Source organism: Candidatus Krumholzibacteriota bacterium (assembly GCA_016931295.1).
GTDB lineage: Bacteria > Krumholzibacteriota > Krumholzibacteriia > Krumholzibacteriales > Krumholzibacteriaceae > JAFGEZ01.
The window spans coordinates 57,672-100,151 of record JAFGEZ010000005.1 but is presented as its reverse complement, the minus strand read 5'-3'; the positions used below and the strand labels follow the sequence as shown (position 1 = coordinate 100,151).

Sequence of the window (42,480 nt, the reverse complement as noted above, 5' to 3'; positions counted from 1 at the left end):
GACGCCGGCGCTGCCGGCCTGGTCGGTTTCTCCCTCGAGCGAGAATCGCCGGGTCAGGCGGTACTCGAGGCGGATGCTGTTCTCGTTCATGTGGCCGACGTTCGTGCGGTAGGTGAGCACCGTCCGGCCGGTGAGCTGCCTGGAGGCGACGAGCTGCGGTCCCCACTGCTTTCCGAAATCGAAGAGGTCTCCCTCGATCGTGACCGTGCCGAGGCCGAGGAAACCCTCGAGTTGGTTCGACAGGTAGTTCGAGACGCGCGCGCTGGTCACTTCCCGCGCCCGCGCGGCGAGCGCGCCCCGGACGCCGCCCGATTCGCCGGTCAGCTCGCTCCGCGTCGCGCCGAGCGTGAGAAGCGAAACGATGTCCGGGCGGTCGAGGACCGGGTCCGAGACGAGAGAGAACGATGCCTCGTCGAGCGGTCCCTCGATGACGATCGAGACGTCGTACGCAGTCGGCTCGGCGCCCCGGTAGCTCGTCACCCGCGTCCGCGCCGCGACGTCGAGGATCGGGTTCGTCCGCGACGGGTCGGCGAAATCGGCGGTCCCGCGCTCGAGGCGGAACCGCCGGTCGAGAAAGAGGACGTATCCCTCGTCGACGTTCACCCGGCCGGTGACGACCGGCCGCGCGAGCGTGCCGCCGACGCTCACGTTGGGGCTGAGTCGGACGCGCGCGAGGTTGTTGTCGATCCAGATGTCGCCCCCCGTGCGGATTCGCACCTCGATCGCGGTCTTCTCGATGATGTCGGGCCGGTCGGCGGGCGGTGCGCCTCGACGCGCCCGCGCCGCGGCGACGATCTCCCGGGGAGGGAGGGCCTTGACGAAGCGCGACTCCCCGATGACGATCTCCCCGGACAGCCGGTGGCCGTCGCCGGCGGGGCGGCACGCGAGGTCGGCGGAAACGACGCTCAATCGGCCGACCGCCTGGCGGTTCCATTCGATTCCCGCCGCCTCCGCACGGAGATCGATCAGTTCGGGAATGCCGCCGCGGTGCTCGACGACGCCGGCCGCGGAGACGCGGCCCCCGTTGATGCCGGCGACGAGCGTGTCGATGCGGACGCGACGTCCGTCGAATCCGGCGCGCAGGCGCCCGCCGCTCACGGCGATGTCAGCGGAGGGGCGGAACGATAATCCGTCGACGGCGAGGTCGCCGTCGACGAGCGGATCGCCCGGGCGGCCGCCGATCCGGAGCCGGGCCTCGACACGCCCCGAATCCACCGGAACGGGCAGGAGCGGCGAGAAGACGGCGACGTCGAGGCGGGGGGATTCCAGCTCGATGGAGAGCGTGTCCCGGCCGACGAGGCCGCGGCATGCGGCGGCGGGCGCGCCGGCTGCGACGACGGCGAGATCGACAAGGAAGCGCTTTTCCGGCGCGAAAACGATTCCCCCCGTCGCCGAGACCGGGACGTTTCTCATGCGCCCGGACAGCCGCCGGACGGTGATCGACGCGTCGGCGACGTCGAGATCGGCGGCGAGGCTGTCGATCGCCCGCGTGCCCCCGGCGGCCGCATCGATCCGTCCCCGGACCGAGACCGTTCCGCGCGCTCCGGGCGCGGGGCGGGCGGCAACCCAGTCGAGGTCGCACGAGAAACTTCCCGCCGCCGCCAGGCCGGTCGGCAGCAGCGGCGCGGCGAGTGCGAGATCGAGGCCCTCCGCGCGGATCGCGCCGGACAGGGGCAGGCCGGTCGAATCGATCCGGGCCGATGCCTCCATGTCTCCCGCCAACCTGCCGGGCGCGTCGCCCTCGCCGTGAACGAGGAGCGCGAGAAAGAGTCGTCCGGCGCCGGTCGCCCGGTCGAACGAGCCCGTCCCCGCGGCCTGCAGCGAGTCGCGGCCGATCGACAGGCGTTCGATCTCGACGGCGCCGCCTGCATAGCGGCCCGTCGCGTCGATCGTGTCGAGGGCGATCCCGCGAAGGGCGGGGCGGCCGAGGGAGACGTCGAAGACGGCCGAGATGCTGTCAGGCGTGCCGCTCGCCCGCACCTCGTACCGCAGGCTACCCGACAGGCCGGCGTCGCCGGCCGACGGCACTGTGCCGAGAGAGTCGATCGCGGCCGCGGCGAAGAATCGCGTCAGCCGCGCGGCATTTCCCCGGATCGTCGCCGCGGCGGCGACGGTGTCCGCCGGGAATCCCCGGGCGTCGATCCCGCTTCCCTCGAGTGCGATATCGACGGCCGGCGACGCCGGGTTTCCGCGGATCGTTCCCCGGAGGCGAAGCCGTCCGTCGACGCCACCGAACCCGGCCAGCGCGGCGAAGGGGGCGATCGACGGGACGTCGGCCGATGCGTCGACGCTCACGTTCCCGCGTGCGAAGCTGCCCTCGGCGGCGACCTCCGCCCGCTCCTGTCGAAGTTGCAGCGATCCCCGGCCACCGCCGAGGTGGGCCTCGAGGACGGCCATGGGCACGGGGCGGCCGCCCATGCGGACGCCGGCGACGGTCACCGATGCGTCGACGTCGATCGTCTCGAGCGAATCGATCCGTCCGGCAAGGGCGAGCGTGCCGTCGATCAGGCCGCCGCTCGCGTTCCAGCGGCTCTCCGCGCCCGGGAAAACGCCGGCGAGCCGCCGGATCGGATCGAGCGCGACGGAGCGGAGGCGAAGGCGAGCGTCGAGCGACCGGTCGGCGGTGATTCGTCCCGAGCCCTCGACGCGCCCGTCGAGGATCGCGACCCCGAAGGAGTCGACGACCGCCACGCCGTCCGCGATCCGACCCGCGGCGAGGAGGCCGCCGAAATGGAAACCCGCCGCTTGACCGGACGCGGCCGTCGCCCGGAACGCGAGATCGCCGGCGGAGAGCAGGGCATCGGCCGTGATGGAGACGAGGGCGGCGGACCGGTCGCTTTCCGCGGCGACGATCGTGTCCGCGGCGACGGTGAACCGGTACCCGCCCGGAGCGGTTCCGATATCGGCGCGAAGACCGGTAACCCGGACGCCGACGGCCACGGCGCCGGCGCCGCGATGAGCGGAGACCGTCGCGACGATCGAGGCGTCGAGTCCGCCGTCCGCTTTCGCCGAGACGGTCAGTCCCGGCGACTGGAGACTGAGGGCGAGGTTTCCGTCGCGGTAGCGGGCGGCGATCCCCTCCACGGTGACGGTGTCGAACCGGACGCGGGGCGGCCCCGGGGCCGCGCCGCCGCCGGCCGGCCCTGCGGGCAGGAACGGCTCGATGTCGGCGCGGTCGAGATCGGCGCGGAGCGAGTCGATTCCGATCCGGCGGAAGTCGAGCCGGCCCCGCAGGAGGGGGCGGAAGCGGAAACTGACGTCGGCGCGGCCGATCGAGAGGAGCGCGTCCGCTCCGGGGGCGTCGCCGAAACGCCGCAAAACGATTTCGTCGACGACGAGGCGGGAGCGGAGATCGGTCTCGATCCGTTCGATCGATACCTCGAGTCCGGTGGCCGACCGGAGCCGGGAGACGGCGATCCGGCGAAGGAGCTCCTCGCCGGGAGGCGTCGCCAGCGATGCGGCGAGCATGACCAGGAAGACAGCCGCCGCCACGACGACGAACGGCCACCGGATGCGTTTTCCGTCAGACGAACCCACGGATCTCCCCCCGTCCCGACCGCCGCGCGGCAGGGACGCCTTCCATCATACGTGCGTCGGGGGGACGCCGTCAACGAGCCCGGCGGCGGAGAACCCCGGTTTCCCTTGACTCGGCCCGCGGGGCGAATGAATACTCCGTGCGGGCGTCCCGCGGGGGACGCCGCTCCGCGACAGGGGTCGGGGCGTGGCGCAGTCCGGTTAGCGCGCCTGCTTTGGGAGCAGGAAGTCGCCGGTTCGAATCCGGCCGCCCCGACCATCGACGCGGCGGCGGCCGCCCGGCGGCGGATCGAACAGCGGAAACTCCGTGGAAAAAACGGCGATTCCATCCTTTCATCGAAAACTAATCCTATCGTAATATGGACCTGACGAAACGGGCATAGATTCGCGGTATCGCGCAGTGTCCGGATTCGATCCCGAGGGGGAAGCCTCATGCCGCACGAACGGATCCTGGTCGTCGACGACGAGGAGGATATCCTCGAGCTCGTCGAGTACAATCTCACCCGCAGCGGATACTCCGTGACGGGCGTCGCCTCCGGCGAGGAGGCGCTCGACGTCGCAAGGTCGAAGCTGCCGCATCTCGTCGTCCTCGATCTCATGCTCCCCGGCGTCGACGGTCTCGAGGTCTGCAACCTGCTCAAGAACGACATCAAGACGGCCCACATCCCCATCGTCATGCTGACGGCGAAGGGGGAGGAGGCCGACGTCGTCGCGGGGCTCGAGCTCGGCGCCGACGACTACATCACCAAGCCCTTCAGCCCCCGCGTCCTCGTGGCCAGGGTGAAGGCCGTCCTCCGGCGCAAGGCGAAGACCGGGCTCGACCGGGAGGCCGTCATCACGCGCAAGGACCTCGTCATCCACCCAGGGCGTCACGAGGTGACCGTGAAGGGAAAACCCGTCAAGCTCACCTCCACGGAATTCGACCTGCTCCACTATCTCGCGCGACGGCCCGGCTGGGTCTTCACCCGCCAGCAGCTGATCGACGCGGCACGCGGCGAGGACTACCCCGTCACCGACCGGTCGGTCGACGTCCACATCGTCGGGCTCCGGCGCAAGCTCGGCCCCCTCGGCAAACTCGTCGAGACGGTGCGGGGCGTCGGGTACCGCTTCAAGGAGCAGTAGATGCGCAGGCGCCGCATACTCTGGCATCTCTTCCCGTACTATGTCGCCGTGATCATCGTCGCGCTGGCGGCCGTCTCGTGGTACGCCTCGCGCACCGTCAAGGAGCATTACTACGACCGGACGGGGGACGATCTGCGCGCGCGGGCGATCCTCGTCGCGGAGCTCGTCGCGATCCGCATGGGCGACGACTCCGGCGGATCGATGAACGATCTCTCCGATTCCCTCGGCGAGCTCACCGGGACGCGGTTCACCGTGATCCTCCCCGACGGGCGGGTCGCGGCCGATTCCGAGGAGGATCCGGTCTCGATGGAAAACCACGGCGACCGCCCCGAGATCATCCGCGCCCTCGCCGGCGTGCCCGGCCGGTCGACGCGGTACAGCGAGACCCTCCGGCGCAACTTCATGTACGTGGCGGTTCCCGTCATGCGGGACGGTCGCGTCGCGGCGGCCGTCCGCGCATCGCTGCCGCTCACCTTCATCGACGAGACCCTGCGCGGCATGTACGTCAGGATCCTCTACGGCGGCCTGGTGGCCGCCGTTCTCGCGGGCATCATCAGCCTCTACGTGTCGCGCCGCATCAGCCGGCCGATCGAGGAGATACGTCGCGGGGCCGAGCATTTCACGCGCAACGATCTCGATTACCGCATCCCCGCGCACGACCTCGTGGAGATCGCCGATCTCGCCGAGGTGATGAACGGCATGGCCTACAACCTCCAGGACCGCATCCTCACGGTCGAGCGCCAGCGCAACGAGCAGGAGGCGGTCTTCTCGAGCATGATCGAGGGGCTCATCGCCGTCGACACGTCCGAGCGGGTGCTCCGCCTCAACCGCGCCGCGTCGGCGCTGCTCGGCGTCGAGCCGTCGAAGGCGACGGGACTGACCATCCAGGAGGTCGTGCGGAACCCCTACCTGCAGGAGTTCGTCCAGAGGGCACTCTCGGCCGACGAACCGGTCGAGGAAAGCATCACCTTGAGGGGCGGGGGCGGCACGCAGTATCTCCAGGCGCACGGGGCGCAGCTCCTCGATCGCGACGGCGAACTTCTCGGCGCGGTGGTCGTGCTGAACGACGTCACCCGCATCCGTCAGCTCGAGACGCTCCGGAGCGAGTTCGTCGCGAACGTCTCCCACGAGCTGCGCACGCCGATCACCTCGATCAAGGGATTCGTCGAGACGCTGCGGGACGGGGCGATCCACGACACGGCCGAGGCCAAGCGGTTCCTCGGGATCATTTCCCGGCAGGCCGACAAGATGAACGCGATCATCGGCGACCTGCTGATGCTCTCCTCGGTGGAGAACGAGCAGGAGCGGTCGCGCATGCGATTCGACCGGGCCCGCATCAAGGAGATCGCCGGGGAGGCGATCTCCCTCTGCGCCGGCCGGGTCGGGCAGCGCCGGGTGAAGATCGAGCTCGATTGCCCCGACGACCTGGAGGGCACCGTCAACGCCGCCCTCGTCGAGCAGGCCCTGATCAATCTCGTCGACAACGCCGTCACCTACAGCGAGGAGGGGGGCGTTGTCCGCGTCTCGGCGACGGAGGAGGGCGGAGACATCGTCATCCGCGTCAGGGACGAGGGGATCGGGATCCGCGAGGAGAACCTCGACCGGCTCTTCGAGCGGTTCTACAGGGTGGACAGGGCGCGCAGCCGCACGCTCGGCGGAACCGGTCTCGGCCTGGCGATCGTCAAGCACATCGCCCAGGCGCACGGGGGATCCGTCGAGGTCGAGAGCGCCTTCGGCGAGGGGAGCACCTTCGTGCTCCGCTTGCCCAATCGCAAAATATAACGCGGGTTGCGCCGCTCACCGTTTTCTAACTTTTCCTTCACATCGGCATAACGAGCGGTGTCCATACTTTGCCGGACCGTACAGGGAACGGATGGGGCTTCAGCCAAAGGAGGAAGCACGCATGAAGAGAGCCATCCTGTTCGTATTGATCGGATCGTTCCTCGCCGCCGGCGCCGCGCAGGCGGGAGAATGGTACGACAAGGTCAAGATCAAAGGCGATTTCCGTCAGCGCCATGACCTCATCCAGGACGAGTCGAAGGATGTCGATCGCAACCGCTGGCGGATCCGCGCGAGGCTCGAGCTCGGCGCGACGGTCACCGACGACTGGTCGGTGGGCATTCGCCTGGCGAGCGGTTCCGACGATCCCGTCTCGACGAACCAGTCGATGACCGACGGGGCATCCACCAAGGGCTTCGGCCTCGATCTGGCCTACTTCGACTTCCATCCCGGCCTGATCGACGGACTCCACATCGTCGGTGGAAAGATGAAGCTCCCCTTCAACACGGTGCAGAAGACCGAGCTCATCTGGGACGGCGACTGGAATCCCGAGGGCGCGGCCGTCACCTACGAGGCGAAAATCGACGAGCGGGTGGCCCTCTTCGTGAACGGTGCCTTCTTCTACCTGGAAGAGCGCTCGTCGGACGACGATTCATGGATGGCCGGCGGCCAGGCCGGAATCAGGATCACGCCCGCCGACGGCATGCGGCTCGTCGTCGCCGGCGGTTACTACGACTACCAGGCGTTCGAGGGCTACGCCGGGATGTACGATCCGGGTGACCTTTTCGGGAACACCGGCATCGACGACGACGGCGACATGCTCTACGCCACGGACTACAACGTGGCCGAGTTCCAGGCCGAGTTCGGCGTGAAGCTCGAGAAGCTCGCCTTCGCGGTCTACGGGGACTTCGTCCGGAACATCGAGGCCGACAGCCTCGACACGGCGTACCTGTTCGGCGCCTCGGTACAGCACGGCAAGGACAAGGGCCACGTGAAGGTGTACGCGAACTACCGCGAGGTCGAGGACGACGCGGTGGTCGGCGAGTTCACCGACTCCGATTTCATCGGCGGCGGCACGAACGGCAACGGATTCGAGATCGGCGCCGGCTACGGGATCGCGAAGAAGGTCGACCTCGCCCTCTCGTTCTTCGTCAACAACAAGGGCATCGACGAGGAGATCGACTTCAAGCGACTGCTCGTCGATCTCGTATTGAAGTTCTAGGGAATGAAGAATGTTCTTTAACGGAAATCGGACATTCCCCTACCATTCGATTCACGGGGGAAGTATGGATTTCCGGGGCAACCTTAGACAAAGGCGGAAAGCCATGCGCAGATCCATCACCATGCTGGCCGTCGCGGCGATCGCCGCGATCGTCACCGGTCTCTTCGCCCCCGGCGCCGTCGCCGAGGAAACCAGGATCTTCATCGACGGGTCGACCACGGTCGGTCCGATCGCGAAGGCCTTCGCCGAGTACTACATGTCGCTTCATCCCGACGTGAACGTCACCGTGAGCGAGTCGGGCAGCGGCAACGGCGCAAAGAGCCTCATCAACGGTACCTGCGACATCGCGGACATGTCCCGTTTCATGAAGGACAAGGAGTTCGCGGCGGCGGTCGAGAAGGGCCGCATGCCGGTGGCGCACGTCGTCGCCGTCGACGGTCTCGCCATCGTCGTCCACCCGAGCAACCCGGTCTCGAAGCTCACCGTCGCCGAGGTCCGCGACATCTACATGGGCACGATCACCAACTGGAAGCAGCTCGGCGGCCCGGACGTGGCGATCGTGATGATCAGCCGGGACACGAACAGCGGCACCTACGAGACCTTCGAGAATCTCGTCATGAAGAAGGAGAAGATCGCCGACACGGCCGAGTACGTCGGCTCGAACGGCGCCATCCGCCAGCGGGTGCAGAGCACGCCGGCGGCCATCGGCTACGTCGGACTCGGATTCGTCGATCGCTCGGTCAAGGCGCTCACGATAAACGGCGTCTATCCCGACATGAACACCGTCTCCTCGGGCGTCTACCCGATCGCCCGGCCGCTGTTCATGTTCACCGACGGGTATCCGAAGCTCGGCACCCACCTGCACGCCTTCGTCACGCTGTATTTGACGGAGAAGGGGCAGGAGATCGTTGAGGAGATCGGGTTCGTCCCGGTGACCAGGTACTAGACCGAACCCGGACGAGAAGCCGTCGTTTCGGCGCGACGCGGGACAGGACCGGTATGCGACCCCAAAACGAGATGAGTCAGAAGCTTCTCATGAGCAGGGGCGCCCGGCGCTTCAGGCGCGCGGGCGCCCTTGCGGGTCGCTCGGTCCTCGTCTTCGTGGCGTCGAGCTCGCTTCTCGCCCTCCTCTTCATCTTCTACTTCATCATCAGGGACGCGATCCCCTTCTTCCGGATCGAGGGGATCGGGGAGTTCTTCACCGGCACCCGGTGGTATCCGTCGCGTGAGGAGGCGGAGTTCGGCGCCGGCGCGATCTTCGTCGGGAGCGGGCTCGTCACGCTCGGGGCGATACTCGTCGCCGTGCCGATCGGCGTCCTCGCCGCCCTCTGCCTGAGCGACATCCTGCCCTTCTCACTGCGGCAGATCGTCAAGCCGATCATCGAGATGCTCGCCGCCGTCCCCTCGGTGGTGTACGGATTCTTCGCCCTCGTCGTCTTCGCGCCGTTGCTGCAGGAGCGGGGCGGGGGGCTGCTCGCCGCGGGAGCCTGGATCGTCCTCGGCCCCCTGGCGATCATCGCGGTCGTCGTCCTGGGAGACCTCGCGACGGCCAGGGTGCGTCTGAAGAGGGCCCTTCCCCTGCGGATCGCGGTAACGGTCGGGATGGGAACGGTCCTGTTCTACGGGCTCCAGCGGCTCGGGGCCTTCCTCGGGGCACTCGACATCGCGAGCGGCACGAACGCGCTCAACGCGTCGATCATTCTCGGGATCATGGCGCTCCCGACCGTCGTCAGCGTCTCGGAGGACGCCCTGGGCGCGGTCGGCCGCGATCTCCGCGAGGGGAGCTACGCGCTCGGCGCCACCCGCGCGGAAACGCTCCTCCGCGTCGTCATCCCCGCGGCGCGGAGCGGCATCCTCGCCGCGGTCATCCTCGGTGTCATGCGGGCCGTCGGCGAGACGATGGTCGTCTGGATGGCCTCGGGAAACGCGGCGCGCATACCGGAGCCATGGTTCAATTATCTCCAGCCGATCCGGACGCTCACCGCCACGATCGCCGGCGACATGGGAGAGGCCGACCACGTGACGGGCTCGGCGCGCTACCACGTCCTCTTCGCGATGGCGCTCTGCCTCCTCGCCTTCGCCTTCGTCTCGAATCTCGTCAGCGAGCTGATCGTCCGCCAGGCGAGGAAGAGGGGGTACTAGGAGATGGACCTCGGAAGCCGCAAGCTGCTCGACCGGTCCTTCTCCGCGGTGGGGATCCTCTCGATCCTCCTCATGACCGCCTCGCTGGTCGTACTTCTCTGGCCGATTCTTCTCCGCGGCGCCGGCGCCTTCGTCTTCCGGGCCACGGTCGAGCACCGGGAACTGATGCTGGAGAAATTCGACCGCGGCGATCCGGAGACGATCGCGCTCGAGACGGCCGCCGCAGAGGCGGCGCGGGCCGGCGCCTACGAGATCATAAACGCCTTCGCGGAAAAGCTCGACGAAATGGATCGGGAGAGGCGACGCGAGTACCGGAAGGAGTTCAGGGAGATCGAGGAGCTCGTCAGGGAGCTCTTCGGGCCGCGTCCCGGCGAGCGGCAGCCGGTGCTGATGCGCGACCGCTACGGGCAGACGCGGTGGGACCGCGCCCTTGCCAGGATCGACCGGATACTGTACGTCGAAAATTACGACTTTTCCGACCGGTCCGCCATGGGCGTCGTCGTCCGTTCGCCCCGCGTCGAGCGCTTCCGCGGGACGGCGCTCGAGCCACTCTTTCCGCTCATCGCAACGAGGGCGGAGGAGATGCTCCGGCCGCGGCTGACCTTCTACCCGCGGTTTCTCACCGACGAATCCTACGACTCGCATTTCTTCGGCGGGATCTGGCCGGAGATGCTCGGCACGCTGTACCTCGCCATCGGGGCGATGCTCTTCGCCGTGCCCTTCGGCATCGTCGCGGCGATCTATCTCGCCGAGTACGCGGGCGAGGGACGCTTCGTGAGCCTGCTCCGCACGTGCATATCCTCGCTCGCCGGCGTCCCGAGCATCGTCTTCGGCCTCTTCGGCCTCGCCTTCTTCATCAACACGATCCACGTCTCCGGATCGAAGAGCGTCCTCGCCGGCTCGCTCACCCTCGCCCTCCTCGTGATGCCGACGGTGATCCGGGCGTCGGAGGAGGCGATACGGGCCGTCCCCGTCACGTACAAGGAAGCGGCGATGAGTCTCGGCGCCGGCAAGTGGTGGACGATTCTGACGGTGATCCTGCCCGCGTCGCTGCCGGGCATACTCACCTCGGTGATCATCTCGATGGGCCGGGCGGCCGGCGAGACCGCGCCGATCATCTTCACCGCGGCGGTCTCGGTCGGCCGGCCGCTCGGGATCCACGAGACGCTCTCCCAGCCGACGCCGGCCCTGCCGTGGAACATCTACAATCTCGCCACCGAGCACGAGGCGGTGGACGAGATCCGGCACGTGCAGTACGGTATGGTATTGACGCTCGTCGTGATGGTTCTTCTTCTCAACCTCGCGGCGATCATCGTCCGGGCCCGCATCTCGAAGAAGCTCCGGGCCTGAGGATCGGCGGGGCCGACCCGCAGGGAGGATCGATTGAGCGAGATCAGCATGAAGGGGCAAACCCCCGGTCGAAAACGGGAGGTGGCGGCCGATACCAGGCCGCTCGTCTCCGCCAGGGATTTCTCCGTCTTCTACGAAACGAACGAGGCGGTCAGGAAGGTGACCTTCGACATCCCCGAGAAGCTGGTGACGGCGGTCATCGGCCCGAGCGGTTGCGGGAAGAGCACCTACCTGCGGGCGATCAACCGGATGAACGACCTGATCCCGGGCTGCCGCACGGAAGGGTTCCTCGGGATCGACGGACAGGATCTCAACGCCGGGAGCGTCGACGTCGTCCGCCTGCGGAAGATGGTCGGCATGGTCTTCCAAAAGCCCAATCCCTTCCCCAAGAGTATTTTCGACAACATCGCCTACGGACCGCGCATCCACGGGACGACGGAGCGCGGGCAACTCGCCGGGATCGTCGAGGAGAGTCTCCGGGGGGCCGCGCTCTGGGACGAGGTCAAGGACCGGCTGAACGACAACGCCCTCGGCCTCTCAGGCGGCCAGCAGCAGCGTCTCTGCATCGCGCGGGCGATCGCCGTGAAGCCGACGATCCTGCTCATGGACGAGCCGGCCTCCGCGCTCGATCCGAAATCGACGGCGCACATCGAGGACCTGATCGGCGAGCTCCGCGGCGGATACACCATCGCCATCGTGACGCACAACATGCAGCAGGCGGCGCGCGTCTCCGATTACACGGCCTTCTTCTACGAGGGGGAACTCGTCGAGTACGGCCTGACGGAGAGGATATTCACGAAGCCGCGGGAGCAGCGCACCGAGGATTACATCACCGGCCGGTTCGGTTAGGAGAAAGGCGGATGCCGTGTCCAGGCACATGGAGAGAGAGATCGACAATCTCAAGAAGAAGATCCTCACCCTCGGGGCGAAGACCGAGGAGATCGCCTACAGGGCCGTCAACGCGCTACAGAACAGGAACCGGGCCCTCGCGGAGGAGGTTCTCGCGGCCGACGCCGAGATCGACCACATGGAGGTCGATCTGGAGGAGGAGTGCCTCAAGGTGCTCGCCCTCAACCAGCCGGTCGCCGGGGACCTGCGCTTCATCATCTCGATCCTCAAGATCAACAACGAGCTCGAGCGGATCGGCGATCTCGCCGTCAACATCGCCGAACGGGCGCGCTTCCTCTCGGGACGCGAAAAGCTCGAGTTCCCGCTCGATTTTCCGCGGATGATGGAAGGGGCGCGCGTCATGCTCCACAAGGCGATCGACGCGCTCGTCAACCGCGACGCGAAGCTCGCGCACGAGGTGCTCCTCTCGGACGACGAGATCGACGCGATCAACCGCGAGATGTACGAGAAGATTCAGGAGGGGATACGCGCCGATCCCGATCAGCTCGAGAGCCTCATCCACCTGCTCTCCTCGTCGCGCCATCTCGAACGAATCGCCGACCACGCGACGAACATCGCCGAGGACGTCATCTACCTCGTCGACGGAGACATCGTCCGGCACAAGGCGGAGGATTTCACGGACGAAAGCTGACCGTTTCCAACAGGGCGACGATGCGGGGGAGAAGCGGACGCTTCTCCCCCGTTTTCGTTTCTGCCGGAGCCTACCGGATCAGGACCGCCCGGCGCGTGTCGTCGCCCCACGGCGTGCGCAGGCAAACGAAGTAGACGCCGCTCGCCGCGGCAAGGCCGCGATCGGTACGGCCGTTCCAGGCGATCTCGTGCGCGCCCGCCGTCCAGGCGCGGTCGGCGAGCGTCCGGACGAGGCGGCCGGCGGCGTCGCAAACGGCCACGCGCGCGCGGGCCGCGCGGGGCAGGGTGAACCGCACGGTCGTCGACGGGTTGAAGGGATTCGGATAGACGGCGGCGAGGGCCGCCGCTGCGGGCGGCGTGTCGGCCGGCGTGAGGCGGGGGGCCGTGAAGCAGATGTCGAAGGGAGGGAGCCCCGTCGAGACCGGCCCGGCCGTCGGCGCGCCCGTCGCCGCGTCGTAGACGCGGATCCCCGGCCTCGTCGGGGTCCCGTCGGCGAGGAAGAGCTCGCCGCCGGGGGAGATCTCGATGTCGTTGATCACGTAGCCGGGCGGCGCGTAGATCGTGCCGGTCGCGAGACCGGTGGACGGGTCGAAGGAGACGAGATCGGTGTTCCACGACGCGTTCGTGACGACGAGGTACCCGATCGTCGGGGAATAAATCTCGACGTCGTTGATGTCGCCGCCGGCCGCCGACTCGGTGACGAGAAATCCCTCCGACTCGAGCGTCCAGGGATTGACGATCTCGACGCCCCCGTCGGCGATGCCCCACGTGCCCACGCAGGAGACGAGAATCCGGTTCGTCACGGGGTCGAGTTCGATGTCGGAAAAGGGATTGGCGGCGGCGAGCGCGATCGGCTGGATTCCCGGCTCGCCGGAATCGGTGTCGAGGAGCGTGTCCGCCGCGCAGTCGACGACGGCGACGTAGCTGTCCCCGACCGGCATCCACCAGTTGTTCCGGTCGATCCGCTGTATGGTGACGAAGAGGCGTTCGCCGACGATGCAGAGGCGGTTCATCTCGCACAGGCCGTCGGCGTCGGCGAACATGGAGAGGTCGATCGTGCCGAGCCATGATCCGTCGGCGGGATCGACGACGAGGAGATCGTTCGTCTCGTACCTCGCCACGTACGCCTTCGTCGCGGTGAAGAAGGCGATATCCTGCGGGTTCAGACCGTTCCCGACGGAGAATTGCCGCACGGTGCGCCAGTCGTTTTCCGGGTCGATCACCTGCACGTTGTCGGCGCCGCCCCGGTTGACGACGTAGACCAGGTTGCCGTGCCGGACGGAGATCGCGTCGCTGTGGACGCTCGCCACGTCGAGGTCGGTCGTATGAAGCGTGTCGCAGTGGACGATCGACGCCGAGCCGGTCGTGTAGTCGGTCGTGGTGACGAAGGCGTTGTCGCCCGACGCGTTCGCGGTCGGCGGGGCGCAGGCGAGAACGATGACGAGCGCGGCGAACCGATGCAGGCGCATGGCGTTGGACCTCCTCATGGGTTGAATCTCAGGGACACGTGGACGCTCCGGCCGGGCAGGGGGAATCCGATGACGTCGCTGACCCGGTCGTCGCCGAGATTGCGCCCCTCGACGGTGAAGGAAACGGCGCCGCCGGGCGATCGCAGCTCGACGGCGATGTCGTGGATCTCCCGCGAGGCGGCCTCCTGCATGTTGGCCCGGTCGAGAAAGTTCGCCCCGATGACGTGCAGTTCCCAGGAGACGCGCCAGCGGCGCGCGTCCCATCCCAGTTCGAGGGCCCCCTCGTGCTCCGGCGTCGTGGGCAGGCGGTTGCCGGCGTAGTAGGGGATGTCGCTCCGGTCGCGCGCGTCGAGCCGGGTCCAGTTGCCGGCGAGGCGCAGCGGTCCGCGCCGGCACGAGCAGGAGACCTCGACGCCGCGGATGCGGGCCGCGCCGATGTTCGTCGGCTTCACCGTCCGCTGGGAGTTCGGGAAGAAGAGGATCAGTTCCTCGATCTCGTTGTCCAGCCAGGCGACCTCGAGGAACGGCCGGACGAGCGGGCCGAGCCGGTCGGCGGAGAAGACGAGGCCGATGTCGCGATTGGTCGCCGTCTCGGGGAGGATGCCGGCGTTCCCCGTCACGGCGCCGAGGTCGCCGAAAAGCTCGTAGAAGGTCGGCACGCGCGCGGCGCGTCCCCAGTTCCCCTTCACCGCCAGGCCTGGCAGGAGACGGGCGCGGAAGCCGGCCGAGGGCGATTCGTCGTGTTGCCGCACGCGCCCCTCGGGGCTCGGGGGCACCCAGGGCAGGAGGTGCTCCGTGTAGTACTCGGTCTCGTGCCATTCGTGGCGGGTCGCCGCCGTCAACAAAAGGCGCCCCCCGAACGGGCGCCATGTGCCGGCGACCGAGAGGATCCACGAATCGCGAAGCCGGTCGGGACCCGTTGACGGCACGGGGACGAGATCGACGGGATGGAATCGTTCGCGGCGCGATTCTGCGTGGATCTCGAGGGAGACGGGAAGGGGCCGGGCGCCGCAGACGATCCCGGCGCTGCCGCCGTGCATCGAGATGCGGTTGTCTTTCTCCCGTGCGCCGAGGCCGATCTCGCCGTTTGGATCGCTGAAGCGGTCAGCCGTCCACGACGTCCACGCGGTGAGATCCGTCTCGAGCCGCCCGCCGAGAACCGGCCTGGTCCGGGCCGTGAGCCAGGTGATCCGGCGGGCGCGCTCCGATCGCGCGAACAGGGACTGGTTGGCGCCGATTCCCGCGACGCCTCCCTCGCGATTCGACGCCGTGTGCGACAGGGCGAGCGTTTTCAGGCCCGGGGCGTCGATCGAGATCCGGACGATGCCGGTCCAGCGCGTGTAGTCGTTGTTGAGCCGGCCGGCGGTCTCGTCGTCCTCTTCGTTGAGGGGCGTGCCGTTGTCGTCGAGAAAAAAGAAATCGCCGTCGCTCGCCCGCACGGCGACGGCGGCGTCGAGAAGACAGCGTGGCAGGCGGGCCGCCGCGCCGAGGCGCGCGCCGCGGTCGCCGAAGGAGCCGGCCGAGAGATCGAGCCCCGCGCGGACCGGCCGGGTGGCGTCGGCGAGCGAGTCGAAGCCCCGCGGCACGAGGTTGATCGTCCCCCCGACGGCCGACGCGCCGAAGCGGGGAGGACTCGCGCCGCGGTAGACCTCGATCCGTTCGAGATCGCCGGGCGCGATGCCGGCGAGATCGGCCGTGCCCGTCCACGCGTCGTTGAGCGGGACGCCGTCGAGATAGAGGGCCACCTGGCTCGACGAGGAGCCGCGGATCGAGACGACGGCGGCATCGCCGAGGCTTCCGTATCGTCTCACGCGCACGCCGACCGTCCGCGCGAGGAGGGCGGCGGCGTCGTCGGCCCGGCCCCGCCTGCCGGCGGCGTCGATGATCGCGACGAAGGCCGGGCCCCGGGCTGCCTCCGTGCCCTCGAGAGGCCGCTCGCCCACGACGACGATCTCCGGGCCCCAGAAGAGGGTGTCGAGCGGGGCGGTTCGCGCGGGCCGGTTCTTCGTCTCCGCGGTCCGGCCGTTCCGCGGGCGTTCGCCGCCGGCCGCCGGGTTCGCCGCCATGAGGCAGAGAAGGGCCAGGGCCGTGCCTGCACATCGCATCGATCGTCGTCTTTCCAGCGAAGACATGCCGTTCCTTCCGCCGTCCGCGCACGCGGGCACGGACCGGCGCCGGCGGCGATACGGTTCGCCGACCGGAAGCGGTCTTCGATGGGATGAGAGATTCCAGGCGGTGACGAGAGGACACCCTCCCGACCCGGCCGAGGAATCGTGGAGGGCGTGGTGAGCTCTCCCTTTCCTCTCATGCCTCGAAGAGTCCAGGGACCGAGCGTTCCGGGCAGGTATCCTGACTCATGGCTCGAGCGCCGCCGCCCTCCTTCCCGGCATTACGCCAGTGGTCGCGGGCGGTCGGCTCGCCATTCACAGTGGCGGGTCCGTGAGGGATTCTCACCCTCTTCCCTGCATGCCCCGATGGGGGCATCCAAAACGCCATGGTTCGGGGGGATGATACGACGGGCGGGAGGCCCTGTCAAGTGGGACCTCCCGCCCGCATGAGACCCTGCGCGAAACGCGAAATCAGTTGAGCGCGCCGTTCTCGGCGGCTTTGCGGAGCTTCTCGTTGGCCATGATCGCCAGCTCCACGCGGCGGTTGGCCTGGCGGCCGACGGACGTGTCGTTGTCGGCGATCGGCTGGCTCTCGCCGTAGCCCATGATCGAGAAGCGTCCCGAACTGACGGATTGCGTCGCCAGGCGATTGGCCACCGAGCGGGCGCGCCGCTCGGAGAGCTCGAGGTTGTAGTCGTCGGGCCCGGTCGAGTCGGTGTGTCCCTCGATGAGGATGTTCGTGTCGGCGTACTTGACGAGGATCGCGGCGAGATTGTCGAGGTTCGCCTGCGCCTCGGGGCGGAGATCGGCCTTGTTCACATCGAAGAGGATCCCCGAGTCGAAGGTGATCTTGATCCCCTCGCCGACGCGTTCGACCGTCGCGCCCTCGAGGTCGCGCGCGATCTCCTCGGCCTGCCTGTCCATGTACCGGCCGATCGAGGCCCCGGCCGCGCCGCCGATCGCGGCGCCGAGAATGGCGCCGAGGGCGGTGTTGCCCGTCCGGTGGCCGATCGCCGCGCCGACCGCGCCGCCCGCGGCGGCGCCGATCGCGGCGCCCTTCTTCGTGCGGCTCATCTCCGAGCACCCGACGACGCTCAGCGTGAACACGATGACGAGCATTGTCGCGATAATCCGTTTCATGCCCCACCTGCCTTTCGAATCGGTTGTTGCGGGAGCGCGGCGTTTACCGGTCCCGCTCGTCCCGGCCTGCCGCTTCCGCAAGCATACTCCGTCCAGACCGGATGACAACCGTTTTTTACCGCTTCGTCGCGGTCAGCAGGTCGGTCGCCTGCTTGATGTGCTCGCTTTTCGAGATCAAGAAGACGATGTCCCCCGCCTCGATGGCGTAGCCGCCCCGCGTGATGGCGAACTCCCCGCTCTCCTCGCGGTCGACGCCCATGAAGACGCACTCGGCGGGGAAGTTCTTCTGCTTCGCGATGTCGCTGATCGTCATGCCGACGATCTTCGCCTTGTCCGGGATGCGGACCGTGTAGATCTGCGCCTTGCCGCCCTTCAGGGTCACCACTTCCTTGACCTTCGGCCGTTCGATCTCCCACAGGATCTGGTTGATCAGCAAATCGACCGAGCGGACGATGATGCTGATCCCCGACAGGGTGTAGGCCTGTTCGTAGGCGTCGTCGATCAGCCGCGCGACGATATGGGGTATCCCGAGGCTCTTCGCGAGAAGGGCGCATGCGATGTTGTCGGCCTCGTGGTGCATCAGGCAGATGATCGCGTCCGCCTTCTCGGCCCCGGCGCGCCGCAGAATGCGAAGTTCCGTGGCGCTTCCGTTGATCGTCATCGCACCCGTCTCGGCGTAGATCGACTCGCAGACCTGCTCGTCGCGGTCGATCGCGACGACATTGTGGTTCTTCGCGACGAGGATCCGGGTGATCTCGCTGCCGACGCGGCCGGCGCCGGCGATGATGATGTACATCCGGTCCGCTCCTTTCCGTTATTGCAACCACGCTCTCGGGCTGAAGAGCAGCAGGACGGGGAGGATCTCGAGCCGTCCCGCAAGCATGCCGAATATGTACAGGATCTTGATCGCCGGGTGGAGCCCCGCCGTCTCTTCGGCGGGGATGTAGCAGGGGCCGATGTTGCCGAGGGCACTGAACATCCCCGACATCGAGGCCAGGGCGTCGTGCCGGGAGAGGAGCGCGGTGACGATGCCGCCGACGACGAGCAGCGCGATCCACGAATAGAAGATCGCGCCGACCCGCTGGATCTCGTTCATCGATACCGATTTGCCGTCCACCATGACCATCGAGACGGTGTGCCGCGGCGAGCGCATGCGGAAGAGCTCGCGGCTCATCAGGCGGACGAGGATGACGATCCGCTGCACCTTGAACCCGCCGGAGGTCGACGAGACGCACCCGCCGATGAACATGAGGACGAGAAAGACGATTTTCGCCGTCTCTCCGAAGACGGGGGAGGCGATGTCCCGCGTGGCGAAGCCCGAGGTCGTCGCGATCGAGACGACCTGGAAGATCGCGAGCCGGGCATTCTCCTCCAGGCTTCGCCAGAACCCCGCCGAGAGGAGATCGCCGCCGACGGCGCCCATCCGCCAGCACCGCTCGACGAGCACGAGGAGGACGGCGCCGCCGAGGATCCCCCACCAGTGCTTCATCTCGGTGTTGTCGGCCAGGGCCCGGCGGGAACCGTGGATCAGGCGGTAGTGGACGACGAAGTTGATCCCGCCGAGGAGCATGCCGGCGATGATGATGTACTCGATGAGGATATGCCTCGGGTGGCCGCTCTCGCGGAAGAAGGCGACGCTCGCGTCGTGCGTGGAGAAGCCGCCGGTCGCGAGCGATGTCAGCGCGTGGCAGAGGCTGTCGAAGAGGGTGACGCCGGAGGCGGCGAGCAGGACGGCGACGATGAGCGTGAACCCGGCGTAGATGCCGAGAAAGATCATCAGCGTGTTCCTGAGGCCCGGCACGGGGCGGTCGACGCCTACCTTGTGGCTCTCGGCGCCGTAGAGGTAATGCGCGCCGCTGCCCTTGTAGGCGAAGGCGAGGAAGAAGGTGAGAATGCCGAGGCCGCCGAGCCACTGCATGAGCGATCGCCAGAAGAGGATCGAGCGCGGCATCTCGTCGAGTCCCCGCAGCATCGTGATCCCCGTCGTCGTGAACCCGCTCATCGATTCGAAGTAGGCGTCGAGATAGCTCATGCCGAAGGCATGGGCGAATGGCATCGCCCCGAAGGCCGAGCAGGCCGCCCACCCTGCGCCCGTGACGAGGATGGCGCGGATCGTCGTGACGCGCCGCTCGCGGAACAGGCGGTGGAGGAGCAGGCCGGTGGCCGCCGCGAGCACCGCGGGAAAAAGAAAGCCGCCGAGCGTGCCGGCGTCGCGCCGGAACTCGCCGTCGACGAGGACGAACACGATGGGAAAGAGCATCGTGCCGCCGAGCAGGGCGAGGATCATCCCCGTATGGTGCAGGACGGCGTGCGTCGTGTCGAACCGGTTGCGCAATGCGAACTCCCTCGAGACAAGGCCAGGCCGGAGTATAGCATGCCGGCCGCGCGCGCGTCAGCAGAATGCCTCCCCGGCCGCGACGGCCGGGCCGGAGCCGAAAACGCGTTTGAAAATCGTTCGAAACGGGACCATCATCCGAACGTATACAGGATTGTGGCGGAAAGCGGATTGGTCGCGAAAGGCTGACGATGGCCGAGCAGGCGCATGCCGAGCTCATCGAGAAAAGCGTCAGGGTATGGAACGAGTGGCGCCAGTCGGACCCGCGCGCCGTTCCCGACCTCTCCGGGCGTCGGATCTCGAACCGCCGGCTGCGCGGCGCGAATCTCCGCGGCGCCCGTCTCGCCGGCGCGCTTCTTCCCGGCGTCGACCTCCGGGGGGCGAACCTCGAGGGGGCCGACCTGCGGGGAGCCGACCTGATGGAGGCCGACCTGCGGGGGGCGTGGCTGGCGGGCGCCGATCTTCGGCGGACGAACCTCATGGGCGCCAACCTGAAGCGGGCCGATCTCTCCGGCGCCCGTCTCGAGGACACGATCCTCTTCCGCGCCGACCTCGGCGAGACGGGCTGCGTCTGCAAGTGCCTCTGGTTCGAGCTTCTGATGGATTTGGCGGACGGCCTCCGGAACGCCGAGGAGGAGGGCTTCTGCTTCGAGGAGATGGCCGACTCGCGCATCGAGAGCCAGTTCATCGCCACGCGCAACAGCCGGCTGGAGATCGTCCTCGCCGATCCCGTCTCGACGCGCGTGGGATACGAGATCCTCGGCGCGCTCAACCGGCTCTACCGCGAGGTCTCGCACGAGGAACTGCTCGGCCCGATGATCAAGGTGGGCCTGCCGGGCGCAAAGGAAGCAGGCGACCGATGAACCTGATCACCTTCAAGGGTCGGACGACGATCATCCGGGGGCTCGCCGCGTGGTTTCTCTCCCCGGTGCCCGGCCTGCCGCCGCTGCCGGAGGAACTCGTGGCAGGCCTCGAAGAGCTGGCCGCCGACGAGGAGGTCGATGCGGGCGTCCTCGGGCGCGTCGCCGGTTTCCTCGCGGCAAACGGCACGCCGCACGCCACGATCAAGCGAATGGCGGAAAACGATCCCGGGCGGCTCGTCCGCCTCGCCCGCGACGTCGAGGCCATCGATCGGCGGCTCGCCGACGGCGCGATCTCCTCGGTGCGCGTCGTCGAGGAGCGCGGCGACTGACGCGGCGCCGGACCGCCGGACGCGAAACGGGGAGGGCTTCCAACAAGGGGCCCTCCCCGTCGGCGTTCCGTCTTCCCCGTCGCGTCAGCGGAGCAAAACGAGCTTGCGGGCGTGCGAGGCGCCGCCGCTCTCGAAGCGGCAGAAGTAGACGCCGCTCGCGACAGGACGGCCGTTCTCGCCCGCGCCGTCCCAGACGAGGCGATGGATCCCTTCCTCGTAGACCTCGCCGGCGGCCAGGCGCCTGACGAGGCGGCCCGCCGCGTCATGGATCGCGATGGCGACGGCTTGCTTCTTGGCCACGTAGAACTCGATCGTCGTGGCCGGGTTGAAGGGGTTCGGCCACGAGCCGCGGATGCCGCTCCGGGGCAGGGGCGGCCGGTCGTCGGAGCCGGTGACCGTCCATTCGGGGATGCCGCCGAGCTTGAAGACGGTCGAGGTGCGTCCCGACGCGTCCACGGCGACGAACTTTACGAGATAGACGCCCTCGCCGAAGCCGGTCGTGTCCCAGACGAGCGTGTCGAGGAGCCCGCCGCCGCTCGCCGGCGCGCCGTCGACGAGGATCCAGCCGCCGGCCGAGGGAGCCTGCACCGCCGCTCGCGAACCGCCGCCGTCCGACGGCGGCGAGACCTTCACGTATCCCTGCACCCGCGTCGGCCCGTCCCCGATCTTGTAGCCCTCGAGGACCGGTCGTCCCTGGCTGTCGGTGCCGACGGGGTAGTTGTTGTCCGCCGTCGAGCCGCCGTTCCACGGATCCATGAAATCGAGACCGTACTTGACGCAGTAGGCGCTGTACTCGGGGGTGTTGACCTCGTAGCAGTGGGAGCCCTTCGATCCGAGGGTGACGAAGTGCCCGCGCGGCTTCTTGCCGGTCGGCGTCTGCACCGAATCGCCGAAGAGCGGGATCACGTCCTCGTTGTCCGACTCGAACTCGTTGAACATCGCGGCGACGTCGTCGTAGTTGTTCACCTCGTGGTAGGAGACGTCCCATCCCGTCTGGCCGTGGCGCGCGAGGTACGAGGTGATCCCCGCGACCATGCCGCCGGTGGACGTGCCGGCCGTCCCCGTCGTGCCGACGTCCCCGCGCAGCTCGCGGGCCACCTCCGCGCCGGTCTGCTCGGGCTTCGCGCCGTCGCCGTTCGGATGCTCGAGCGCCGGGTGGCCGTTGTCGGCGAGCCATTTCAGGCAGCTCGCGCCGGCCGTCGGGCCGCACGATGCCGAGTCGAGCTTCGTCGGCGTCTCGCCGGAGAGGCCGAGCTGGTCGATCGTCTCGAGCGTCCGGCTGTAGTCGGGGGCGATGGGGAGAACCCACATCTGCGCCTGCTGCGACTGCTCGTCGAGGATGCGCACGATCGCCCTGAGCAGCTCGCCGAGACGTGCGACCATCAGCGAGCCGGGGGGGCTCGAGACGATCTCGGGCCGGAGAGGCGTCGGGTCGAGCCAGATGGTGCTCGAATCGGCGAAGGCTCCGCCGTCGAATTCCACCTTGAGATCGACGTAGCTTCCGAAGGGGTCGAACAGGTTGGCGTCGAGGGTCGCCGCGTATCCGTCGCCCTCGCCGGCGTCGAAGACCGTGGCGGCGCGATAGTCGCTTCCGTCGTCGTCGAGGGCGAAGGGGATCCACGGTTCGAACGAGCCGCCCGGCCGCCAGAAGAACTCGGTGACGCCGGGGGGCGGGCCGTTCGTGAGGAAGGCGCTCATGTGCACGAGCCCCGTCTCGTCGGCTTGTGCCTCGTCGGAGGCGTAGACGGTCGGCACGAGGAGATGCGCTTGCGGGGGCGACCAGGGGAGCGTCTCCTGCCGCCACCAGGTCACCTCGCCGACCGGACCGCCGTACTGGTCGAAGAGGGGGACGGGTGCCGGCGATGCCGGCGCGTACCGGTCGAAGAACGGGGGGAACTGGCGGACGGTCGTCTCGATGCGCAGGGGAACGTCATTCGTCAGGATCAAGCCGGGCAGCTCCTCGGGGAGCTCGATCTCGAAGAAGACGTCGAAAAAGCTCTCGGCGGGAAAATCGGGATCGGGAGGCGGGAATTCGATCTCGCCGGGCGTTGGCAGGCCCGACATGTTCCCCCGGACGAGGACGGGCGGATCGCTCGAGACGAGGTCCATGGCGACGATCTCCGTCTCGATCATCCAGCCCGGATCGGCGAAGATCGGGTCGGACCAGGCAATCTCGCAGGGCCCGAAGACGCGGACCGTGTCGCGGAAACCGCTGTACAGCTCGATGCCTATGAACAGTTCGCCGTTGACCGTCTCCTGATGCGCGAGCTGCGCAGCGGCGGGGGCGGCGGCGAGGCAGAGCAGGACGGCGAGGGCGGGCAGGATGAGACGGGGCGTCGTCACGTCGGACCTCCTTCGGGTCGGGGCGGGTAGGGCCTCGGCGCCGGCCGGCGCGGCCATGCCGCGGCGGCGCCGCCGGATGCCGGGCCCGGCGATCGTCGGGCGAATCACGATGGCGAGATTTTTCCCCTGTATGCCATAACGGCCGGAAGCCGCTCCTCCGGCAGCCGCGTTCTTTTCGGATGCGCGAGTGCTAGTATAGCAGAAATGGATATTGTATTCAACGATTTGTGCGGCATGGCGCTGGCGGCGGGGGGAACGGCCGGCTCATCGCGGGGCGAAGACACGGACCCGGTCGTTCCCCGTGTCGAGGAGAAAGAGGAGCGCGCCGACGGCGACGCCCTCGGGGCGTTCGAACTGTCCCTCTCCCGTTCCCTCTGCGCCGAGGACCGCGTCGAGGAGGCCGTCGGCGGTGAAACGCTGGAGGCGGCCGTTGCCATAATCGACGACGAGCACGTACCCCGCGGCGTCGACGGCGATGCCGGCGGGGCAGTCGAAGAAACCGGGATCGACGCCCTCCCCGCCCCACGCGAAAAGGAACGTTCCCTCCGTCGTGAATGCCTGGACGCGGTGGTTGCGGCATTCGGCGACGTAGACGCGGCCCCCGCGGACGGCGATGTCGAGGGGCGTGTCGAACTCGCCGGGGCCGTCGCCGAGACGTCCCCACGAGGAACGGAAGGAACCGTCCGGCGCGAAGGTCTGAACGCGGTGCGACGCGGCGTCCGCGACGTAGACCGTTCCCGCCTCGTCGACGGCGATCCCGGACGGCTCGAGGAACTCGCCGTCGCCGGTCCCCGCAGCGCCGAAGACACCGAGGAAGAGGCCGTTCGCGTCGAAGATCTGCACGCGGCGGTTTTGCGTGTCGACGACGAGCACGCGTCCCGACGGATCGACAGCGAGTTTGCCCGGGTATTCGAAGAGCCCGGGGGACGATCCCCGGGCGCCCCACGCGCCGAGGAACCCGCCCGCCGGCGAGAAGACCTGTACGCGGTGATTCCACGTATCGGAGACGTAGACACGGTTTTCGCCGAGCGCGATCCCCCGGGGCGTGTCGAAGAGCCCCTCGCCGGTTCCCAATCCGCCCCAGCCCCCGACGAGCGCGTATTCCTCCGTGGCGAAGGGTCCGGCGTCGAGGATCCGGCTCTCCCGCGAGAGCGGGCCGGCGAAGTGGGGACGGCCGCGGTCCAGGACTGACGGATCGGCGACGGCATCGGAGGCGAAGGTGCTCCTCAGCTCCCAGAACCAGACGGGGGGCGTCTCCGTGCGCGTCCGCAGGTCGAAGCCTGGCGCGAGCACGATCGCCACCGCGGGCCGGTCGTAGAGCCGGACGGCGACGTCGAGTACGGCCCCGACGGCGAGGGCGCCTCCGGTCGTTCCGTCGCAGGCGAGCACGGCCTCGTCGCCCGCGTAGAAGCGGTCGCCCGATCCCGTCCACGCCCCGCCGCGGAACGAGACCGTCGCCGTCGCGGGGACGCCGGCGAGCGCGCGGACGCCGGCCGAGCACCCCTCCGTCGTCAATCCGTCGAGCGCCCAGCTGATCGAGAAGGTGAGGACCGCTTCGCCGGCCACGGGGAGCGGGCCGATCAGGCCGGCGAAGGGGATGACGATCTCGACGACCGGCGCGCGTCCGTGCGCGTCCGCGCCGTCCGCTTCGACCGAGCAGCGGCAGTCGAAGCCCAGGATGCCGGTCACGGTCGCCTCGAGTTCGTCGAGCCGGCCGCCCGCCACGGCGAGGGAGAGATCGAGGCGTCCGGCGAAGGAGAAGAATCCCTCCTCGACGACGACGTTCGCCGGGACGGCGCCGCCGGCGCTCTCGATGAGGACGAGGCCGGAGAGATCCACGCCGGCCCCCGGCGCGCCGAAGCCGACGGGGAGGGTGATCGTTAGCGAGCCCGACCGGACGGCGTCGACGAGGGCGGCCGGCTCCGTTTCGACGAGAAGCGCTTCCCCGGCGCGATCGATCCCGATGACGCGCTCGAGAAAGCCGCCCGATTCCCCGCCCGCGAGGATGTCTCCCGGCTCCGGGATCCGCGCAGACGGGGCGGCGTCGAAAAGGAGTTCCCCGCCGGTTTGCTCCAGGAGCCGGAGCCCCGACTCCCCGCCGGTCACGATCACGTGTCTCGAGACGACGACGAGATCGACCTCCGCCGATCGCGGTTCCGAGGGGGAGTCGCCGCACCCGGCGACGAGGAGGGGGAGCGCGAGAAGCGCCGCCCGGCGCAACGCCGTCATCGCCCGTCGCCTCCCCTCGTCTCCGCCGGCGAAACAAGGATTCCCCACGCGTCGAAAACGGCGCTGGTCAGCGAGTCGGCCTGCGCGCGCTCGATGAACCAGAGCGGAAAGCCGATGTGCGCGCTCGGCGCGGCCGTCGCGCCGGGAGCGTCGGCGATCACGTCCTCGTAGCGCGTGAGCCACAGCGCCACGGCGCACCCGTCGACGGCTGACGACGAAGAGAAGGCGGTCATCCGGTACATCGGATGGAAGCACGCGGCCGAGGAAGCGGAGATGACGTCCATCCAGTACGGGGGGTCGAAGATCTCCACGGAGGGAAGGCCGCCCGGCCCGGGGGCGGCCGAATCGGGTGAGAACCAGCGTCCCTCGGCGACCGCCTCCGACCAGAGGGGAAGCCGCGCCGGGAGCAGGGGATACCGGGCGTTCACCGGGTCCGACGCGTCCCGCCTCGCGCCGACCATCACGTCGTGCCGGTCGAGGATGCGCGCGGGCATGCGGGGATCCCCGCGGAAGGAGCCGAGGACCTTGTCGAGAACGGTCACGCAGCCGTCCGCCGCCGGCATGCTCTCCGCGCCGCTCCGGTCCCCGTCGCAATCGTTGCGGGTGCCCGCGATCTCGCAGGAGAGGGACATCGGGAAGATGCGCGACGCGGGGGGGAGCGCGGCCGCGAGACCGCCGCCACGGTCGCCGAAACCGACCGACAGGAGGTGCCCGCCGCGCCGGAGGAAGAAGGAGACGAGATTCGCCTCGTCCCACGCGGAGGAACCGACCGCGCTCTCCGGGGTGAACCGTACGAGGCGCTCCCACGCCGTTCCCGACGTGCCGAAGGTCCAGACGACGTTCCGGTACCGCCCGAGGAGGTCGGCGCCGGGAGGCAGGAAGCGATTGCCGTCGGTGTCGTAGACGTCGCGGAGCGGGTCGAATCCCGTGGCCCGCGAGAGGAGCCCGAGCCAGAAGGCGTCGTGGTCCGGCTCGGCGGGAAAGGAGAAGTCGGGGAAGGGCCCCGCGGTCGAATAGAGGTCGTCGACCCAGAGCAGCGGCCGGTCCATGGGGAAGGGAACGACGACGATCTCGAAGCGGCCCCGCGTGATCTTGCCCGCCTGGTCGAGCGCCTCGACGGCGAAGACGTGCGTTCCCGCGTGGAAACGGGCCGTCGCCGAGCGGGTGTCGGCCGGGTCGAAGGGCGCCGTCCACGCATCGAAATCGGGGACGTCCCAGCCGTGGCGGAACCCGGCGATCTCCCCGCCGTACGACGAGGCGTCGGCCCGCCACCCGAAGCGGAGCGCCGCCCCGGGGGGGAGCTCGCGGCCCGCGGGATTCGCCCTGTCGCCGACGAACAGCTCGGCGCCGAGCGACGGCTCGCGGATGGTCAAAAATGGCCCCTTGCTCGTGCCGACCCGGTAGAGCCGGGCGTTCGTCCCGGTGGAGAATGTGCGCGTGACGTGCCCCTCGCCGTCCCGCGCCTGGACGGCGAAGAAATGGACGCGGCCCGAAACGGGCGTCTCGTCGTCCCCGATGACCGTCATGCGCGCCGAATCGCCGGGCGCCTCCCACGCGATCCACCGCGACCAGCGGTTTTCGTACCGGTCGGGTCGGCTCGCGAGGTCGCCGACGATGTCGAAGCCCGGATCGTACGCGCCGGCCGTGTCGGTCACCATGGTGAAGAGATGGCGGACGGCGGCGGGCGGTTCGGTTTCCGCGGGGCGCCAGCGGAAGATGGTCGTCGCAAGATAGGCGGGGATGCCCTGCGTCCAGGCGGGCGCCTCGATCACGAGGAGCGGATCCTCGGGGCGATCGATCCCGGGGCGGGCCGGGCCGTCGTCGCAGCCGGCGAGAAGGAAAAGCGCGGCGGCGAGCGTTCCCATGCGGATCGGTGTCGTCGTGCGGACCATGTCCGCAGTATACACGAACGGGAGGCGCGGCTCCAGCCGCTACGGGCGGGACCGCTCGCTTCGGCGGCAAAGCGAAAAAAGCCACCGGACGAGCATGGATATCGCGTAGGCGGCCACGAGGACGAGGACGATCGTCGCGCCCGAGGCGATGTCGACGATCGCAGAGACGAGGAGCCCGGCGACGGTCAGGACGACGGCGACCGCGGTCGACCACAGGATCAGGCGGTCGAGGCGCAGCGTGAATTGCCGGACGATGACCGTCGGGATCGTGAGAAGCGCGATGACGAGGATGATGCCAGCCACGCGGACGAGGACGATGATGCTGAGTGCCACGAGGCAGAGGACGAGCAGGCGGATCGCCCGCACGGGGATGCCGCGGAGCCGCGCGAACTCCTCGTCGAAGGAGGTGGCGAGCAGTTCCTTGTAGAAGAGGAGCACGAGCGCGATGATGACGGCGTCGAGACAGAGCATGACGATCACGTCGGAGAAGGGCACGGCGATGATCGAGCCGAAGAGGAAGCCGAAGAGGTCGGGGGCGTACCCGGGGGCGAGCTCGATGAAGAGGACGCCGAGCGCCATGCCGAGCGCCCACATGATGCCGATGGCCGCCTCCTCGCCCGCGCGGTCCCGGCGGCCGACCGTTCCGACGGCGGCTGCCGAGAGGATGCTGAAGGGGATCGCCGTGAGCACGGGGTCGACGCCGAGGAGGTAGCCGAGGCCGATCCCCCCGAACGCGGCGTGGGCGATCCCGCCGGCGATGAAGACGATGCGGCGGACGACGATGAGGGTGCCGACGATCCCGCAGGCCACGCCCACGAGGACGGCCGCCATGAGGGCGTTCCGCATGAACTCGTAGTGCAGCAGGTCGGTCACTCGTGGTCTCCCAGGACGCGGTGGGGCACACCGTGGGCGATGATCTCGATCGGGCACTCGTACGTCTCGACGAGGTGCTCGATCCCCTCGGCGGTCGATCCGTGGTAGTAGAGCCTCCGGTTGAGGCATGCCACCTGCTCGACGTAGGCGGAGAGGGCCGTGACGTCGTGCGTGACGAGGATGATCGCCATGCGGTCGTTCAGCTCGCGCAGCATCGAGAAGAAGGCGGCCTGCCAGCGGCTGTCGATGCTGGAGGCAGGCTCGTCGAGGATCAGCAGCTCGGGGTCGGCGGCGAGCGCGCGGGCGATGAGGGCTCGCTGGCGTTCGCCCCCCGAGAGCTCGCCGATCGCGCGATCGGCCCGGTCGCTCATCCCCACCCGCCCGATCGCTTCGCCTGCCGCGTCGAGGTCCGCCCGCCCGTACCGTCGGCCGAGGGGCGCGTGGCCGAGCCGTCCCATCAAAACGACGTCCGTCACGCTCGCGGGAAAGGCCAGATCGACGTCGAAGAGCTGGGGGACGTAGCCGATCCGCCGGCGCCCCGCCGACGGCGGGCCGCCGAAGACGCGCACGCTGCCCCGGTCCGGCTCGACGAGGCCGAGGATGATGCGCAGGATCGTCGTCTTGCCGCCGCCGTTGGGGCCGATGATGCCGAGAAAGTCGCGTTCGCCCACGACGAGATCGACATCCTCGACGGCGAGGAGCCGCCCGAAGGAGCAGGAGACCTTCTTCAGTTCGACGATGGGCGCCCGTTCCATGCGCGGGATTCTAGCAGGTTCACTCGAGGGATGCACCAAAAGCTTCGGCCGCCGCCCGCATCGTCGCGAGGTAGTCGCGGCCGAGCGGATCGACGAAAACGACCCGTCCGCCGATCTCTCGCGCGACGATCTCCGCGCTCCGGACGGTGAACTGCGGGGAGGCGAAGATCACCACGATGCCGAGCCGGCGCGCCGTTTCCACGAGCTCGGCGATACCTCGCGCGGACGGCTCCTTTCCCTCGTGCTCGATCGCGATCTGCTCGAGCCCGTAGTCGCGGGCGAAGTATCCCCACGAGGGATGGTACACGAGGAAGCGCCGCCGGCTCGCGTTCGCGAGGGACGCGCGGATCGCCCGGTCGAGCGCGTCGAGCTCGGCGAGAAGGGAGTCGAGGCCAGCCTCGTACCGCCCGGCGTGCGCCGGATCGACGGCGACGAGCCCGTCGCAGGTATTCCGGGCCATGACGGCGGCGTTCCGGGGGGAAACCCACACGTGGGTGTCCGTCTCCGGCGCCTCGCCGCCCGCGACGTGCGCCGAGGCGGGCGCCGGCTCGATGCCCTCGGCCGACACGACGAGCGGGATGTCCGGGTTGGCCGAACGGATCCGGTCGAGCCAGGCGATCTCGAACTCGATCCCCGATCCCACGGCCACGTAGAGGGCCGCGTCGGCGACGGCGGCGAGCTGCGAGGGGGATGGCTCGTACTGGTGAGGGCTCGCGCCGGACGGCACCATCACCGTCACGTGGACGAGGTCGCCGCCGATGCGCTCGACGAACTGGGCCTGCGGGGGGATCGAGACGACGACGCCGAGCCGGTCGCCGTCCGGCGCCCCGCCGCAGCCTGCGGCGAGGGCGGCGAGGAAGGCGGCGAGGGCGATGAGCGAGGTACGTGTCACCTGAGCAGCACCATCTTTCGCGAGACGACCGGGCCACCCGCCGCGAGGCGGCAGACGTAGACGCCCGAGGCCGCCGGGCGCCCCGATCGGTCCCGTCCGTCCCAGTTCCGGACGTGTTCCCCCTCCGAAAGCCACTCGTCGGCGAGCCGCGCGATCTCGCGCCCCGCCGCGTCGTGGACGGTGACGACGGCCCTCCCCGCCGCGGGGAGGCTGAAGCGGACGACGGTCGACGGGTTGAAGGGGTTCGGATAGACGCCCAGCGCCGCGCGGGCGGCGGGAGTCGGATCGCCTCCCGTGTGCGACAGGAATGTGAAGACGATGCGGTCCGCCTGGAAGAAATGGTCCTCGACGCAGCGCAGGCAAACGGTGCAGGCGGCCTCGGGCAGCTCGACGACGTCGCTCCCGGCGACGGTCAGCAGGCTCGATCAGCCGTAGCCGACGCCGGTGAAGAGAAACTCCGTCGTGTCGGCCGCCCCCGAGACGTCGCCCGTCACGACGAGGACGAGGCGGTAGGCCTCGGCGCTGTTTCCCCGGCAGACGAGGCGCGGCTGGTAGATGCCGGGCTCGAGGGCTGCGACGTGGTACTCGGTCCATTCCCCGGCGACGTCGAGCCCCTCGAGCAGGTAGTTGCCGCTGCAGTCGGGATCGAGCGCCGTCCCGATCGCCGTGCCGCCGAGGTCGAGGCAGGCGTCGTACGCCTCGGCCTCGATCTCGATCGTCTGGGCGCCGGCGGGAACGGCCCCGGCAGCGGCGAGCAGGGCGGCGAGGAGCATGTGCATGGCGTATCGCATCGTACCCGGATTATACCAGACGCGACGCGTTGGAGGCAATGCGCGGGATCGGCGCACGCGAAGCGGCGACGGTTTCGGTCGCATCCGCCGCCGTCGCACCCGGAACGCGCCGCCTCCGCCCGTCTGCCCTTATCTCAGCAGGACCGCCTTCTTCGTGAAGCGGAATCCGCCCGCGTCGTACCGTAGGAAGTAGATGCCCGAGGCGAGTTCGCGGCCCGCGTCGTCCCGTCCGTCCCAGTTCACGCGGTGGCGTCCGGCCTCCCTCGTCTCGTCGAGCAGCGTCCGCACGATCCGTCCGGCGACGTCGTAGGCGACGATGCGGACCCGCGCCTCGCCGGCGAGCGAGAAGGCGATCGTCGTGACGGGATTGAAGGGATTGGGGTAGTTCTGCGCGAGGCCGTAGACGAAGGGCACGGGGGGGGCGTCGTCGGCGCCGGTCACCGTCACGTTGACGGCGGCGCGCGCGGCGGCCATCGTCTCGGGGGGATTCATGCCCTGGGCGACCCATGCGTCGTAGAGCGTCTGGCCGGCACTGTTCGTCCGGTTCTCGTCGCGGAGGAACTCCACGTACTCCCTGCTCGTCGACTGGTAGAGGAGGGTGACGATCACCGAGTCGGCGGTCGAGGGAAGCCGGTAGGGCGTCTCGTCCCAGTACTGCCCGTCGGCGTACGCGTAGGCGACCGGGGGCGACTGGATCCCCTCGAACCCGGCGTTGGTGAACCCGCGCGGCGGGATGCGGTTGTCCGAGTAGATCGTGTCGTTCAGCACGAAGTGGAAGCTCTTTCCCGCGGGGATATCGACGATCTCGGACAGGGCGGGGCTGATCCCCGGGTGGATCTCGTAGACCTTGATCTGCGTGTCGTGGACGAGGTCGGCCGTCGCGAGGTCGTACGCGCCCGATTCGAAGACGGTCCGGCCCGACGCGTCGATCGCCCGGACGTGCAGCCACATCCGCCGGCCCTCGGGATAGCCGGAGGGGAGCTTGTGACCCGTCTCGTTCGTCACCCGCACCGTCACGCCGAACTCCTCGGGCGTCAGCTCCACCGCGGCGGCGAGCTGCAGCATCGTGCGCGCCCGCAGCGTGGCCGCGTCGAGCTGGGCCTGGTCGACCTCGTCGGGGTAGAACTGCCGGATGATATCGGTGACGAACGTGTTGCCGCCGGTGAAATCGTGGAGGCCGAGATCCTCGCGCGTCCGGCCGTCCGCCGCCGCCCCCTTCGCGACGACGTCGCGCATGTGGCAGTCCTGGCAGGTCGAGACGTAGCCGTCCGGCTTGGCGCCGGCGAACTGGGGCGCGTAGACGCCGGTCGATGCGTACTCGCTCTCCGACCACTCGCTGTAGGTGCGCTCGATGGGCATCATGTTGCGCAGGTCCATGTCGGGATGCCCCTCGTCGAAGGCGTTCGGCGCGTAGTCCAGGGTCGTCAGCCGGGAATAGACGGGGCTGCTCACGTCGTGGCAGATCCCGCACAGGTCGGCCGACCGGTGGTAGGGAGACTCGACGAACTGGTGGGCGGCGAGGGCGTCGGCGTAGGGCCCACGCCTGATCGGCGCCGGGTCGTTGATGAACTGGCCGTTCGCCGGTGCGAGCGGAAGCGGGTCGATGCCGGCAAGGACCGCCTCGTCCTCGACGGGATCGATCCCCGGGTCGTACTCGTGATCGACGATGCGGTGGCAGAAGTCGCACTGCACGCCGTGGCGGTCCTTGACGTTCAGGAGATCGCCGCCGGTGTCGGTCGACCGTCCTTCCTGCCAGCCGCCGGGGGAGTGACAGCGGATGCAGAGATCGCCCACCGACGGGGCGTCCTGCTCGGCGACCGCCATGCAGGCGAAGAAGAAGGGATCGCGGGCCGCCTGCCCCATCATGCTGCCGCGCCAGTTGTACCACGCCTCGTTCGCCGTGTCGTAGTTGCCGTGGCAGGTGGCGCAGGAGAGGTCCGGGTCGTCGAGGATCGCCCCCTCGTGCGGTTGGGTGCCGCTCATGTCCATGTCGCGCATCGTCGTCGGCACGGCGCCGTCCGTCCGTCCCTCGATCGTGAAGTCGGCGCCGCTCTCGCCGACGCCGGGGTTGCCGGCGTTGTCCCACGCGACCACCCGGATACGGCTCGCCGGTCCCGGACGGTTCGGCACGAACCACGAGAATCCGGTGCCGGCCGGCTCGTTCGACGCGACGGGCAGCCACGAGGCGCCGCCGTCGCCGGAGAGATAGACGTCGATCGCGGAGATGCCGCTCGCGTCCTCGGCCGTGTAGGAGATGGCGAAGTAGCTCTCGGCCTGCGCCACCTCGCCGCCGCTCGGCGAATGGACCGTCACGGCCGGGGCAATCGTGTCGGTCGCGCCCGCGGGGGTGACGTAGGGGAGGATCTCGGAGACGACCACGTTGAGGGCGAGGTGGTAGTTGCCTGCCGTGTAGCCGGGGAATGTGGGCGTATTGGAGAAGTTGACGATGTCGGAGGCCTCGATCCGGTTGCGGAAGCCGTCGGCGTCGGAGTCGACCTCGCTCACGGCGAGGATCGCCTCGGTCGCGGTGAGGCCGTTGTTGAGCCCCACCTCCACGGCGAGGCCGAAGGGATTGCGCTGCCCGCTCCCGGCGAAGTCGAAATGGCAGACGCCGCAGTGCCCGGCGTTGCTCGGCAAATCGTCGAGAACGCTCCCGGTGGCCTCGGGATAGACGTCGAAGAACGCTTTCCGGAAGGGGTTCCTCGCGCGGGAGTCGGGTGCGAGGATCATCGAGACGGTGACGGTACCGATGATCGCGAGAACGAGAACGGCCCGCGGTCCGGCGAATCGCGGCCGAGCGTTCAGTCCCGGCATGGCATTCCCCCCGTTGTGCGTTGAGACATGACGCCTGTAATTCGTATTGATTCGTAATTATAACAGAAGCGGCACGCATCTTTCAACATGACAGGTGGATCTCGATATATTGGAGGGGATTGCCCGTTGCGGTCGTTCGCCCGAGGTCAGCGGAGCAGTCCCTTGACGCCGCTCCAGGTCGCCTCGTCGACGGCTGTCGTGTCCGGGAGGAATTCGCGGTGGTAGATCTCCATGTTGCCGTCGCGTTCGTCGACCCACCCGACGTGGAGATCGCCGCCGCCCGCGGCGCGGAGGCAGCAGAGGCTCGCGCGGGAGAGGGGGCCGGAGATCCTGAGCTCTCCGCTCCACGCTCCCGCGGCGAGGCGGCGGAAGAAGACGCCCGGCAGCTCGGCCGACGGTGTCGCCGCCCAGTAGACGAGGACGATCTCCTCCCCGTCCGCGTCGAGGCTCGGGTGGTAGTGGGTGAAGTCGCCGGAGGTGACGACGGCGGCCGGGTCCCATCCCGCCGGTCCGCGCCGGCGCCACGCGATCTGTTCGTGGACGGCGGCGACGTCGATCCAGGCGACATGGACGGCGCCGTCCGGGGCGACGGCCACGCTCGGGCGCATCGCGTCGGCGGCCGGGTCGGAGACGAGCTCCTCGGGGCCCCATGCCCCGTCGAGGCGGCGGTAGAAGATCTTGCCCGCCGCGCTGCCGGGCGGTTCCTCGCGGGTGTCCCACCAGACGACGTGCACGACGCCGCCGGGACCGACGGCGAGGGAGGGAACCATCCGGTCGCCGTCCCCCGCGTCGGTCAGCGCCTCGGCCGCCGACCAGAAGGCGAGGTCGAAGACGCGGTAGCGGATCTCGAGGTGGCCGCCCGCGTCCTCGTTGTAGACGAGGTGGATGCGCGTGCCGTCGGCGGCGATCGACGAGGCGAAGGAGTCGCCCGTCGTCTCCGTCACGCGCGTCTCCGCCCCCCAGGAGCCGTTCCAGACGCGGTGGTAGATCTCCTTGTTGCCGTCGCGGCTGTCGTTCCAGACGAGGTGGAGGCGTCCCAGCGCGTCGAGGGCGAGCACGGGCCGCGCCGACGGGGCCGCGTCGGCGGTGAGACGCTCGGGCGCCGACCAGGCGCCGCCCTCGCGGACGAGGTGGTAGATCTCGCGGTTCCGGTCCCGCTCGTCCACCCAGACGACGTGCAGGCGGCCCGCCGCGTCGACGGCGAGCCACTTGCCGTTGTTCGGGGCGGTGTAGGAGACGGCCGGGTCGTCGGTGAGGCGCGTCTCGGTCTGCCAGCCGGCCGCCGGCGCCCGCGTCGCCGCGATGGCGACGAGGAGGAGCGCGGCGAGGAGCGCGACGCTGCGGGGAACGGTATGCCGGTTGCGGTTCGTGCACATGTCCGTTTCAGAGTATAGCACGGCGGAGAGGCCGGGGAAAGCGGGCTGCAGCGTCAGCGCACGGAGCGCTTGATCGCGCCCCAGCTCCGCCGCTCGACCGCCGTCGAGCCGCAGCCCTCCGGGAGGGCCCCGATGAGCTGGCAGAAGATCCCGTTCGGGTTGTTGACGGGCAGGCAGGGAGAATCGCTTCGCAGCAGGTAGTCGCCGGCCTCGAGCCCGCAGAAGAAAGGATCGATGAAGAGGTTGCCGCCGCCGTCGACCGCTCCCGGCGGCAAGGCGTCGCCCGCGTCGTTTCCCCAGAGGCAGCAGCAGCCGACGACGGCGGTCGCCGACGGGGCGGCGGCGATCCCGTCGCCGCGGTTGAAGGCGACGATGCTCTTTTCGCAGGAGAGGATCGAGATGTCCCGCACCTCGATGCCGTCGCCGGCGGGGGCGCGGTTGCCGCAGATCGTCGAGCGCAAAACGTCGCAGGAGCCCTCGCCGCAGACGAGGATGCCGCCCCCGCCGACGCTCGCCTCGTTGCCGGCGACGACGCAGCGGTCGACGGTGACCGTCGAGTAGTAGGAGAGGATTCCCGCTCCGTCCTCGGCGGTGTTGTCCGTGACGATGCAGTTCCGCACGATCGAGCTCGCGTTGGAGAGGCCGAAGGCGACGGCGCCGCCGTGCCGCGTCGATTCGTTGTGCGTGAAGACGCAGTCCTCGATGAGGACGCCGCGGCTCACCGAGCAGCTGAAACCCCCGCCGAACTCGGCGCGGTTGTCCTCGAAGACGCAGTCGCGGATCGTGTCGTAGGCGATGTGCGTGAAGAACCCGCCGCCGCAGCGGTCGCCCCAGTCCCCCGCCTCGCCGCCGCGGATCGTGAAGCCCTCGAACGTGATGTGGTTCATCCCGTGCAGGTAGACGACGCGGCTCATTCCCTCGGCGTCGAGGATCGTCGCCGCCGGCCCCGCCTCGCTCCTGACGACGAAGCCCTCGCTGCGGTCGAGGAACCGGATGAATCCCCTCTCGTCGCCCGTTCCCTGGCCGGTCCACGACCAGACGCCCGGCCCGACGAGGACGGTGTCGCCGGCCTGCGCCGTGTCGATCGCCGCCTGGAGCGTCGGCAGGTCGCCGGAGCCGTCGACGGCGACGCGCCAGGTCGCGCCGCCGGCGGGTGATGCAAGGACCGCGGCGGCGAGCAGGAGGGCGCAGGCGGCCGCCGCGCGCAACGAAGGGGGATCTGCGGATCGACCCATGGGCGACTCCGTGTTCGTCGGGTGGGGAATGGCAGGCGCCAGCCTCGCGCGCCGATCGCCGCGCACCTTGTCATACGCTCGCCCGCGGGAAAATGTTCCGGCCCGGGGCGGGCCGATTCGTTTGCCGGATCGCCGCGCGGGGGCGAACCCGGTTGCGCGGGGGCGCGATCCGTGCCATGATGCGGCGGCAAGGAGGTTGCCGCATGAAGCATCGGACACGGAACGCGCTCGTTCTCGCACTCGTTCTCGTTTTCGCGGCCAGCGCGCCGCTCGCGGCGATGAGCATCCGCGGGGGGCTGCGCGTCGTGCGGATGGAGCCCGAGGGCGCCGACGCGGAGGATTTCAGCAAGGCCAGCTGGGGCGGGGGATTCTACGCCGTCTTCGTGCCGCCGGGCCAGGGGCTCTTCGCCGCCACGGCCGGTTTCGACGTCGCCAACATGCTGAGCCAGACGACGGAGTTCCGCGACCGCGTCACGGGGCTCAGGATCGAGCAGCAGACGAACCAGTGGTTCTCGCGCTTCTACGTGGGGGGGCGGGTCGGGCCTCAGGGACGCGGGATGCTCCGCCCCTACGCCGGGGCCAGCATCGCCCTCGTCTACTACAGCATCTCGACCGACGTCGTCATCCCCGACGACAGGGATTACGAGAACGAGATCCGGCAGAATCTCGAGAAAGAGTCCGAGGTGGCGTTCGGCTTCGATTTCTCGCTGGGCCTCGAGATCAAGGTGCACGACCGCGTCTGGATCGACGGCGGGGCGAAGTTCCTCAAGAGCTTTTCCGTGCCGCAGCAGCTCGGTCCCGACGCCGAGAAGATCCACCCCGAATACATCCAGTACTTCGCCGGCGTCGAGGTGGGTTTCATGTAGACCCGGACGCGCGGCGGCGATACGAACGGGGCGGCCCCCTCCGGGACCGCCCCGTTCCTTGTCCGCCCCGGCGCCGACGTCACCTCAGCAAGACCATCTTCCTCGTCTCCTCGAAGGGACCGGCGACGAGGCGGCAGAAGTAGACGCCGCTCGCCGCGCTGCGGCCGTCGTCGCCCCGGCCGTCCCAGGCGACCTCGTGGCGTCCCGCGTCGCGGCGCTCGTCGAGAAGGAGCCGGACGAGCCTGCCGGCCGTGTCGTAGACGCCGACGCGGACGCGGCCGGGCCGGGCGATGCCGAACAGGATCGTCGTGGCGGGGTTGAAGGGATTCGGGTAGTTCCGGGCCAGGAAGTCTGCCGGGGCCGGCGGGGTCTCCCCGCCCGTCACATTCCCGGGACCGAGCAGGGCCACCGGGCTCTCGTTGCCGTGGACATCGAGGGCCGTCACCTTGTACCAGAACCCCGCGTCCCACGTCCAGCCGTCGTCGGTCGCCGCCGTGTCGGGGGTCGAGGCGATCATGTTCCCCGCGCCCGGCGCGAATTCCGCATTCGCGCCCCGGTAGACGCGGTAGCCGGCGAGATCCTCCTCCGCGTTCGGGTTCCAGTGCACGTAGAGGGCCTCGGGGCCGTGGAGCTGCTCGCCGGCGAGACCGACGGGCGGTTCGGGGGCGAGATTGTCGACCGACCAGCCGCTGTCCGGTTCGCTGTCCCACCAGACGAAGGGGTCGGCCGCGTGGGCGGCGACGAGGAAGTGGTGGACGCCGCCGTTCGCGTTGGTCGAGTCGTAGAGGGTGGCGGCGCTCATGGCGTATTCCTCGAAGCGGTGCGCCTCGACGTTGCCGATCCATTCCCACGCGGCCGCCGCCGCGCCGATGGGCGCAGTGCGCCAGGCCGTGCCGGCGAAGTCCGGACCGATCGCCGAAAGGGGCGTCTCGGCCGGGTTGCCGCCGGAGAGGGCCATCGCCGCGGGAGCCGTGAGGCTCCGCCAGACGGAGTAGTGGGTGATCGTCTCGTCCGGGAACCGGTCGAGGGGGCTCGCCGCCCAGGTCAGCGTGACGCGGCCGCCCTGGTCGTCCGGCACGTCGTCGACACCCGCGATCGCAGGGGCGGGGTATCCCCAGACGCCGAAGCCGTCGAGTCGAAGGGCGTAGATGTCCATGCCCTGCGTCTGCCAGTCGCGCTGGTCGATCCAGGCGACGAGCGTCCCCCCCTCGCCGTCGGCGGCGAGCAGGGGACTGTGCCGGGTGTACGTGTCGTCCACGAAGGGGATCCCGCCGGCGTCCCAGAGCGGAACGCCGGCGGCGTCCACCTTCTGGGCGTAGAGATCGGCGTAGAGGTTGCGGTCGTCGGCCCAGACGAAGAGGAATTCCCCGGCTGCCGTCTCGATCGCCTCGGCGGTGTACTGGTTGCGGGCGCGGGCGCAGATCGCCTCGCCGTCCGCCGTCCAGAGCATGTTGCCGAACCAGTCGACCCGCTGCGCGTAGAGATCCTCGTCGATTCCCCGGTTGTCGCGCCACCAGACGACGAGGTCGTACTGGCCGCAGGGTGCGACCTCCGGGTAGTACTGGCTCCCGGTCGCCGCGCAGACGGCGAGGCCGTTGGGAGTGCCCCACTGGCAGTTGACGCCGCTGAAGCGACCGGCGTAGATGTCGGTTTGCGAGCCGCTCCGCGCGTCGGCCCAGACGAGGAAGTAGCCGTAGTCGTCGTAGCCGTGCGGCAAAAGCACCGGGTCGTACTGGTTGTTGGCAGCGTTGACGAGCGCGTACCCGTCGGCGCCCCACTGGACGGCGCCCGAGGAGTCGACGTGCTGCCCGTAGAGATCGGTTTCCGTGTAGGGGCGGGCGTCCTCCCAGACGGCCACCGCGCCCGCGGGGCCGTAGCCGACGATGGCGATGTCCTCCTGGAACGACGTGTTCGTGCAGAGGGCCACCCCGTCGGCCGTCCACGCGACGGAGCCGTCGGCGCGGACGCGCTGGGCGTAGACGTCCCAACCGGTGGCGTTGCGGTCGTCCTGCCAGACGACGATCGCCCCGCCGAAGCCGTCGGCGGCGATCGCGGGGTAGCCCTGGTTGCGGGCGGCCGTGCAGAGGGCCACCCCGTCGGCCGTCCACGCGACGGAGCCGTCGGCACGGACGCGCTGGGCGTAGATGTCCGTGTAGCTGCCGCCCCTGAGATCGTACCACGCGACGATCACGCCGCCGGCGCCGTCGCTCACCGCGCAGGGATACCCCTGCTCGTCGGTATAATCGCAGACGGCCACGCCGCCATCGGCCCAGAGTTCGTTTCCCCGCTTGTCGATCCGCTGGGCGTAGAGATCGTGCTTGAGGTAGCCGCCCTCGTTCTCGTACCAGGCCCAGACGACGATCATGCCGCCCGCGCCGTCGGGGACGACGACGTGCTGTTCCTGGTCGTAGATGTCCGTCGAGACGGGATTGCCTCCCTCGGTCCAGACGGCGGCCGCCGGGGCGGCGGCGAGCGCGAGAAGGGCGAGGGCGAGCGCGCAGGAACGGATGCACCATCCGCGCATGGGAAGACCTCCTTCGCCGGAGACGCCTGATTGTGTGTGACTTGGTGAGCCGGCCCCTAGTATACCACGGCCGGGAACGGACCGCAACGACGGAGCAAACCACCTCCGGGCCGCGAATCACCGCTCCCGCAAGGCGTCGATCTCGGCGCGAAGCCGTTCGATCTCTTTTTGCTGCTCCTGGACGGCGCCGACGAGGAGCGGGATGAGCTGCACGTAGTCGATGCCGAGAACCCGGCGCAGCGCGGCGCCGTCGCCGCTTTCCGGATCGACCGGGTGGACGATCTCCCTGACGAGCCCGGGAAGGACCTCGGCGAGCTCCTGCGCGAGAAACCCGCGCCGGGTGCCGGTCGGGAGGTGCAGGTCCGCCGCCTCGCCGTCCCGCCGGAACCGGAAGGAGCGCGGCTCGAGGCGCATGATCCGGTCGAGCGCTCCGTCGAGGGGCGCGACCGCCTCCTTGAGCCGCGCGTCGGAATCGTTGTAGACGCTGCCGGAATAGACGATGTCGCCGTCGGCGAAGAGGGCGTAGCTGTTCGCCTGGACGGGCGCGGAGGCGTAGACGCCGTAGTTGGTGTCGCCGCCGTTGGCCTGCGAGAAGAGGCCGAACCGGGTGCCCGGTCCCGTCGCCGTCGCCCGGAGGTAGCCGGCGTACCGGACGCCGCTGCCCAGCGATTCGCCGTAGATGCCGAAATGGGAGGCGATCGCCGAACCGTTGGCCTGCCCGAGGACGCCGATGCTGCCCAGGGTGCACGTCCCGTAGGCGGTCCCGCACACGCCGACGGTGTAGTCGTCGCATGACTCGTTTCCCGAGGCCTCGCCGAAGACGCCGTAGACGCGCGCGAGATGCCCGCCGCCGTTGGCGAACCCGTAGGCTCCCGTTCGGCCGCCGATGAATTTGCCGCCGAAGCCCCAGCCGTCCGACGGGCACGAGAGGCCGAAGACGGCCGTCGCGTCGGTGTTCCCCCCGCCGAGGTAGTTCGCCCGGATGACCTGCGTGGTGTCGGCCTGGTGCGTCGAGGCGACGACCGCCGTCAGCGCCTCGGCCGATTCGACGCGCAGCCGCGCGTTCGGCGCCGCCGAGCCCACGCCGAGCCGGCCGTTCGCCTCGTCCCAGAAGAGCTCGTTCGTTCCGGCGAGGCTCGTTTCCCCGTCCCAGAGGGCGACCTGGCCCGCCAGGCCGCTTCCGCCGATCCCGCTCCCGCCCCCCGCGGCCTCGATGACGATCTCCTGGCCGGAGGGGGTGATCGTCACGTTGTCGCCGGCGACGAGCGCCACCTCGTCGCGAAGGCCGTTCAGGGCGCGGAGGACCTGTTCGTCGGCGATCTTCTCGCCCGTGACCGCCCCGCGAGCGATCTTCGCCCAGGTGACGGCGCTGTCCTGGACCGACGCCGCGCCCATGCTGTATGCCGCGGCGGTGAGCATGACGCGCGGGGCGAGTTCGGCCTCGCCGTCGACGGCGACGCCGAGCCAGAGGGGATGCTCGAAGAGCCAGGGCTCGAGAGGCGCGGCGAGGCCGAGCAGCGCGGTGAATATGCCTTTCTGCACGGTCACCGCCTGCCCTTCCATCCATAGGGGTGCGCCGCCCGTCTCGACGTCGTAGAGGCGGAACTCGACGGGGTAGCCGCCATCGGGGACGGCCGCGCCCCCGGCGTCGGTGAGGACGCCCTGGTAGCTGACGACGGCGGGAACCCCGGCACCGGCGGTCCCGGCGATGATGAGCGACAACGCGACGATGACGACGGCGGTTCTCATGGACGAGCCTCCTTCGCGGCAAACGAACACACGTGGTCGATGACGATGCGTAGGGTATGAGCCGAAGCGATTCTGACACGGGCGGGATTCGGTGTCAAACAATTGCCCGGGCGGCGGCCGTTCCGGGGAGTTGACGCGCGGCCGGGCGCGGGAGTTTTCTTTCGCGCGCCGCGGGGGATTTCGCTATACTACGGCCCGTGGCATGACGTGCGCCCGTAGCTCAGCTGGATAGAGCAACGGACTTCTAATCCGTAGGTCGCAGGTTCGAGTCCTGCCGGGCGCGCTTTCTGTTTTGCACAACATGTTGCCGGACCGAATGGTGGATGCGGCGGCTTCGTCGCAGCGTCTCGGGACTCCGACAGCCGTATCTTCACGGTCGGGCACGCTGCATTCCTGCCATGGTTCCCGTGCGGGATTCGGTGAAGTGCCGCCCGAGCGGCACTTTTAGTGTCAAAAGGCCGTGCGGTTGTGCCATAATTCAGTGCCGGCCCGGAAAAGATTCGTCGCGATCGATATCGTCCGCGAGATGGTCGCTTTGCAGGATGAAAAAGAGGAACAGGAACGAGAAGCGGCGTGCGCCCCGCGCGTTCAGGGGATGCCATGAATATCTCGCTCTCGCGGGAGTGGGGATGCTCGCGAGAATCCCCTTCCTCGGCGCATTCGATCTCGTCACCTATGACGGGACGTACTACATAAACCACGCCCGTTCGTTTTTCGATGCCGCGTACCGTGCGAGCGGCTTCCCGATCGGGTATCCGGTGGCTATCGCCCTGCTCCTTCCGATAGTGCGCGACGGCGTGCGTGCCGCGCAAGCTGTCTCCCTCATCGCGGGGGTCGGCTCCATCCTCGTCTTTTTCGCGCTGTGCAGGCGCTTCGTCGAGCGGCGCAACGCCCTCCTCGCGAGCCTGCTGCTTGCCCTCACGCCCCTGTTCATCCGGCTGTCGACGATCACCATGTCGGAGTCCCTGTACCTCTTCTGCGTGCTCGCGGGCCTCCTGCTCTTCGCGCAGAAGAGACATCTGTATTCCGGGCTGCTCTTCGGCGCGGCGGCGATCACGCGTCCCGAAGCGCTCGGCGTGCTCGTCGTGCTGGCGATCGTCATGATACGCCGGCCGAAACAGCTGCTCGTTCTTCTCTCGGGATTCGTCACCATCTATGCACTCAATGTCGCGGCCCAATCGCTGTCCGGGAATCACCTCGTTCTGATTT

General features: G+C 69.1%; 31 protein-coding genes, 2 tRNA genes and 1 riboswitch (1 of these 34 cut by a window edge). Of the genes, 14 read left to right on the top strand and 19 right to left on the bottom strand.

The features are described from left to right. The coding region (locus JW876_02545) for a translocation/assembly module TamB (protein ID MBN1884388.1) at positions 1-3,537 on the bottom strand (3,537 nt) is incomplete at its 3' end. Between the two features lie 178 nt (positions 3,538-3,715). Between JW876_02545 and JW876_02540 the strand changes: the two genes are divergently transcribed. The 9 genes from JW876_02540 (at position 3,716) to phoU (ending at position 12,689) form a co-directional block, all read left to right on the top strand. After that, positions 3,716-3,793: transfer RNA gene (locus JW876_02540), tRNA-Pro, on the top strand. 173 nt (positions 3,794-3,966) lie between these two features. Continuing rightward, complete coding sequence (locus JW876_02535; protein MBN1884387.1) at positions 3,967-4,656, top strand: response regulator transcription factor; 690 nt, start codon at positions 3,967-3,969, stop codon at positions 4,654-4,656. Then, a complete protein-coding gene (locus tag JW876_02530) occupies positions 4,657-6,438 on the top strand; it encodes a PAS domain-containing protein (GenBank protein ID MBN1884386.1) in 1,782 nt (593 codons plus the stop codon). Between the two features lie 121 nt (positions 6,439-6,559). Next, positions 6,560-7,657 (top strand): putative porin, encoded by a 1,098-nt coding sequence (locus JW876_02525; GenBank protein ID MBN1884385.1) that lies wholly within the window; start codon positions 6,560-6,562, stop codon positions 7,655-7,657. Positions 7,658-7,760: 103 nt separating this feature from the next. After that, on the top strand, positions 7,761-8,603 hold the full coding sequence (locus JW876_02520) for a phosphate ABC transporter substrate-binding protein (protein MBN1884384.1): 843 nt from the start codon (positions 7,761-7,763) through the stop codon (positions 8,601-8,603). 53 nt (positions 8,604-8,656) lie between these two features. Continuing rightward, entirely contained in the window at positions 8,657-9,799 is a 1,143-nt protein-coding gene (locus JW876_02515; GenBank protein ID MBN1884383.1) for a phosphate ABC transporter permease subunit PstC, read from the top strand. A gap of 3 nt (positions 9,800-9,802) precedes the next feature. Next, the gene (gene pstA / locus JW876_02510; protein ID MBN1884382.1) at positions 9,803-11,149 is read left to right on the top strand and encodes a phosphate ABC transporter permease PstA; all 1,347 of its coding nucleotides are present in this window, start codon (positions 9,803-9,805) and stop codon (positions 11,147-11,149) included. 48 nt (positions 11,150-11,197) lie between these two features. After that, complete coding sequence (locus JW876_02505; protein MBN1884381.1) at positions 11,198-11,998, top strand: phosphate ABC transporter ATP-binding protein; 801 nt, start codon at positions 11,198-11,200, stop codon at positions 11,996-11,998. A gap of 16 nt (positions 11,999-12,014) precedes the next feature. Next, the gene (gene phoU / locus JW876_02500; protein ID MBN1884380.1) at positions 12,015-12,689 is read left to right on the top strand and encodes a phosphate signaling complex protein PhoU; all 675 of its coding nucleotides are present in this window, start codon (positions 12,015-12,017) and stop codon (positions 12,687-12,689) included. 70 nt (positions 12,690-12,759) lie between these two features. On the opposite strand, the gene JW876_02495 is transcribed toward phoU, so the two are convergent. From JW876_02495 to JW876_02475, 5 genes are all read right to left on the bottom strand, one after another. Next, entirely contained in the window at positions 12,760-14,157 is a 1,398-nt protein-coding gene (locus tag JW876_02495; GenBank protein ID MBN1884379.1) for a hypothetical protein, read from the bottom strand. A gap of 14 nt (positions 14,158-14,171) precedes the next feature. Continuing rightward, positions 14,172-16,262 (bottom strand): TonB-dependent receptor, encoded by a 2,091-nt coding sequence (locus JW876_02490; protein ID MBN1884378.1) that lies wholly within the window; start codon positions 16,260-16,262, stop codon positions 14,172-14,174. Positions 16,263-16,478: 216 nt separating this feature from the next. After that, positions 16,479-16,660: riboswitch (cobalamin riboswitch) on the bottom strand. A 76-nt stretch (positions 16,661-16,736) separates the two neighbouring features. Continuing rightward, positions 16,737-17,405: an OmpA family protein gene (locus JW876_02485; protein ID MBN1884377.1), complete on the bottom strand. Its 669-nt coding sequence runs from the start codon at positions 17,403-17,405 to the stop codon at positions 16,737-16,739. A gap of 115 nt (positions 17,406-17,520) precedes the next feature. Continuing rightward, positions 17,521-18,201 (bottom strand): TrkA family potassium uptake protein, encoded by a 681-nt coding sequence (locus JW876_02480; protein MBN1884376.1) that lies wholly within the window; start codon positions 18,199-18,201, stop codon positions 17,521-17,523. Between the two features lie 18 nt (positions 18,202-18,219). Next, entirely contained in the window at positions 18,220-19,740 is a 1,521-nt protein-coding gene (locus JW876_02475) for a TrkH family potassium uptake protein (GenBank protein MBN1884375.1), read from the bottom strand. Between the two features lie 191 nt (positions 19,741-19,931). Here JW876_02475 and JW876_02470 point away from each other — a divergent pair, with 191 nt between their 5' ends. Continuing rightward, positions 19,932-20,603: a pentapeptide repeat-containing protein gene (locus JW876_02470; protein MBN1884374.1), complete on the top strand. Its 672-nt coding sequence runs from the start codon at positions 19,932-19,934 to the stop codon at positions 20,601-20,603. Further along, positions 20,600-20,932 (top strand): hypothetical protein, encoded by a 333-nt coding sequence (locus JW876_02465; GenBank protein MBN1884373.1) that lies wholly within the window; start codon positions 20,600-20,602, stop codon positions 20,930-20,932. The genes JW876_02470 and JW876_02465 overlap by 4 nt, the downstream gene beginning before the upstream one ends. Before the next feature lie 84 nt (positions 20,933-21,016). Here JW876_02465 and JW876_02460 read toward each other — a convergent pair whose 3' ends face one another. From JW876_02460 to JW876_02410, 11 genes are all read right to left on the bottom strand, one after another. Then, on the bottom strand, positions 21,017-23,275 hold the full coding sequence (locus JW876_02460) for a T9SS type A sorting domain-containing protein (GenBank protein ID MBN1884372.1): 2,259 nt from the start codon (positions 23,273-23,275) through the stop codon (positions 21,017-21,019). Between the two features lie 264 nt (positions 23,276-23,539). Next, positions 23,540-25,504 (bottom strand): hypothetical protein, encoded by a 1,965-nt coding sequence (locus JW876_02455; protein ID MBN1884371.1) that lies wholly within the window; start codon positions 25,502-25,504, stop codon positions 23,540-23,542. Next, a complete protein-coding gene (locus tag JW876_02450) occupies positions 25,501-27,396 on the bottom strand; it encodes a hypothetical protein (GenBank protein ID MBN1884370.1) in 1,896 nt (631 codons plus the stop codon). Before JW876_02450 ends, JW876_02455 begins: the two co-directional genes overlap by 4 nt. 39 nt (positions 27,397-27,435) lie before the next feature. Beyond that, the gene (locus JW876_02445) at positions 27,436-28,269 is read right to left on the bottom strand and encodes a metal ABC transporter permease (protein MBN1884369.1); all 834 of its coding nucleotides are present in this window, start codon (positions 28,267-28,269) and stop codon (positions 27,436-27,438) included. Then, positions 28,266-29,024, bottom strand: coding sequence for an ABC transporter ATP-binding protein (locus tag JW876_02440; protein MBN1884368.1), 759 nt, complete (start codon positions 29,022-29,024; stop codon positions 28,266-28,268). The genes JW876_02445 and JW876_02440 overlap by 4 nt, the downstream gene beginning before the upstream one ends. A 19-nt stretch (positions 29,025-29,043) precedes the next feature. Next, on the bottom strand, positions 29,044-29,916 hold the full coding sequence (locus JW876_02435; GenBank protein MBN1884367.1) for a zinc ABC transporter substrate-binding protein: 873 nt from the start codon (positions 29,914-29,916) through the stop codon (positions 29,044-29,046). After that, positions 29,913-30,335 carry a T9SS type A sorting domain-containing protein gene (locus tag JW876_02430; protein ID MBN1884366.1) on the bottom strand — a complete coding sequence of 141 codons (423 nt, stop codon included), beginning with the start codon at positions 30,333-30,335 and terminating at the stop codon, positions 29,913-29,915. The genes JW876_02435 and JW876_02430 overlap by 4 nt, the downstream gene beginning before the upstream one ends. A gap of 6 nt (positions 30,336-30,341) precedes the next feature. After that, positions 30,342-30,707 carry a hypothetical protein gene (locus JW876_02425; GenBank protein ID MBN1884365.1) on the bottom strand — a complete coding sequence of 122 codons (366 nt, stop codon included), beginning with the start codon at positions 30,705-30,707 and terminating at the stop codon, positions 30,342-30,344. A 129-nt stretch (positions 30,708-30,836) separates the two neighbouring features. Beyond that, the gene (locus JW876_02420) at positions 30,837-33,521 is read right to left on the bottom strand and encodes a T9SS type A sorting domain-containing protein (protein ID MBN1884364.1); all 2,685 of its coding nucleotides are present in this window, start codon (positions 33,519-33,521) and stop codon (positions 30,837-30,839) included. Positions 33,522-33,667: 146 nt separating this feature from the next. After that, positions 33,668-34,897: a hypothetical protein gene (locus JW876_02415; GenBank protein ID MBN1884363.1), complete on the bottom strand. Its 1,230-nt coding sequence runs from the start codon at positions 34,895-34,897 to the stop codon at positions 33,668-33,670. A 53-nt stretch (positions 34,898-34,950) separates the two neighbouring features. Continuing rightward, the gene (locus JW876_02410; GenBank protein MBN1884362.1) at positions 34,951-36,132 is read right to left on the bottom strand and encodes a right-handed parallel beta-helix repeat-containing protein; all 1,182 of its coding nucleotides are present in this window, start codon (positions 36,130-36,132) and stop codon (positions 34,951-34,953) included. A 203-nt stretch (positions 36,133-36,335) separates the two neighbouring features. On the opposite strand from JW876_02410, the gene JW876_02405 reads away from it, so the two are divergent. Beyond that, complete coding sequence (locus JW876_02405) at positions 36,336-36,998, top strand: outer membrane beta-barrel protein (protein MBN1884361.1); 663 nt, start codon at positions 36,336-36,338, stop codon at positions 36,996-36,998. A 79-nt stretch (positions 36,999-37,077) separates the two neighbouring features. Here JW876_02405 and JW876_02400 read toward each other — a convergent pair whose 3' ends face one another. After that, on the bottom strand, positions 37,078-39,522 hold the full coding sequence (locus JW876_02400; GenBank protein ID MBN1884360.1) for a hypothetical protein: 2,445 nt from the start codon (positions 39,520-39,522) through the stop codon (positions 37,078-37,080). Positions 39,523-39,639: 117 nt separating this feature from the next. After that, the gene (locus tag JW876_02395; protein ID MBN1884359.1) at positions 39,640-41,271 is read right to left on the bottom strand and encodes a tail fiber domain-containing protein; all 1,632 of its coding nucleotides are present in this window, start codon (positions 41,269-41,271) and stop codon (positions 39,640-39,642) included. Positions 41,272-41,480: 209 nt separating this feature from the next. On the opposite strand from JW876_02395, the gene JW876_02390 reads away from it, so the two are divergent. Together JW876_02390 and JW876_02385 are read left to right on the top strand one after the other, a co-directional pair. After that, positions 41,481-41,554: transfer RNA gene (locus JW876_02390), tRNA-Arg, on the top strand. Between the two features lie 259 nt (positions 41,555-41,813). Next, on the top strand, positions 41,814-42,480 hold the 5' end (the start) of the coding sequence (locus tag JW876_02385; GenBank protein ID MBN1884358.1) for a PD40 domain-containing protein. 1,649 nt of this gene lie beyond the right edge of the window; the window shows 667 of its 2,316 coding nt (coding positions 1-667); its start codon is at positions 41,814-41,816; the stop codon falls past the right edge of the window.

What these genes read in the sequence shown, in the direction of transcription:
- JW876_02535 (MBN1884387.1), top strand. Translation starts at nt 3,967, where the DNA reads ATGCCGCACGAACGGATCCTGGTCGTCGACGACGAGGAGGATATCCTC.
- JW876_02420 (MBN1884364.1), bottom strand. Translation starts at nt 33,521, where the DNA reads ATGCCGGGACTGAACGCTCGGCCGCGATTCGCCGGACCGCGGGCCGTT.
- JW876_02515 (MBN1884383.1), top strand. Translation starts at nt 8,657, where the DNA reads ATGCGACCCCAAAACGAGATGAGTCAGAAGCTTCTCATGAGCAGGGGC.
- JW876_02395 (MBN1884359.1), bottom strand. Translation starts at nt 41,271, where the DNA reads ATGAGAACCGCCGTCGTCATCGTCGCGTTGTCGCTCATCATCGCCGGG.
- JW876_02465 (MBN1884373.1), top strand. Translation starts at nt 20,600, where the DNA reads ATGAACCTGATCACCTTCAAGGGTCGGACGACGATCATCCGGGGGCTC.
- JW876_02440 (MBN1884368.1), bottom strand. Translation starts at nt 29,024, where the DNA reads ATGGAACGGGCGCCCATCGTCGAACTGAAGAAGGTCTCCTGCTCCTTC.
- JW876_02415 (MBN1884363.1), bottom strand. Translation starts at nt 34,897, where the DNA reads ATGTGCACGAACCGCAACCGGCATACCGTTCCCCGCAGCGTCGCGCTC.
- JW876_02455 (MBN1884371.1), bottom strand. Translation starts at nt 25,504, where the DNA reads ATGACGGCGTTGCGCCGGGCGGCGCTTCTCGCGCTCCCCCTCCTCGTC.
- JW876_02470 (MBN1884374.1), top strand. Translation starts at nt 19,932, where the DNA reads ATGGCCGAGCAGGCGCATGCCGAGCTCATCGAGAAAAGCGTCAGGGTA.
- JW876_02480 (MBN1884376.1), bottom strand. Translation starts at nt 18,201, where the DNA reads ATGTACATCATCATCGCCGGCGCCGGCCGCGTCGGCAGCGAGATCACC.
- JW876_02405 (MBN1884361.1), top strand. Translation starts at nt 36,336, where the DNA reads ATGAAGCATCGGACACGGAACGCGCTCGTTCTCGCACTCGTTCTCGTT.
- JW876_02495 (MBN1884379.1), bottom strand. Translation starts at nt 14,157, where the DNA reads ATGCGCCTGCATCGGTTCGCCGCGCTCGTCATCGTTCTCGCCTGCGCC.
- JW876_02400 (MBN1884360.1), bottom strand. Translation starts at nt 39,522, where the DNA reads ATGCGCGGATGGTGCATCCGTTCCTGCGCGCTCGCCCTCGCCCTTCTC.
- JW876_02410 (MBN1884362.1), bottom strand. Translation starts at nt 36,132, where the DNA reads ATGGGTCGATCCGCAGATCCCCCTTCGTTGCGCGCGGCGGCCGCCTGC.
- JW876_02450 (MBN1884370.1), bottom strand. Translation starts at nt 27,396, where the DNA reads ATGGTCCGCACGACGACACCGATCCGCATGGGAACGCTCGCCGCCGCG.
- JW876_02485 (MBN1884377.1), bottom strand. Translation starts at nt 17,405, where the DNA reads ATGAAACGGATTATCGCGACAATGCTCGTCATCGTGTTCACGCTGAGC.
- JW876_02520 (MBN1884384.1), top strand. Translation starts at nt 7,761, where the DNA reads ATGCGCAGATCCATCACCATGCTGGCCGTCGCGGCGATCGCCGCGATC.
- JW876_02425 (MBN1884365.1), bottom strand. Translation starts at nt 30,707, where the DNA reads ATGCGATACGCCATGCACATGCTCCTCGCCGCCCTGCTCGCCGCTGCC.
- JW876_02530 (MBN1884386.1), top strand. Translation starts at nt 4,657, where the DNA reads ATGCGCAGGCGCCGCATACTCTGGCATCTCTTCCCGTACTATGTCGCC.
- JW876_02490 (MBN1884378.1), bottom strand. Translation starts at nt 16,262, where the DNA reads ATGCGATGTGCAGGCACGGCCCTGGCCCTTCTCTGCCTCATGGCGGCG.
- JW876_02525 (MBN1884385.1), top strand. Translation starts at nt 6,560, where the DNA reads ATGAAGAGAGCCATCCTGTTCGTATTGATCGGATCGTTCCTCGCCGCC.
- pstA (MBN1884382.1), top strand. Translation starts at nt 9,803, where the DNA reads ATGGACCTCGGAAGCCGCAAGCTGCTCGACCGGTCCTTCTCCGCGGTG.
- JW876_02505 (MBN1884381.1), top strand. Translation starts at nt 11,198, where the DNA reads ATGAAGGGGCAAACCCCCGGTCGAAAACGGGAGGTGGCGGCCGATACC.